The 57671-nt window shown below is 58.3% G+C and carries 54 protein-coding genes (1 of these 54 running past the window's edge); 26 read left to right on the forward strand and 28 right to left on the reverse strand.

From position 1 onward, the window contains the following. Window positions 1–20 precede the first annotated feature (20 nt). Window positions 21–227 (forward strand): hypothetical protein, encoded by a 207-nt coding sequence (locus tag APH35_RS17785; RefSeq protein ID WP_011953104.1) that lies wholly within the window; start codon window positions 21–23, stop codon window positions 225–227. 213 nt (window positions 228–440) lie between these two features. Next, a complete protein-coding gene (locus APH35_RS17790; RefSeq protein ID WP_082425822.1) occupies window positions 441–1646 on the forward strand; it encodes an ISL3 family transposase in 1206 nt (401 codons plus the stop codon). Between the two features lie 39 nt (window positions 1647–1685). Here APH35_RS17790 and APH35_RS29435 read toward each other — a convergent pair whose 3' ends face one another. Continuing rightward, window positions 1686–1814 (reverse strand): hypothetical protein, encoded by a 129-nt coding sequence (locus APH35_RS29435; protein WP_003253468.1) that lies wholly within the window; start codon window positions 1812–1814, stop codon window positions 1686–1688. A 122-nt stretch (window positions 1815–1936) separates the two neighbouring features. Then, on the reverse strand, window positions 1937–3634 hold the full coding sequence (locus APH35_RS17795) for a phosphoethanolamine transferase (protein WP_003298414.1): 1698 nt from the start codon (window positions 3632–3634) through the stop codon (window positions 1937–1939). Between the two features lie 490 nt (window positions 3635–4124). Between APH35_RS17795 and APH35_RS28430 the strand changes: the two genes are divergently transcribed. The 3 genes from APH35_RS28430 to APH35_RS17810 all read left to right on the forward strand — a co-directional run bounded on the left by APH35_RS28430 (window position 4125) and on the right by APH35_RS17810 (window position 5930). Continuing rightward, a complete protein-coding gene (locus tag APH35_RS28430; protein WP_082425824.1) occupies window positions 4125–4463 on the forward strand; it encodes a zinc ribbon domain-containing protein in 339 nt (112 codons plus the stop codon). 54 nt (window positions 4464–4517) lie between these two features. Beyond that, window positions 4518–5423, forward strand: a complete 906-nt coding sequence (locus APH35_RS17805; protein ID WP_060515210.1) for a cation diffusion facilitator family transporter — start codon at window positions 4518–4520, stop codon at window positions 5421–5423. 156 nt (window positions 5424–5579) lie between these two features. Beyond that, window positions 5580–5930 (forward strand): DUF3147 family protein, encoded by a 351-nt coding sequence (locus APH35_RS17810; protein WP_060515211.1) that lies wholly within the window; start codon window positions 5580–5582, stop codon window positions 5928–5930. A 32-nt stretch (window positions 5931–5962) separates the two neighbouring features. Here APH35_RS17810 and APH35_RS17815 read toward each other — a convergent pair whose 3' ends face one another. Continuing rightward, a complete protein-coding gene (locus tag APH35_RS17815) occupies window positions 5963–6289 on the reverse strand; it encodes a DUF2790 domain-containing protein (RefSeq protein ID WP_009395890.1) in 327 nt (108 codons plus the stop codon). Between the two features lie 689 nt (window positions 6290–6978). Here APH35_RS17815 and APH35_RS17820 point away from each other — a divergent pair. Next, on the forward strand, window positions 6979–7653 hold the full coding sequence (locus tag APH35_RS17820; protein WP_009395889.1) for a heavy metal response regulator transcription factor: 675 nt from the start codon (window positions 6979–6981) through the stop codon (window positions 7651–7653). Further along, window positions 7650–9068: a heavy metal sensor histidine kinase gene (locus APH35_RS17825; RefSeq protein ID WP_010951441.1), complete on the forward strand. Its 1419-nt coding sequence runs from the start codon at window positions 7650–7652 to the stop codon at window positions 9066–9068. Before APH35_RS17820 ends, APH35_RS17825 begins: the two co-directional genes overlap by 4 nt. Before the next feature lie 57 nt (window positions 9069–9125). Here APH35_RS17825 and APH35_RS17830 read toward each other — a convergent pair whose 3' ends face one another. After that, window positions 9126–9713, reverse strand: coding sequence for a hypothetical protein (locus APH35_RS17830; RefSeq protein ID WP_010951442.1), 588 nt, complete (start codon window positions 9711–9713; stop codon window positions 9126–9128). 266 nt (window positions 9714–9979) lie between these two features. Between APH35_RS17830 and APH35_RS17835 the strand changes: the two genes are divergently transcribed. After that, on the forward strand, window positions 9980–10201 hold the full coding sequence (locus tag APH35_RS17835; protein ID WP_010951443.1) for a hypothetical protein: 222 nt from the start codon (window positions 9980–9982) through the stop codon (window positions 10199–10201). A gap of 82 nt (window positions 10202–10283) precedes the next feature. Here APH35_RS17835 and APH35_RS17840 read toward each other — a convergent pair whose 3' ends face one another. Genes APH35_RS17840 through APH35_RS28435 form a run of 3 tightly spaced genes read right to left on the reverse strand, consistent with a single transcriptional unit; the run spans window position 10284 to window position 13100 of the window. Beyond that, a complete protein-coding gene (locus APH35_RS17840) occupies window positions 10284–11738 on the reverse strand; it encodes a phospholipid carrier-dependent glycosyltransferase (RefSeq protein WP_010951444.1) in 1455 nt (484 codons plus the stop codon). Beyond that, window positions 11732–12715: a glycosyltransferase family 2 protein gene (locus APH35_RS17845; RefSeq protein WP_010951445.1), complete on the reverse strand. Its 984-nt coding sequence runs from the start codon at window positions 12713–12715 to the stop codon at window positions 11732–11734. Before APH35_RS17845 ends, APH35_RS17840 begins: the two co-directional genes overlap by 7 nt. After that, a complete protein-coding gene (locus APH35_RS28435) occupies window positions 12681–13100 on the reverse strand; it encodes a GtrA family protein (protein WP_010951446.1) in 420 nt (139 codons plus the stop codon). Before APH35_RS28435 ends, APH35_RS17845 begins: the two co-directional genes overlap by 35 nt. Window positions 13101–13357: 257 nt before the next feature. Between APH35_RS28435 and APH35_RS17850 the strand changes: the two genes are divergently transcribed. The 4 genes from APH35_RS17850 to APH35_RS17865 all read left to right on the forward strand — a co-directional run bounded on the left by APH35_RS17850 (window position 13358) and on the right by APH35_RS17865 (window position 17520). Further along, on the forward strand, window positions 13358–14326 hold the full coding sequence (locus tag APH35_RS17850; RefSeq protein WP_011953108.1) for a LysR family transcriptional regulator: 969 nt from the start codon (window positions 13358–13360) through the stop codon (window positions 14324–14326). Between the two features lie 210 nt (window positions 14327–14536). Continuing rightward, complete coding sequence (locus APH35_RS17855; RefSeq protein WP_009395904.1) at window positions 14537–15844, forward strand: OprO/OprP family phosphate-selective porin; 1308 nt, start codon at window positions 14537–14539, stop codon at window positions 15842–15844. A 298-nt stretch (window positions 15845–16142) separates the two neighbouring features. Beyond that, complete coding sequence (locus APH35_RS17860; protein ID WP_011953109.1) at window positions 16143–17168, forward strand: hypothetical protein; 1026 nt, start codon at window positions 16143–16145, stop codon at window positions 17166–17168. Window positions 17169–17295: 127 nt separating this feature from the next. Beyond that, on the forward strand, window positions 17296–17520 hold the full coding sequence (locus APH35_RS17865) for a hypothetical protein (protein ID WP_010951451.1): 225 nt from the start codon (window positions 17296–17298) through the stop codon (window positions 17518–17520). Between the two features lie 92 nt (window positions 17521–17612). On the opposite strand, the gene APH35_RS17870 is transcribed toward APH35_RS17865, so the two are convergent. The 5 genes from APH35_RS17870 to APH35_RS17890 form a co-directional block, all read right to left on the reverse strand. Then, entirely contained in the window at window positions 17613–19610 is a 1998-nt protein-coding gene (locus APH35_RS17870; protein WP_010951452.1) for a heavy metal translocating P-type ATPase, read from the reverse strand. A gap of 202 nt (window positions 19611–19812) precedes the next feature. Then, on the reverse strand, window positions 19813–20136 hold the full coding sequence (locus APH35_RS17875) for a DUF2790 domain-containing protein (RefSeq protein WP_003253432.1): 324 nt from the start codon (window positions 20134–20136) through the stop codon (window positions 19813–19815). A gap of 162 nt (window positions 20137–20298) precedes the next feature. Next, window positions 20299–23460, reverse strand: coding sequence for a CusA/CzcA family heavy metal efflux RND transporter (locus tag APH35_RS17880; protein WP_010951454.1), 3162 nt, complete (start codon window positions 23458–23460; stop codon window positions 20299–20301). A 24-nt stretch (window positions 23461–23484) separates the two neighbouring features. Then, window positions 23485–24735: an efflux RND transporter periplasmic adaptor subunit gene (locus tag APH35_RS17885; RefSeq protein ID WP_010951455.1), complete on the reverse strand. Its 1251-nt coding sequence runs from the start codon at window positions 24733–24735 to the stop codon at window positions 23485–23487. Between the two features lie 68 nt (window positions 24736–24803). Beyond that, entirely contained in the window at window positions 24804–26075 is a 1272-nt protein-coding gene (locus APH35_RS17890) for a TolC family protein (RefSeq protein ID WP_010951456.1), read from the reverse strand. Window positions 26076–26478: 403 nt separating this feature from the next. On the opposite strand from APH35_RS17890, the gene APH35_RS17895 reads away from it, so the two are divergent. The 3 genes from APH35_RS17895 to APH35_RS17905 all read left to right on the forward strand — a co-directional run bounded on the left by APH35_RS17895 (window position 26479) and on the right by APH35_RS17905 (window position 29426). Further along, complete coding sequence (locus APH35_RS17895; protein WP_003253422.1) at window positions 26479–27822, forward strand: OprD family porin; 1344 nt, start codon at window positions 26479–26481, stop codon at window positions 27820–27822. A 488-nt stretch (window positions 27823–28310) separates the two neighbouring features. Beyond that, on the forward strand, window positions 28311–28985 hold the full coding sequence (locus tag APH35_RS17900; protein ID WP_003253420.1) for a heavy metal response regulator transcription factor: 675 nt from the start codon (window positions 28311–28313) through the stop codon (window positions 28983–28985). Window positions 28986–29102: 117 nt separating this feature from the next. After that, a complete protein-coding gene (locus APH35_RS17905) occupies window positions 29103–29426 on the forward strand; it encodes a hypothetical protein (RefSeq protein WP_010951457.1) in 324 nt (107 codons plus the stop codon). Between the two features lie 101 nt (window positions 29427–29527). Here APH35_RS17905 and APH35_RS17910 read toward each other — a convergent pair whose 3' ends face one another. The 5 genes from APH35_RS17910 to APH35_RS17925 all read right to left on the reverse strand — a co-directional run bounded on the left by APH35_RS17910 (window position 29528) and on the right by APH35_RS17925 (window position 34691). Then, window positions 29528–30055, reverse strand: coding sequence for a hypothetical protein (locus APH35_RS17910; protein WP_012269855.1), 528 nt, complete (start codon window positions 30053–30055; stop codon window positions 29528–29530). A gap of 189 nt (window positions 30056–30244) precedes the next feature. Further along, window positions 30245–31642: a hypothetical protein gene (locus tag APH35_RS28440; protein WP_230491487.1), complete on the reverse strand. Its 1398-nt coding sequence runs from the start codon at window positions 31640–31642 to the stop codon at window positions 30245–30247. An 81-nt stretch (window positions 31643–31723) separates the two neighbouring features. After that, complete coding sequence (locus tag APH35_RS17915; RefSeq protein ID WP_012269857.1) at window positions 31724–32125, reverse strand: hypothetical protein; 402 nt, start codon at window positions 32123–32125, stop codon at window positions 31724–31726. A 736-nt stretch (window positions 32126–32861) separates the two neighbouring features. Then, window positions 32862–33269, reverse strand: a complete 408-nt coding sequence (locus tag APH35_RS17920) for an RcnB family protein (protein WP_060515212.1) — start codon at window positions 33267–33269, stop codon at window positions 32862–32864. Between the two features lie 129 nt (window positions 33270–33398). Next, on the reverse strand, window positions 33399–34691 hold the full coding sequence (locus tag APH35_RS17925) for a sigma-54 interaction domain-containing protein (protein WP_012269859.1): 1293 nt from the start codon (window positions 34689–34691) through the stop codon (window positions 33399–33401). Between the two features lie 222 nt (window positions 34692–34913). Here APH35_RS17925 and APH35_RS17930 point away from each other — a divergent pair, with 222 nt between their 5' ends. Genes APH35_RS17930 through APH35_RS17940 form a run of 3 tightly spaced genes read left to right on the forward strand, consistent with a single transcriptional unit; the run spans window position 34914 to window position 37922 of the window. Next, window positions 34914–35798 (forward strand): MBL fold metallo-hydrolase, encoded by an 885-nt coding sequence (locus APH35_RS17930; protein WP_012269860.1) that lies wholly within the window; start codon window positions 34914–34916, stop codon window positions 35796–35798. 40 nt (window positions 35799–35838) lie between these two features. Further along, window positions 35839–37107, forward strand: a complete 1269-nt coding sequence (locus tag APH35_RS17935; protein WP_012269861.1) for an NAD(P)/FAD-dependent oxidoreductase — start codon at window positions 35839–35841, stop codon at window positions 37105–37107. Then, the gene (locus tag APH35_RS17940) at window positions 37104–37922 is read left to right on the forward strand and encodes a sulfite exporter TauE/SafE family protein (protein WP_012269862.1); all 819 of its coding nucleotides are present in this window, start codon (window positions 37104–37106) and stop codon (window positions 37920–37922) included. The genes APH35_RS17935 and APH35_RS17940 overlap by 4 nt, the downstream gene beginning before the upstream one ends. Here APH35_RS17940 and APH35_RS17945 read toward each other — a convergent pair. Continuing rightward, window positions 37911–38798 (reverse strand): LysR family transcriptional regulator, encoded by an 888-nt coding sequence (locus APH35_RS17945; protein ID WP_012269863.1) that lies wholly within the window; start codon window positions 38796–38798, stop codon window positions 37911–37913. The genes APH35_RS17940 and APH35_RS17945 overlap by 12 nt on opposite strands. A 178-nt stretch (window positions 38799–38976) precedes the next feature. Between APH35_RS17945 and APH35_RS17950 the strand changes: the two genes are divergently transcribed. After that, entirely contained in the window at window positions 38977–40623 is a 1647-nt protein-coding gene (locus APH35_RS17950) for a GMC family oxidoreductase (RefSeq protein WP_060515213.1), read from the forward strand. Between the two features lie 97 nt (window positions 40624–40720). After that, entirely contained in the window at window positions 40721–42340 is a 1620-nt protein-coding gene (locus APH35_RS17955) for an MFS transporter (protein WP_060493246.1), read from the forward strand. A gap of 177 nt (window positions 42341–42517) precedes the next feature. Here APH35_RS17955 and APH35_RS17960 read toward each other — a convergent pair whose 3' ends face one another. The 4 genes from APH35_RS17960 to glyQ are packed head-to-tail and all read right to left on the reverse strand — an operon-like array spanning window position 42518 to window position 46876. After that, complete coding sequence (locus APH35_RS17960; RefSeq protein WP_012269866.1) at window positions 42518–43303, reverse strand: lysophospholipid acyltransferase family protein; 786 nt, start codon at window positions 43301–43303, stop codon at window positions 42518–42520. A gap of 46 nt (window positions 43304–43349) precedes the next feature. Next, entirely contained in the window at window positions 43350–43877 is a 528-nt protein-coding gene (gene gmhB / locus APH35_RS17965) for a D-glycero-beta-D-manno-heptose 1,7-bisphosphate 7-phosphatase (RefSeq protein ID WP_012269867.1), read from the reverse strand. A gap of 3 nt (window positions 43878–43880) precedes the next feature. After that, entirely contained in the window at window positions 43881–45932 is a 2052-nt protein-coding gene (glyS, locus tag APH35_RS17970) for a glycine--tRNA ligase subunit beta (protein ID WP_012269868.1), read from the reverse strand. Further along, window positions 45929–46876 (reverse strand): glycine--tRNA ligase subunit alpha, encoded by a 948-nt coding sequence (gene glyQ, locus APH35_RS17975; protein WP_012269869.1) that lies wholly within the window; start codon window positions 46874–46876, stop codon window positions 45929–45931. The genes glyS and glyQ overlap by 4 nt, the downstream gene beginning before the upstream one ends. A gap of 83 nt (window positions 46877–46959) precedes the next feature. Between glyQ and APH35_RS17980 the strand changes: the two genes are divergently transcribed. Then, entirely contained in the window at window positions 46960–47511 is a 552-nt protein-coding gene (locus APH35_RS17980; RefSeq protein WP_012269870.1) for a DNA-3-methyladenine glycosylase I, read from the forward strand. 41 nt (window positions 47512–47552) lie between these two features. Next, window positions 47553–48440, forward strand: coding sequence for a lysophospholipid acyltransferase (locus tag APH35_RS17985; RefSeq protein WP_012269871.1), 888 nt, complete (start codon window positions 47553–47555; stop codon window positions 48438–48440). Window positions 48441–48557: 117 nt separating this feature from the next. Here the strand turns inward: APH35_RS17985 and APH35_RS17990 are convergent, their stop codons facing one another. The 5 genes from APH35_RS17990 to def are packed head-to-tail and all read right to left on the reverse strand — an operon-like array spanning window position 48558 to window position 53081. After that, the gene (locus APH35_RS17990) at window positions 48558–48866 is read right to left on the reverse strand and encodes a tetratricopeptide repeat protein (protein WP_012269872.1); all 309 of its coding nucleotides are present in this window, start codon (window positions 48864–48866) and stop codon (window positions 48558–48560) included. 11 nt (window positions 48867–48877) lie between these two features. Further along, window positions 48878–50251, reverse strand: coding sequence for a Trk system potassium transporter TrkA (trkA, locus tag APH35_RS17995; RefSeq protein WP_012269873.1), 1374 nt, complete (start codon window positions 50249–50251; stop codon window positions 48878–48880). A gap of 23 nt (window positions 50252–50274) precedes the next feature. After that, window positions 50275–51585, reverse strand: coding sequence for a 16S rRNA (cytosine(967)-C(5))-methyltransferase RsmB (gene rsmB, locus APH35_RS18000; protein ID WP_060515214.1), 1311 nt, complete (start codon window positions 51583–51585; stop codon window positions 50275–50277). Further along, the gene (fmt, locus tag APH35_RS18005) at window positions 51582–52514 is read right to left on the reverse strand and encodes a methionyl-tRNA formyltransferase (RefSeq protein ID WP_060515215.1); all 933 of its coding nucleotides are present in this window, start codon (window positions 52512–52514) and stop codon (window positions 51582–51584) included. Before fmt ends, rsmB begins: the two co-directional genes overlap by 4 nt. Before the next feature lie 60 nt (window positions 52515–52574). Beyond that, on the reverse strand, window positions 52575–53081 hold the full coding sequence (gene def / locus APH35_RS18010; RefSeq protein ID WP_012269876.1) for a peptide deformylase: 507 nt from the start codon (window positions 53079–53081) through the stop codon (window positions 52575–52577). A 206-nt stretch (window positions 53082–53287) separates the two neighbouring features. Here def and dprA point away from each other — a divergent pair, with 206 nt between their 5' ends. The 3 genes from dprA to APH35_RS18025 all read left to right on the forward strand — a co-directional run bounded on the left by dprA (window position 53288) and on the right by APH35_RS18025 (window position 56198). Further along, window positions 53288–54385: a DNA-processing protein DprA gene (gene dprA / locus APH35_RS18015; RefSeq protein ID WP_060515216.1), complete on the forward strand. Its 1098-nt coding sequence runs from the start codon at window positions 53288–53290 to the stop codon at window positions 54383–54385. Window positions 54386–54427: 42 nt separating this feature from the next. After that, window positions 54428–54985 (forward strand): L-threonylcarbamoyladenylate synthase, encoded by a 558-nt coding sequence (locus APH35_RS18020; protein ID WP_060515217.1) that lies wholly within the window; start codon window positions 54428–54430, stop codon window positions 54983–54985. Between the two features lie 895 nt (window positions 54986–55880). Next, window positions 55881–56198 (forward strand): hypothetical protein, encoded by a 318-nt coding sequence (locus APH35_RS18025; RefSeq protein ID WP_060515218.1) that lies wholly within the window; start codon window positions 55881–55883, stop codon window positions 56196–56198. 127 nt (window positions 56199–56325) lie between these two features. Here the strand turns inward: APH35_RS18025 and APH35_RS18030 are convergent, their stop codons facing one another. Beyond that, complete coding sequence (locus APH35_RS18030; protein ID WP_012269880.1) at window positions 56326–57303, reverse strand: NADPH:quinone reductase; 978 nt, start codon at window positions 57301–57303, stop codon at window positions 56326–56328. 134 nt (window positions 57304–57437) lie between these two features. Here APH35_RS18030 and hemF point away from each other — a divergent pair, with 134 nt between their 5' ends. After that, window positions 57438–57671: the start of an oxygen-dependent coproporphyrinogen oxidase gene (gene hemF, locus APH35_RS18035; RefSeq protein WP_060515219.1), read on the forward strand. 678 nt of this gene lie beyond the right edge of the window; only the first 234 of its 912 coding nucleotides appear in the window; its start codon is at window positions 57438–57440; its stop codon lies beyond the right edge, outside the window.

Below are 57671 nucleotides of genomic sequence, written 5' to 3' on the forward strand. Positions count from 1 at the left end.
CAGTGAGGACCTGCCGCTACATGACGAAAAAGATACCAGCTCTTCTCCCCGACCACCCCATGTATACCGACGCAGTGGATGCGATGAAGCAATACCACGAGGCGCAGGCTTCTGGCTCATCTGCCGAAGAGGTTGAGCGCCTGCGTCAAATCGCAGAATCACAATTTCGGGCTGTCAGCGAGTATCAGCTCAACGCTCTGGGATATCAGTCTCGTCGTCCGCACTGAAGGGATAACCGATCCGGAGGTAGCTTCAGAATCCATCAAGCCAAGCGGAAGACTCACGACGCGGTCCGATTGATCAGCGAGACGGTCGGGAGGGTTTGCACACAGCCCCAAAAAAAAAGGTTCTTCACGGAATCCCGGGAAAGACAGAAACAAGAACGCCGGTTTGATGGATGATGTTCGTGCGAGCAAACACATCAACAAACCGGCGTTCTTGTGCACGATATTAATACGTTTCTGCCCTTTTGGGAGGGCTTTTCTGTCATTGCCATCAGGCCTGACGGCGACGATCTGCTGATCGACCTGATTCCGCAGCCCACTAGGTTCCCCACCTGCAGCGGCTGCCATCAGCCCAGCACCGCCATCCACGAATACTGCCAGCGTTCGATCCGTGATCTCCCCATTCTTGGCCATGCGGTACGGTTGAATGTGGAACTGCGGCGCGTTGGGTGTCGCGCATGCGGCAAGCGGATGGAGTCAGTCAGCTGGCTTGATCGCTATTCGCGTATGACCCAGCGCTTGGCCGAGGCCGTGATCCAGGCTTGCCAGCGGCTGCCTACCCTGCACGTCGCCGAGCTGTTTGACTTGCATTGGGACAGTGTGCGCTTGCTGGAGCGACGAGCTCTACAAGCCGCTCTAGAGAAGCTACCAAAGGCCCAGCCCAGGCGCCTGGTGATGGACGAGTTCGCCCTGTTCAAAGGCCATCGCTACGCCAGTGTGGTGCTGGACGCCGATACCCGCCGGGTGCTGTGGATTGGCGAAGGACGTAGCAGAGCGGCTGTCAGGCCCTTCTTTGAAGAGCTGGGGCCAGAAGGCTGTGCGCGGATCGAAGCAGTGGCGATGGACATGAACACCGCATTTGACCTGGAGGTACGCCAACACTGCCCTCAGGCACGCGTGGTCTACGACCTGTTTCATGTAGTCGCCAAGTATGGGCGCGAGGTGATTGACCGGGTACGGGTCGACGAAGCCAACCGTCTGCGCCATGACAAACCCGCGCGCAGGGTGATCAAGCAAGCACGCTGGCTACTGCTGCGTAATCCGGAAAATCTCAAGCGAGAAGATCAACAGGTGCACCTGAGGGATCTGCTGTCGGCTAACCAATCGCTGATGACGGTTTATCTGATGAAAGCAGAGTTAAAAGCGCTGTGGTCGCCCACCACCGCCTGGGGTTGGCGATCAGCCTGGAAGCAGTGGCTGCGTCTGGCTGATGAAAGCGCGATACCGGCACTGAAGCAGTTTGCTAAACGCCTGAAGGGATACTGGCGCGGCATCTTGAGCAGGGTGCGATGGCCAATGCATACGGGCCAGCTGGAAGGCATCAACAACCGGATCAAGGTGATCAAGCGGATGGCTTACGGCTACCGGGACAGCGAATTCTTTTTCATGAAGATCAAGAATGACTTTCCCGGCAATCCGTGAAGAACCAAAAAAAAGCAGCTCCCGAGAGCTGCTTTTTTCTTACTCCCCCTTTTTGTGCTTGTGGGGTTTCAGGTCCGGATGGTCCTTCTGCTTTTCAGGGGTGACTCGCTGCCTTTTGTCCGGAGTGCCATCTTCATTGGTGCGCTTTGGGCCTGGCTTGATGCTCATGCAAAACTTCCTTTTCCGCTTGGGTTGTTGAATGCAGCTATGTAATTAGTCCAGCTTCTCTCAGCTGTCAAAGCAGGCTGGTGCAGAACCGCCTGGCCGATGATCCGGTCCACATCGAACATTCAGAGGCCAGAATAAGAGCCTCCGACAAAGGGCTTACAAGGGGCAGTGAAATCCAGCGCTGAGCGATACGAAGACGTCTGGACGTTCATCATGCCGAGCACGGTGTGGAACAGGTTGTCGTGGCTCAGCGGTGACGTGGTTTGAGCTTTCAAACAACCCACGTTGACCTTTTCGCTCTTCGCGAGCGAGTCAGACATCCAAAGTACCAACGGCACCTTTGTTTGCTCGTCAGGAGCCATCGCGTAAGGCAGCCCGTGTAGATAGAGCCCACCCTCCCCCAGCGATTCGCCGTGGTCCGAAACGTACATCAGCGCAGTGTCGAACTTGGTGTTGGCCGCCAGGATATCGATGAGATTTGCAGTCACATAATCGGTGTAGAGGATTGAGTTGTCGTAGGCATTGACCACCTCCTCCTGCTTACATTTGTCGAGCTCGTTGGTCTCGCACACCGGTGCGAATTTCTTGAATTGCGAGGGGTAGCGCTTGTAGTAGGCCGGGCCGTGACTGCCTTTGTAGTGGAGCACCAGGACAGCATCGCCTTCCTGGCGCTTGATGAAGTCTTGCATCTCCGTGAGCAGCACCCCGTCCTTACACTCCTCGCTGGTGCACAGTTGGGAATCCGCGTGAGAGGCAGCCTTGTGGTTGGGAACCCTGTCGCAGACCCCTTTGCACCCCGAGTTGTTGTCAGTCCACATGACACTGATGCCAGCGCGTTGAAGCACGTCGAGCAGCCCTTCTCGGCTCTTGGCCAAGCCATCTTTGTACTGGGCCTTACCCACGTCCAGGAACATGCATGGCAGCGAGACCGCGGTAGCGGTACCGCAGGAGCTCACGTTCGTGAAGCTAATGACATTTCGCTTTTCTAGTTCCGGATTCGTTTCACGGGAGTAGCCGTTGAGGGAGAAGTTGGCGGAGCGAGCGGTCTCTCCTACTGCCAGTACCAGCAGCCTGGGTTTACGAGCCGCACCCTGTCGATTAACTACCGCATCAGTACCAATGGCCGTCAGCGTTTTAGGTGAGGCCAGCTGACGCTTCAGGTACCCATGGCCAGCCGCAAACAAGTTGGTAGGTACCAGAATCAGCCGGATCTCCCGATTGTTGCGCAGCAAGGAGGCATACGACTGGTACTGACTCAACGCGATGCCAGATAAGGTCAACAGAGCGAGCGACAGAGCAATGAACCTGCTGACCAAAGCTTTGGCCCAAGGCTTGCGCCGGAGGGGAACCCGGGCAATCAGGTAGACGGGCAACACCCCAACCATTGCGACCCAAAGACCGAGCTTCCAATTCAGCAGCTCGGTTGCCTCAGCGACGTCGGTCTCCACAACGTTGGTGAACATTGTGTAATCGATCACGATGCCGTAGGCATTCATGAAGTAACTCGCAAAAGACGCGCTGATCAGTACCAGGCACAGTATGGGTTTGGCCAGCCGCCCCCATGACAGCAAGCTCAGAACGGTAAACACCCATGCGAATACTATGACTGGGAGGCTAGCCGCTAGCTGCCAGTTCACTTCATCGGTTTTGAATACCAGCTTCCAGAGCACGTTCCAGAGCTCAGCGTTCGCGAATAGCAGTAACCAAAAAGTCACCAGGCCGATTAGCAAATTAGTACTGATGCCTTTCTGCCGCGCATTGCGAATAGCAAAGATCCATTTGCTTAACAGGGTGTGAACAATGGATTTGGAAGGTGTCATTATCAAACTCTGGAAGCTGCTTATCCATGGCGGTAGCTATGGAGTTAGCGGGAGCTACAAGGCAAACCGTCGACAGATGCTGAGCGATTGCGCAATGTGCGGAGCGTCAGAGGCCTTAGGCCCCTAGGCGTTGGGGACGCTTAGTATGTGTGAGGCATAGGGATAAAAAGAGAAATGAATCTCGCTGAGCGCATTATTTCCGGGACCTGATAACGACACGATGACCTCGGGATTACAATGCTGACAGAAATCCAATTACTGCTGTTTTGATTGTCATTGATCACGCTATGATCAAAATTAGGGGGATACTACCCACCAAAAGCAATGCTCCGCTCAGCTAGATAAATTTAATTTCACAAACAAAACGGTTTCGTTTTGTCGTAGGCTAATTTTGAACTTTCAATTCAACTTACAAGTCTTTCTCGCGAGCAGAATATTATTTTCAACTTTTGCTCGTTAATATGTCACCCATCAATGAGGGGCGAATACCATGAGCTTTTTCAAAAATATCCTGGGCGGGCACCATGGCCGTGGAAGCCACGGTGGAGGCAAGCACCACAGCGGGGGGCATGGGGCCGAGCAATATGATCGCCATGGCCGGCAGCAGGGCTGCGACGGCGGCAATCAGGTGTATGACGGCGGGCGCCCTGCCACTCCAGCCCCCATCGAAGATCTGCAGGGCTGCAGGCAGTGCCGGACGGCCAACGATCCGTCAGCACGCTTTTGTCTAAACTGCGGAACACCGCTATCGAGTGGTTGCACCGCCTGCGGCTCGCTGCTGAGTGCAGGAGCAAGATTTTGCAGTCAGTGTGGCCAAGCGACCCTCTAAGGCTAGGTAAACAGGAAGGCCAACGAGACCACAACCCTGCGCAAGGAGAAATACGTGGGTTCAAATCATGACCATGGCAGCGCTGCAGTACGCGAGGGGCATCAGAAGAAGCTAATCATGGCGCTCGCCTTGACTGGCAGCTTCATGATTGCAGAAGTGATCGGTGCGTGGATTACCGGCAGCCTGGCGCTGTTGTCGGACGCATCTCACATGTTCACAGATACTGCCGCCTTGGCGATCTCACTGATTGCACTTCAGATAGCCAAGCGGCCGGCGGATCAGAAAAGAACGTTCGGCTATGCGCGCCTGGAGATTCTGGCTTCGACGTTCAACGCCGTGCTGCTCTTCCTGGTGGCGATGTACATCTTGTATGAGGCCTACCAGCGCTTCTTCATGCCGGCGGAGATCGCTACCGGAGCGATGATGTGGATCGCAATCGCCGGCCTGATCATCAACCTAATTTCGATGCGCCTTCTGGCATCTGCGAGCAACGAAAGCCTCAACGTCAAAGGAGCCTACCTCGAAGTTTGGAGCGACATGCTCGGCTCGCTTGGCGTAATCATCGCGGCACTTATCATCCGCTTCACCGGCTGGACCTGGGTCGACACGATTGTCGCTGTGGCAATCGGCCTTTGGGTTCTGCCGCGGACGTGGCAGTTGCTTCGCGAAAGCCTGGGGATCCTCATGGAGGGTGTCCCGAGGGGGCTCGACGTTACTGCAATCGAGGCCACCATCCTCGACGTAGATGGCGTGACGGACGTTCATGACTTGCACGTGTGGGCTGTCAGCAGTGGCAGCAACGTGATGACGTCGCACGTAGTGGTTCGGGATTCTGCAGATGGGGATGCTGTGCTGGCGGCCGTCGTGGATGCTGTCAGCGATGCATTCGAAATCCATCACTGCACCATCCAGATCGAGCGGGCAGCTTTCCACGAGAGCGTTCCCTCGCCCTCGCACTGACCGATCGGTAAACACCATGCAAACACATCACCCTCCTGGCTGAGGGTGATGTTGCAAAAAAATGCGGTGAGGGATGCCGTAAACGGCAGGAGCGCTTCGAGGGGGTTGGTGAATGGCTTCGCCTGCCCTCGTCCACAACCTCCAGAAGGCTCAGCGATGGCCTGGATCATCAAGAAGTACCTACTCACTGCCGGTATAGTGATTCTCGTATCAGAGCTGGCGAAACGCAGCGACATGCTGGGCTGCTTGGTCGCCGCCCTATCCTTGGTCACGGTCTTGACGTTGGTCTGGCTCTATTTGGAGAACCAGAGCATGGAGAAGATCTCCAACCATGCTTGGTACACGTTCTTGTACGTGCTTCCGACCCTGCCGATGTTTATTGCTTTTCCATTGCTGCTACCTAAGCTCGGCTTTTGGCCGACACTGATCAGCAGCATTCTCATCACAATGGCCAGCTTCGGAGTCTTCACCATACTGCTGCGCCGGTTCGGCATTGAGCTTCTATGATCCGGTGGCCGCAGGGATCATCTTGATGAGTCTTAACGGCTATTAACACACTCGCCCTTCACCAGGTAGCGAACCATGTGCAGTTCGCCTTTCGAGTCTTCGTAGGTCATCATGCTTCTTACATTACCGCAGTACCGCACGCTGGGTGATACATACACCAACTTACCAACGTCCAGGTCCATGCCGTAGGCGTAGTCTTCTAGTTGAGGCATGGGCTTTTTTACGCGTTGAGCATAATCCGCAGTAGCCTCTCTAGCAGAACGCTCTATGCGTTGATTGATCTCCATACCGCTTTGGGCATTGGCTGTTAGTGATGTAAAGAGCATAAACACGGCGATCGCTGATACAGTAGTGTTCATAAGAAGTCCCTTAATAAAAAAGCGCCCGTAGGGGGGCGCTAAAATTCACCTACCAAAGGAGCGTATGGTTTACAGGTGAATGCACTGGCGCGAACAACTGCTCGATGCTCTTGCCAAGCCGCTTTGAAATGAGACAATTTCCAAAGCAGCGATACCTCTTCCGGTGCCTTTAAACTAGCAAAGGAGGCTAACACCAAGATGATCGTGCAATTACAATTTGGACATGTAATAGATTGTAAGATAATTATTCGAGAGAATATCGAGCCGCCACGTGAACTAATTTGCAGAAAGGCGCTGCGGTTTGCGGCCGTGCATGGGGTCTGCCTGCGTGGCGCCCTCGATCCAAGGCCAGTACCAGTCCTTGCAAGCTAACGACCGAAATGCTGCCTGTCCTGGCCGATTCCACCTGCCAGGCGAATCTGTCATACACCGCCGCAGGCCCCAGAATCCGCTATGCTTAGGGGTGGAGCCTGCATGACTGTCAGAAATCTTGCGGCTACATTACAAATTTGTAGGATTTCGCCGCGGCCAGCTTCTTCGCGTTAAGATTCAAGCGTCCTCAGGTGACCCGGCGTATGGACAGAGGTAGCGACTACCACATGCCATACCCTCAGCCAAACTTTCGAACAGCCTGCAACCATAATCTTGGCGGATTAGGCCAACTCCTTCCTCACACCTTGAGATAAGTTATGCGCGTTCTAGTTGTGGAAGACGAAATTAAAACTGCCGAATATCTTCAGCAGGGCCTATCCGAAAGCGGGTATGTCGTAGATATCGTGCACAACGGTGTAGATGCTCTGCACTTGTTCAACACTAATGTCTATTCGTTGGTCCTCCTGGACGTGAACCTCCCGGATATCGACGGCTGGGACCTGCTGGAAACCATCCGTAAGACCAGCCGGGTCCGCATCATCATGCTGACCGCCCGCGGACGCATCAATGACAAGCTCAAGGGCTTGGACGGCGGCGCGGATGACTACCTTGTGAAGCCATTCGAATTCCCTGAGCTGCTTGCTCGCATCCGTTCGCTGCAACGCCGTGGTGATGAGTTAGTCGAGAAGAGCTCGCTGAAAATTGCCGATCTGGAACTCGACTCCGTCCGCCATCGCGTCTTCCGCGGTGGCACACGCATCGATCTCACCACCAAGGAATTTGCGCTTCTGCACCTGCTCATGAGCCGAACGGGCGAAGCGCTGACTCGCTCTCAGATCATCTCGTTGGTCTGGGATATGAATTTCGATTGCGACACCAATGTCATCGATGTAGCCATCCGGCGCTTGCGCTCGAAGATCGATGACCCGTTTGAAACCAAGCTCATTCACACGCTTCGTGGCGTTGGGTACGTTTTTGAGGAACGCGCATGAGGCCATTCAGCCTGGCTGCAAAGCTGGGGTTAAAAGTTGGGTTGATGAGCGCAGCGTTGCTGCTTCTGTTCGCCACCTTTGGCTATCTGATGGTAGGCAAGGCTCTGGAAAGAAATGCCAGAGCAGACCTGGAAGTAAAGATGGCGGGGATGGCTCACAACCTGTCCACCATCCCGGACATCTCCGGCGTCAACGCGGATGCGCATCAGCTTGTCGATTTGGTCATGGGCCACAACAACCTGTATGTGAGCATATTCGATACCTCACAGAATCAGACTCCCCTGCTCTCGATTGGCTCGAAACAGGTCAATCTGGAGGTGCACAAGTTTCAGCCGGCGGCCCAGCCCAAAGAGCACGAATGGCGTGATACGCAGGACCGTCCTCTGCTGAGTGCTTCTCGAATCATGCGTTTGGGCGATGGAACAGAGGTCAGCGTCTATATGACCATGGACCAGTCATCCAGTGAGGCGCTGCTCGATGCGTTGCTGACCTGGGCCTTGATGATGTCCCCCGTCATCCTCGCACTGATCTTGGCCATTGGCTGGTGGACTGTGCGCAGAGGCCTGCTACCACTGACCAAGTTCCTCAAGATCGCCTCGAAAATCTCAACCGAGAGCCTCGACCATCGCCTTCCAACTGATGGGATGCCGGCAGAACTCAAAATGCTCGCCGACGGCATCAACATCATGCTGGCTCGCCTGGATGATGGGGTTCAGCAGCTCTCGCAGTTTTCTGACGACCTTGCTCACGAACTTCGAGCACCGCTTTCCAACCTGATGGGCAAGGCCCAGGTTGCCTTGACCAGAGAACGATCGCTTTCCGAGTACCGGGAGGTTCTGGAGTCGTGCACAGAAGAGCTGGACCGCATGAGCCGCATGGTTTCCGACATGCTGTTCTTGGCCCAGGTCAGTCATCCAGCATCAATGGTGGAGTTCGAATCCGTCTCCTTGGTCGACGAGGTTCAGCGAGTGTGCGATCTCTTCAGCATTTCAGCAGAAGAAGGCGAGATTCAGCTGCAGATCTCCGGCAGTGATGACGTGGTGCGCGGGAATCGCCTGATGGTTCAACGTGCCGTCTCGAATCTGGTCTCGAACGCGATCCGTTACTGCCCTCGCGGCCGCACGGTCTACGTTAAGGTGCAGCATAGTGCGAGCGGTACGACGTTGAGTGTCGGCAACCCCGGCCGTGGTATTGCCAAGGAACACCACGCGCACTTGTTTGAGCGGTTCTACCGTGTGGACAAGAGCCGAGCACGGAGCGAAGGCGGTACCGGTCTTGGCTTGGCCATTGTGCAGTCGATCATGAGTCTGCACCAGGGATCGGCGAGCGTGGAGGTGACCGAAGAAAACTTCACCTGGTTCCACCTTCACTTTCCGGAAGCCCAGCAAATGCAGCCGGCAATGACCGCCGCTTAAATTGCGCAGACACGATTAGGCCCGTCAATCGACGGGCCTTTTGTTTGCCTCAATGCATCAGTGCCGAAGGACCACAGGGTCCATGGGCGACCGCAGAATCACCGACTTAATAATCTTCTGTTCGTCAGGATTGGCGTTTTTCCACAGGTGTGAGAAGTACTGAGCATTCACTTTCTCTTGAGCACTTACGCTGCCGGCGGCATCGATCAGGCGCATGGTCGAGTAGACACAGATCAGCGCCAGAATGAAGAACGCCGTGGCGACCACCATCACATAACGCTTGGCCAGCACCGGTGCCCGCTTGAGCTCCTGGATAGAGGCGTCCGCCGCCTTTGTCGCTGCTGTAAGCTCCGAGATCAGTGGCTGGATGGCGGTGTCGACTCCGCGGCATGCAGCTGAATACGCTGATGCAGCGGCGCGCAAGGCAACCTCCTCCGCGTTCGACCAAGCCTTCTCCGCCTTTCGCACCTCCTCCTGAATCTGCCGGCCGACAGCGTCCACCTGCTCCACCAGTTCGTTCGACCTCTCCAGAACAGCGCTGGAGGTGCGCGTCTGCGAGGTCAGCTCATCGAGCTGGACAGTGAGTTTTTCAGTGCAGCGGCGAAAGTCACCGATAGCAACTGCCCAGGGCTCTATGTCATTCATGGCTATCTCCTAGGGCGGCCAACAACGCCGCGCTGAATTAACGCGCTAGATATCAAAATTGTAATTTAAGAGAAAATTCGAAGTCGCCCTCGACAGTGCCGAGATAGACATGATCCTTCCAGATTTGAAGATTTAACGCATCCTATCTGCAGCCAAAATTACGGAATTGTAATTATTGACTCACCTTGTCGTTAGCTTCGCGTTCCTAAACTACAAACCAACAAAGGCCGCTAATCAGGTTGGCCTAGTATGAACCGAGGTTCACAATGAAATTTGTCAAATCTATCGCTATTGGCAGCCTGCTGCTGGGTCTCATGGGTACCGCTTACGCTGAAGGCGGCTTCGAGCGAACGAAACAGTTCAACGAGAACTTCCGAACCGAACAGGCTCGCCTATGGAGCGATGACTCTTCGGACCAGAACAAACAACAAGTCGCTCAAGAGCAAAAGAAAGAAAGCAAGGATGGTAAGGAACAAGCCGACAATTAATCGGCGGTTAAATAGGACTTCAAATGACGAAAGAAATCGACAAAAAAGCCAGGGTAAAACCTGGCTTTTTTGTGCTTGGAATTTAGCCTTCGTTCTTGCGAGGCGTTTCCGCATTGCTTTCTCCGGCCAGACCCTCGGCACCTTGTGCGGGGCGTTTCCAATGGCACAGCAGGAGCTGGCTGGCGTTCGCTTCGGTGATCGATGTGCAAGCTAGATCAGCGGGCAGACCATCCTTGCTGTCTCGCAAGCGCCTGGACAGATAGAACGAGCCATCCCGCGGCCACTTGGCAGGATCCTTGATGTTCTCGGACTTCCCGCTGCTGTAAAACTCCGACGAGTATGAGCGGCGGCCAGGATAGATCAGGGGAGCGGAATGAGCAGACTGCACATTGAGCCAGGCTTGAACCACATCCCGCTGATTCTGAGGGCGCTCCTCTAGTACCCCGGCGTAGATGATGCCCGCACCGATGATTGGCAACACCAATGCGCTCGCAGCGGCAGCCCAGGTGGTCTTCGGGCCAACTTCGCTGACCCGTGCAGACAGCAGCAATGCCCACGCTGGCAGCGCGGGTAGCAGGTAGGTCCACAGAATGTTGCCTGCAAATGTGAAGAAGACCGGTGTCGCCAAGGCCCACAGCCAGAGGTAGGCTTTGAAGCGCTGCATCGATCCACGCTTGCGGATCAACAGTGGTAGAAACAAGGCCCATGGCAGTAGCGACAATCCGAGCTGGATCCAGATGCTGCCGTACGGCTTGGCATGAGCACTACCATAGAGGTCCCCTGCCCAGTTACTGACGACGTAGCGGCTCCAGTGCTCACCAACGAAGAAGTACTCCATGAAGCCGGGCGTTTTCATCTCGGCCGCGACATACCATGGCACGGATATACCGAACATGAGTACAAGGCCGCTAATCCAGGGAAGCCTCAGTACCCGTCCCCATTCCTTGTAGATAACGAACCAGGCGAATGCCGGCGCCCCCATAAGCACCAGGGTCAGCGGCCCTTTGGCAAGCAAGCCCAGCCCGAGACCTGCGAACATCAGGTAGGCATCCGCCTTGCTGGCGCACTTCATCCAACGCCAGAAACCGTAGCTGGCCAGCAGAATCGAGAACGACAAAACAGGGTCAGTCAGCACAACACCGCTGGAGACCAGGCCAAGTGTGGTGCTGGAAAAAATAATGGCAGCCCAGATGCCGGCGTTACGAGAAATCTGCTGCGTGCCGAGTTTGATGATGATGAAACAGCTTGCCAGGTGGAGTAGCCACGCTGGGAAGCGCGCAGCGAACTCGTTAACGCCGAAGACCGTCATGCTCGCGGCCTGGGTCCAGAAGGACAACGGAGGCTTGCCCCAGAACGGTACCCCGTAGTCGAACATGGGCGTGATCCAGTCATTCAACTCGACCATCTTGCGAGCCATTTCAGCGTAACGGGCCTCAGATGTGTCCATCAGCGGGTAGATGCCCAGCCCCACCAAACGCAATAGCAAAATCGAACCCAGGACCCACCACAGCGTCCTCTCGTTCTTCAGGTTCAGCATTTCTTACCCTCGATCGAAGCCATCGAAGGGTGGAGTGACACGGGATCTGCCTTGTTGCTGTGCTTCAGGAAATAGAGAGGCCGGCGCTTCACTTCCGCGAGTGTCACGCCCAGGTACTCCCCCACCATGGCGACACCGACGCACATGAATGAAGCCATTCCGACGATCAGGTGATGGATGTCGAAACTGCCTGCCACAAGCGACGCAAGCATGTAGCAGATGCTGGAGACGAAAAGACCGAAACTGATGAGGCTGAAAATGCGCAGTGGTTTGCGAGAGAAGCTGACGATGCTCTCGATGGCCAGATTGAACAGGCCAGCTGCATTCCATTTGGTGCTCCCGGCATGGCGAACAGTGCGATTGTAGGGCAGTTCGATGGTACGAAAGCCTACCCAGCCGATCATGCCTTTGAGAATCCTGGAGCGTTCATCCAGGGCCCGCAGGGCTGCCAGCGGCGCAGGCCCAATCAATCGGAAATCGCTGACATCGGCCGGCATGTCCACCTTCTCCACCAGGCGCTGCATGACCCAGTAGTAAGCCCGGGCACTCATGCGCTTGAACCACGAATCACCGATTCTCAGGTTGCGCTGCATGTTCACCACGTCGTAGCCGCGTTGCCAGTAGTCCACCATGGCCGCGATGAGCTCTGGTGGATCCTGCAGGTCGACATCAATGAAGATCAGCGCACTGCCACGGGCATGGTCTATCCCGGCGCTCAGTGCAGCCTCTTTGCCGAAGTTGCGACTCAGGGACAGGCAACGTACAGATGACCCATCCTGATAGTGGCGAAGAATGTCGGCCGTCCGGTCATTACTGCCGTCGTCGACATAGAGGATTTCGCAGGAGACGGGTAAGCGCTTCACCACGCGGGTGATTCGCTGGTGGAACTCGGGGATGGTTTCCTCTTCCTGGAAGCAAGGGACCACGATGGTTAACAAGGGATCAGGGCGCTCGGGAAAGCGATGTAATGTCTGCATGATTGAATGTCCAAAAACGATGTGCAATGAATCCAAGTGCAGTGAGGCTTAAGGTCACTACGACTTGGGAGATGAGCGGTGACAGATTCGACTTGATGAGGAACCACATACCCACGCCATTGCCGAAGTTTGTGGTTAACGCGACCAGTGCAAACCTGACAGGCTGAAACTTACGAGAGCCATCTGCCACAAAACAGAGCGCCCTATTTCCAATGAAGCTCGCGATTGCGCCAACCATGCCGCCACAGATACTGGCCAGTAACGGAGTAACGAATTCTGTCGTAACCAGCAATAGGAACACCGCATAATGGACTCCCGTTGCTATGAAGCCGATCCCCAGATAACGAATCAGTAAGGTAGTAAGAGGTGGGGTTTGATTTTCCATGCCCAAAGCCTATGGAGGCAAAGGTGAAAAAATAGTGAACTAAATGTAAATGCGTAATTAGCCGAATCTATATATGGTAAGTAACAAGTCGGCGCACTAGGCTAGCACGCTACAATATCAGAGGGATTGCCTGAAAATTACGCTTTCGAAATAAAAGCCTTCCGATAACGCATGCATGACCCGTGGATTACAATGTTGACAAGATAAGGAAACACCGGGTGGCATTGAGATAGATTCCCCGAATTAAGGGGGACCTAATGGTTACACAAAATGAAACATATACAAGCAGCGTTGTTCCTTACAGCCCTGACATATTGGATGATTTGCCAATTGATGATCAGCTGGCCGTAGAGTTTTTCGCAACAGCACGTTGTGCCAGTTTCAAACAGGCTGCCCGAGGGCTCAATGTGCCAGTGGTAGGCCTGCGGAAACGCTTGGAGAAACTGGAAGAGCACATTGGTGCTCCCGTGTTTGTCTACAAACACAACAAGCTTGCCCTGACCCGCACAGGCGAGAGGGTCAGCCATTACCTGTGCCAGCTCTTCGGCCCAGACGGCCTTGGCAAGTCCGGTGAAAAGGAAGTCCCCAGGCTTACCATCGCGATCACAGAGCCAGTGCTGAACGACATCGTAAACCGCGATCTAGTCGCCTACGTGCGTGATCATGCCGAAATGCAGCTGGAAATCCATTCAGAATGCACAACGCAGATGCTTTCTGAGTGTGAAGTCGATGTGGGTATCGCTTTGGTGAGCCCAGATGATAAAGGCGCGCTTGATCGCCATCCTACGTATAGGTTTGAAAGGCTTGGCCGGATTGGGCACGCCCTGTTCATTTCCAGCCGCTATTCAAGAAGCGTCACCCTTCCAGTGGAGAGCTTGGATTTGCACAACTTCATGCTCGTTGTCCCTTGGGATGAAGAGATCTTGGCGGGCTCACGAAAGTGGGCATCGATAATGGCTGAGCATCAGGGCGGTACCACTCGGGTCAAGAGCTACAACCTATCACGAGGCCTTGTCGTTGGCGGTGCGTGTATTGGAGTGCTGCCCGACTACAGCCGAAAACTGGAGAGAAATATCCTACCCGTGCCGGGTTTCCTGGACGACCTGGAGGAGAAAGATGTCTATCTTGTTATCAAAACGAAGCTTGTCCGCAATCCGCAGGTTTTGGAAATTCGAAGATTGATCAAGAAGAGCTTCTTTGATAAGAAGGACTGGCTTGTTCGGTAACAGTTTTGTTAGGTTTCAAACTCCTCCGTTAACACTACAGAAACACAACTGTCATATTCGCTTGCAACCTAGTCAGAGTGCTTAGAACAAAGGCATCTTGTTACAGCGGGTGACAACCGTGGCCTGCTCCCATCTGCAAGATAAATTTAGGCCGGCGCAGGGCGAAATATAACGTCGGTAGCTAAGCACTTAACATACGAGAGGCAAGCAATGATCCGTTCTTCGAACATGCGGGAAAAGCTGTTGGCTGCCGCAATAATAGGCACATTTTCCTCGCAAGCATTCTCCGGAACAGTAACCACTGACGGAGCTGACATCGTTCTGAAGACCAAGGGCGGTCTTGAAGTATCGACTTCTGACAAGGAATTCAGTTTCAAACTGGGCGGCCGAGTTCAGGCCGACTACGGCCGTTTCGATGGTGTCTTCACCAAGAATGGCGATACCGCTGACGCAGGCTACTTCCGTCGCGCCTACCTTGAGCTCGGTGGCGTGCTGTACCGCGACTGGAAGTATCAGCTCAACTACGACCTTTCCCGCAACACGGGCAACGACTCCGACGGCTACTTCGACGAAGCCAGCCTGACCTACACGGGTTTCAAGCCGGTGCAACTGCGCTTTGGCCGTTTCTACACCGACTTCGGTCTTGAGAAAGCCACCAGTTCGAAGTGGACCACCGCCATGGAGCGGAACCTCTCGTACGACCTGGCGGACTGGATCAACGACAACGCCGGCATGGGTGTTCAAGCCACCAGCACCATCGCTGACATGGCTTATGTTTCCGGTAGCGTTTTCAGCGAAACCAATAACAACTCGGATGGCGACAGCACCAAGCGCTACAACGTACGTGGCGTGTTCGCACCGCTGCACAGTGATGGCAACGTCCTGCACGTCGGTGCTCAGTACGCTTACCGCGACCTCAAAAACAGTGCGGTCGATACCCGGATTCGTTCGCGTCTGGGCGTCCGCGGTGTAGATACCAATGGCGGCGGCGATGCCGGCACCAACGGCAACCGCATGCTGTTTGGCGGTGCTGCTGCACAAGATGGCCTGTGGAAGGACGACTCGGTCTGGGGTCTCGAAGGTGCCTGGGCCACCGGCCCGTTCTCGGTTCAAGCGGAATACCTTCGCCGCAAGCTGAAAGCTGACCAGGCCAACAACGACATGAAGGCCTCCGGTTACTACGCCCAGATGGCTTACACCCTGACCGGCGAGCCGCGTATCTACAAGCTCGATGGTGCCAAGTTCGACACTATCAAACCAGAGAACAAGGAACTGGGGGCCTGGGAAGTCTTCTACCGCTTTGACGATATCAAGGTCGAAGACGGCAACCTGGTCACCGCGGCGGACCAATCGAACGAGCGCAAGGCCAAGAGCCACACGGTGGGTGTGAACTGGTACGTCAACGAGGCGGTGAAAGTCAGTGCCAACTACATCAACGTGCGCACCGACAACAACGAGAACACCGTGGGCGACGACAGCGGCAATGCCATCGTGACCCGCCTGCAATACGTCTTCTGATCCCTCTCATCAGTCTGACGTGAGAAAGCCGGAAGCGCTCAACGTGCTTCCGGCTTTCCTGTTTCTGGAGGTGATCAAGCATGGAGCGCCCTCCTCCTACCTGCTTTCGCTTACCGATGACCGCTCTTGCCAAAGCTCGGCGAATCTGATGTGATTGCCGCGTCGGGCTTTGCATGGTGGCCGTGCAAGCAAATCAAACCTGACTCCTATTCATGATTGAACCTGATTCGACGTCCAGCTTCGCGTCTAACGGCCCTACAAGCGCAGCTACCCCAACGTCGCTCATTAGGGGATAGTCATGTCTGCAAAAAAGCTGCTTCAACCTCTCGCTGCTCAGCTGCACGCCTCGTTCTCGGCTTCTGGCCGCCCGTACTCTCATCTGCACCTCCACCAGCTGTTCCACGCGGCCATCGGCTCCGTTGCACCGCAAGTTGCCATCCAAGACAAGCTGCCAATTCAGGTCTGTCGTGACAACGAGACACGGCAGTACAACCTCTACGCGGCGGTCGAGCGGGCGAAAACGTGCTTAGGATTGACCGATCTTCAAGCAGTCGGTGTGGCTGAAGAAGTCATTGAGGTGCTACGAACTGCGGGAATCGGCGTGAACCAGGTTCGCCTGCTCCTTGACCCCTCCTTCAGCTCGAAGACTCGCAAAAAGGCCTTCAAGGCTCTCTGCAAGAACCTGGATCTGAACGAGCTAGGCGATCGCTTCGTCCCCAAGACTGCCACGTTGGCCATCGCTGCTGGTATTGCGCCGCCTCCCAAAATGTCGTGGAAGGATCGCTTCGCCCTGGCTGCAAATTCCCCCATGCGGGGGCCAAGCGAGCTCATCAGCATGGTCAACCGGGATGAGTGTTATCTGTGGGTATTCCCACCGACTGACCATCATGCGACGGCTCCAGCGACGCATGACCGTTTCTTTGGTGAAAAGACCCACCCGAGCGCAGAAATGGGCATGGGGTTCAGCATCATCGATTCCGGCTGGACCCGCCCCAAGTACCCGCTATCCAGGCAGTCACAAGAGACCTTCATCCAGTATTCGCTTTCTGCGCCGATGTGGTCCTGGCGCGCACAAAGTGACACCTGGCGCCTGGGAAACATCCTGCGTTCAAGAATCCTTGACGGGGCTCCTTGGCATAACGAGCCTCTGAGTGACGTGCTTCCGAGCGGCCTTAAATCCCTGCCCCGGATCTATGGGTGCGAAACCTGCCGAACGCTGTTCATTGAGAATCACAGCGACTACCCGGATGTACCCACTCAGTGCCAATGCGGTGAGGCGAGCAGCACGGGTGACCAAAACGAGTCATCTGCTCTCAATAGCTGATTTTCCTTACGGTGGCGGGCTGAGCCCCCCGTTAGGGATTGGCTATGGGAGCGGGATTCGCTCACCCCAAACCTGAAGGCGCCGCCACCTAACCGAGCGATATGAGCTGAATGCTCGCGGAGTAGATATGCAAAAGAGTAAAAACAAACAGGACACCCTGGCGGCGATCAATGCGCTTGTCGAGATTGCGTATGATCAGGGATTTGCGGACGGACACGGAGTCGGCAATCAAGTCGGTTTCGTAGCCGGTGTCATGAGCCTCAAAGCTGCATTGGCCTGCGGCTTACGGCATGGCTCACCTGAGTGCGGAAAGGCCCTTGAAAGCCTCAAGCGCATCGGGATCGACGAGTGAGAGAAAAGTACGGGTCGTGCGCTGATCGCGCACGACCCGTACTTCTACTTCAGGTCATTTCCCTGCTTAGCTTCATGATTGAAGCTCAGGGATCAGGTGCTTCTGCGGTAGGCCAACAGGCGCAAGGCGTTGAAGACGACCAACAGTGTGGAGCCCTCATGGATCGCAACAGCGGCACCAATGCTCAAGCCCATGATGGTGGACGGAACCAGGATGGCCACAATCCCCAAGCTGACGAACAGATTCTGGTGGATGATCGATCGCGTGTGACGGCTCAGCCCCACCGCAAATGGGAGTTGCCTGATGTCGTCAGCCATAAGCGCGATATCAGCCGTTTCCAGGGCAACATCAGATCCAGCAGCCCCCATTGCGATACCAACGCTCGAACTGGCCATGGCAGGGGCATCATTGACGCCGTCACCCACCATGGCCACCTTGGCGCTAAGGCGCAGGTTTTTGATGGCCTTGACCTTGTCTTCCGGCATCAGGTCTCCCCACGCTTCATCTAAGCCAACTTGTTTGGCTACAGCCTCTGCAACGCGGTTGTGGTCTCCAGAAATCATGACCATGCGTTCGATGCCCATCTCTCTAAGCTTCTGGAGTGCCTCTTTGGCCCCCTCCCGGGGTGTGTCCAATAGCCCGATAGCGCCCAGATCCTTGTCAGCACGCCGTACCACCATGGTGGTACGGCCTGACTGACGTAGACGCTCCGCAGCCTCCAGGGCTGCCTTGCTGAGTGCGGGAATACCATTGGTACCGAACATCTCGACCTTGCCAATCCAGACGAACTGCCCATCAAGCTCAGCACGCACGCCGCGGCCAATCATGTTGCTCATGTTCTTGGCTTGGAATCGGCGCCGTGTGCCAATCATCTCTTCACCGTCACGCACAATTGCCGCAGCCAGCGGATGGTCGCTCATCGACTCCACAGCGATGGCGACGTTTAGCAGATCCTCGATCTGCGTGCCGCCTATGGGTATTACATCGGTGATACGTGGGCGCCCTTCGGTCAGGGTACCGGTCTTGTCGAATGCCATGGCATTCAATGATCCAAGCTCTTCAAGTGGCGCACCGCCCTTGATCAGCACGCCACCTCGGGCTGCCCTGGCGATGCCAGAGAGAATGGCGCTTGGTGTAGCGATCGCGAGCGCGCAGGGGCTGGCTGCAACCAGTACGGCCATCGCCCGGTAGAACGAGTCACGGAACGGCTCGTCAAGGAAAATGCCGGCAAATAGCAGCCCGACTACCAGCAGTAAAACCAACGGGACGAATATGCGTTGGAAGCGGTCCGTGAATCGCTGGGTCGGTGACTTCCTGACTTCGGCTTCACTGACCATCTTGATGACCCGCGCCAAGGTACTCTCCGTAGAGCGCCGTGTTACCTCAACCTCGATGAGCGTTTCGCCATTGATGGTACCGGCGAAGACTTTCGAGGCTGCATCCACTGCATCTGGCTTGCTGCGTGCGAGTTCGGCATCAGGAACAGGTTGCTTGTCCACGGGGACGCTCTCACCGGTTACTGGCGCCTGGTTGATACTTGAGGAGCCTACGACTACAAAACCATCGGCCGGCAGGCGGTCATTGGGGCGCACGATGACAACGTCACCGGGAACCAGCAGCTCCACGGGCATCTCCACCGTGCCATTTGCTCTGCGTACGATCGCGGTGGCTGGTGCGAGCTTGGACAGTGCCTCAATCGCTTTCTTGGCCCGCCCCATCGCGTAGCTTTCAAGGGAATGCCCCAGACTGAACAGGAACAGCAGCAGAGCCCCCTCCGCCCAGGCGCCGATGCTCGCGGCACCGACTGCGGCGAGAAGCATCAGCGAGTCGATCTCGAAGCGTTTCTGACGGATGTTGGTAACCGCTTCCTTAGTGGTGAACCATCCACCGAACACGTAGGCCGACACGTACAGAATCAGAGGCAGACGATCAATCAGGCCAAGTTTTCCTGCGAGAGCTCCGGCACCCAGGAGAGCACCACAGATCAGCGCGAAAATCAGCTCTGTGTTCATTCCAAAAATGCCGCCATGCTCATGGCTATGACCTTCATGCCCGGCTTGGTCATCAGGGCGTTCAAGCAAACTCTTCATAACTCGTCCCTTCTGGGGTCAAGGCTTCCAATTGCCCTCTGCAGTTGGGGAGCCGTCTCTGTTGGTTGGCTAAGATCTATTGCACGGTTTGCCCGAGCCCAGGCGTTAACATTTCGAAGCTATGGGGTATCGGGCGTAATAAAAAATGCCAGGCACTGCCTGGCATTTATGAATTCTCTAATTGTTCTGTTCAAATCGTTTACTACTTGTTGTTGATGCATTGCGAATACATCGAGTAACGAACAGTCTTGAGCGTGCCCTGGGAGTCCTCGAAGGTCATCAACCGTGGATAGACCTGGCAGGTACGGGGGTCCTGCGACTGACGTACGAATTTCGCAACGTCTATCTTCATGCCATATTTGTAATCCTGAATCTCTGGCATTGGCTTGCCATTTTTCTCCGCGTACTTGGCCACTGCGGTCTGGTGTTCCTTGGTGTATTGAAGCTGCTTGCTCTCGGAGAAAGTGTTGGCCTGCGAAGCCACCGAGAAAACAACAAGTGCAGCAGCGATAATTAGCTTTTTCATAAAACCCTCTCAATTTCAAAACTTCTCGGGCGTAACCTTAGCAATGCATAGGCATCACCGGCATGACGAGAAACTTACAATTTTGAAAGGTAAGTGCATCTACTTCACTTTAAACAAAAAAGCCCACAACACGTGTTGTGGGCTTCTCTTTAGCGGAGGCTGTTAGCTAACCACTTCGGCCTCGTCGCCGTCTTCATCCTTGCGGTGTGCCCAGTGATACAGGGCAGGCAGTACCAGCAAGGTCAGTGCGGTGGAGGACAGGATCCCGCCAATCACCACCGTCGCCAATGGCCGCTGAACTTCGGCACCGGTGCCGGTGGCCAAAGCCATCGGGATGAAGCCCAGGGACGCTACCAAGGCTGTCATCAGAACAGGTCGCAGACGGGTCAATGCACCTTCATCGACTGCCTGTCTGAGCGTTCGTCCCTCCTCCCTTAGCCCGCGGATGAAGGCAATCATCACCAGGCCGTTCAGTACTGCAACGCCGGACAGTGCAATGAAGCCGACACCTGCCGAGATCGACAGTGGGATGTCCCGCAGCCACAACGCCACAACACCACCGGTGAGTGCGAATGGAATACCGGTGAAGACCAGCATGCCGTCCTTCAGGTTGTTGAACATCAGGAACAACAAGGTCATGACCAGCAGCAAGGCGACTGGAACAACGATCTGCAGGCGTTTGGCAGCCGACTGCAGCTGCTCGAACTGGCCCCCCCAAGTCGTCCAGTAGCCCGCAGGGATTTGCACCTTCTTGTCCAGCGATGCGGTCGCCTCCTCAACGAAGGACCCCAGATCGCGGCCTCGAACGTTGGCGCTGACGATAACCAGACGTTTGCCGTTCTCGCGGCTGATTTGGTTCGGGCCCAGTTGCAGGTCCAGATTGGCGACCTGGGACAGCGGGATGAAGCCGATCTGATTGGCACCCTGTGCCGCATTGGCAGGTACCGGGATCAGCAAGCTGGACATACCCGCTACGTCGGTGCGAACGGTCTCTGGTAGGCGTACTACCATGTCGAACCGACGGTCGCCCTCATACAGCGTGCCGGCCTGACGGCCACCCACGGCGATAGCGATCGAGTTCTGAACATCCGCGATGTTCAGGCCGTAGCGTGCTGCTTTTTCGCGGTCAATGTTGATGGTCAGCACCGGCAGGCCGGATGTCTGCTCAACTTTCACTTCCGATGAGCCCGGGACCGCTTTGAGCGCTGCCGCGATCTTGTTGGCGGTGTTGTTGAGCACGTCCATGTCATCGCCGAAGACTTTCACAGCGACGTCACTACGCACGCCCGAAATCAGCTCGTTGAAACGCAGTTGGATTGGCTGCGACAACTCGTAGTTGCTTCCTGGAACACCCGCTGCGGCCTTCTGCACTTCAGCAATCAGCTCATCACGAGGCTTCTTCGGGTTAGGCCACTGATCCTGAGGCTTGAGCATGATGTAGGCGTCAGAGGCGTTCGGCGGCATCGGGTCAGATGCAATTTCTGCGGTACCCGAGCGTGCGAACATCCGCTCAACTTCAGGCACCTGCGCAATCACCGCTTTCTCCAGACGCTGCTGCATCTCGACAGATTGAGTGAGGCTCGTTCCAGGCACACGCATGGCCTGCATCGCAAAGTCACCCTCACTGAGGCTTGGGATGAACTCGCTACCCATACGACTTGCCAGCAAACCACTGAGCACGACCAAGGCTACTGCGGCCGAGAAAGCGATGTTCCGATGTCCCAGCACCCATTGCAGAACCGGTTCATAGCGCAGTCGAGCTGTGCGCATGACCACGCCTTCCTCTTCCTTCACCTTGCCAGTGACGAACATGGCAATAGCTGCAGGAACAAAGGTAACGGACAGGACCATTGCACCCAGCAGCGCCATCACAACGGTGAAGGCCATCGGGTGGAACATTTTGCCTTCGACGCCGGTGAGGGCGAAGATCGGCAGGTACACCACCATGATGATCAGCTGACCGAAGATCAGCGGCCGGCGAGCTTCTCGCGCCGCGGCAAAGACCTCGTGGAAGCGTTCGGTTTTGGTGAGCATGCGGCCATGCTTATGTTGCGCATGAGCCAGTCGACGGATCGCGTTTTCTACAATAACCACGGCACCGTCGACGATGATGCCGAAGTCGAGTGCCCCCAAACTCATTAAGTTGGCACTGACCTTGTTGTTGAACATGCCTGTGAAGGTGAACAGCATGGACAGCGGAATCACCATCGCGGTGATCAGAGCCGCACGGATGTTGCCGAGGAACAGGAACAGAATGGCGATAACCAGGATCGCGCCTTCCACCAGGTTCTTCTTCACCGTCGCGATGGCTTTTTCAACCAGGTTGGTACGGTCGTAAACAGTCACAGCCACCACGCCCTTTGGCAGGGTGCGGTTGATGTCCGCCAATTTGGCGGCGACAGCTTGAGATACGGTGCGGCTGTTTTCACCAATCAGCATGAACACGGTACCGAGCACGACTTCGCGGCCGTTCTCAGTAGCAGCACCTGTACGGAGCTCTTTACCGATGCTGACGTCAGCAACGCTGCTGATGCGAATCGGTGCACCATCCACACTGGTGATCACGATGTTGGCGATGTCTTCGATATTGCCTACCTGACCCGGTGCACGGATGAGCAACTGTTCACCATTACGCTCGATGTAGCCGGCACCGACGTTGGCGTTGTTACTTTCCAACGCTGCGACCAGGTCATTGAGTGTCAGCTTGTAGGTAGCCAGGCGCTTTGGATCCGGCGCAACCAGGAACTGCTTGGCATAACCGCCGATGGTATTGATCTCGGCCACACCCGGGACGTTACGCAGCTGAGGCTTGATGATCCAGTCCTGGATCACGCGCAGGTCGGTCGGGGTGTACGGCGTACCGTCCTCTTTGACCGCGCCATCTTCGGCTTCAACAGTCCACAGGAAGATCTCGCCGAGGCCGGTAGATACCGGACCCATGACGGCCTCTACACCTTCTGGCAGCTGTTCCTTCGCAACCTGCAGCCGCTCGTTGATCAACTGGCGGGCAAAGAAGATGTCAGTGCCATCCTTGAAGATCACGGTGACCTGAGACAGGCCAGAGCGAGACAGGGAACGGGTCTGCTGAAGGCCCGGGAGACCGGCCATGGCCGTTTCAACTGGAAACGTGATCCGTTGTTCGGTTTCCAAGGGCGAGTAACCAGGCGCTGCAGTGTTGATCTGCACCTGGACGTTGGTGATATCGGGTACCGCATCGATGGGCAGCTTTTGATAGCTGTAGATACCGATACCCGCCATGATCAGAACGGCGATCATTACTACGATGCGCTGCTCGATGGCGAATCTGATGATACGTTCAAACATGAGAAATCATCCTGTCAGTTCGCATCAGTGACCGTGTTCGGCAGAAGCTTTGCCGAGCTCGGACTTGAGTGTGAAGCTGCCACTGGTTGCTACCTGGGCGCCGGCTTCAATACCGTCGATGATTTCCACGTACCCATTGTCGCGGCGACCCAGTTTTACCGGGCGGGTGTCAAAGCCATCTGGGGTGCGTACGAATACCGAAGGTTTGTCTTCAACGGTCTGCACAGCGTGCTCAGGGACCGCTACGGCAACTCGATCGGTCTGGGAGGTGACCGCAATGTTTACGAACAGGCCTGGACGCCAGGCGCCGTTGGGGTTGGTCAAGGTGACGCGGACAGTAGCTGCACGGTTTTGCTCGCCCAGCAGGCTGCCGACATAACCCACCTTCCCTTCGACCTCGACGTTCATGTCAGGCGAAGAGACTTTCACTGCACGGCCAGTCGTGACCTTGCCCAGATCTGTCGGCGGAACTGCGAAGGTCGCCCAGACCTGATTCAGGTCGGAAAGGATGAAGGCGTTGGTCGCCTCGCTGACGACTTCGCCGACGGTCAGGTGTTTCTCCACTACCACGGCGTCGAAGGGAGCGCGGAGCTCGTAACGATTACCGCCAACGGAGTTAACCGAGGCACCGATTGCGCCGACCTTCTGCTTGGCGTTGGCCAAGGAGATCTCCGCTTCTTGCAGCGCTTGGCGTGCTTGGAGGTAGTCTTGCTCTGCAGAGATCTTGTCCTGCCACAGTTGCTTCTCACGTTCGAAGGTCACACGCGCCAGTTCGACGCGACGCTGTGCGGCCTGTTGTTCGCTGCGCAGGTCAGAGATCTGCTGGCTGGCGATTACCGCGAGGACTTGCCCTTTCTTGACCGTCTCGCCCAGGTTGGCCTGGACAGCCTCAACAACGCCAGGAACACGAGGAACCACGTGGGCAGTACGATCTTCGTCGAAGCGAATTTCGCCAGGGAAGCTCACGACGGTACCGAGGTCACGAGGCGCTGCAGCTTCCAGGGCAACACCAGCGGCCTTGATCTGTTCAGCGCTGAGCGTCAGCTTGCCCTCTTCTTCACCGCCCTCTTCGCTGTGGCCTTCTTCACCATGGCCCTCATCACCTTCCTCTTTGGCGGCAGATGCGGCTTTCTTTTCGTCGCCATGGCCATCGTTAGCGCCATGCTCGGCAGTACTGGCGGCCTGCTGTCCGGAACTGTTGTTCCAGGCAAGGCTGCCAAATCCGAGGGCTGCCACAGCGGCTACCGCGAGGGCGATCTTGCGTTTGTTATCCATTGCTACTCCTGCTGATCGTAGGCACCGGCTTGTTCAAGGCTGTGTGCCGAAGAAAATGTTTGGCCCGTTCAGCGAGTGCCGGCGGTTGAGCCGACTTCGCCATAAACCCTTTCCACCTGCGCACGCGCATTGGTCGCCGCTGCCAACGATTCGAGGTATTGGCCACGAGCGACGATCAAGGTGCGCTGGGCATCCAGCACTTCGATGAAACCGAATTTGCCCATCTCGAAGCCGCGGGTTGCGGTCTCTACGGCTTGTTGGGCTGAAGGCAGAATGGTCTTGTCGTAGGACTCGACCTCCTGCATGGCGGTGGACCATTGGTTCAACGCGGTTTGGGTTTCGGTGCGCAGGCGCAGCTCAACAGCATTGCGCTGGTCCCGGGCCTGATCTGCACGACGAGAAGCGGAAAGAATGTTGCCCTGGTTACGATCGAACAGCGGCAAAGGCATAGACAGGCCCACAGTGTTGACCCGCTCGCGCACAGAGCGGTCGTACTGGCTACCTACACTGACAGTAAGGTTCGGGATACGCTGAGCTTTCTCTGAGCCGAGCGAGGCATCGCTCTTGTCTATCTGCACCACGGCCTGACGCATTTCTGCTGTTTGGTCGAGCTTAGCCAGCAGATCTTCAGTGCGAGGTGGCAAGCCCGGGGAGAGGGTTGGCGATTCGAGTCGATCAAACACGGTGACTGAGCTCCCGGTAATTTGAGCGAGCTGTTGGTAAGCGGTCGCTTTTTCCGTTTCTGCACGTCGAACTTGCAGCTGGGCTTCGGCCAGTTGCACTTGAGCGCGGGTCGCCTCCACTGGGGACGACTTACCTGCGCGAACACGGCCATCGACGATGCGAAGACCGCGCTCAGTCAGTTCGAGAGATTGCTTGGCCAGGTCGAGACCTGTCTGGGCCCGCAACGCGGCGTAAAAGGCTTGGACGACATCTGCACGCAGGCCGTTAACGCGACGGTCTAACTCAAGCTGTGCGGCGGTCTGCCCGTATGTGGCGACGTCAACACGAGCCCCCCGCTTACCGCCCAGCTCAAGGGTCTGGCTGAGAGAGACAGTCGTCTGGCTGGTGTTACGACGGGTGTCTTCCACGTCATACGAGATTGTGGGGTTGGGGATAAGCCCGGCCTGCTTGCGAGCACCATCAGCGATCCCAATTTCTTGCCTGGCCGCGGCCAGGTCTGGGTTGGCATCCATGGCCGTCGAAAGCGCCTGGGGCAAGCTGATGCTTTGGGCAAGGGCTGCAGGCGCCATCAACCCAGAGATGACTGCACAGAGTGCAGCGATCTTCCAGGGCGAGACGGGGGTCTTGGGTAAGACATTGCGGTTATACCGGGGCACTTTGATGGTCCTCGTGCACAAACTTCGATAAAGCTTGGCGAGAACGCCGAAACAGCTGCCAAGCCCCACTTGATTAGGTGATGGCACTCTAATGAGCGGTAGCTATCAGAGGGGTGGCTAGAAAATTACAATTCCGTAAGAATGTCCTGTAATGCCCGAAAATACTGGGAAACCAAACCCGACACGATGATTTCGTTACAAGCAACGGAGATGGCAAACACGCGGTGCGAAGGCCCGAACAACAGGTAGATGACGAAATTGTAATTTTCCTATCACCCCCCCGTTATCTTCGGCCTGCAAATATGAGCTCGCGCTACGCTAGGCGCGCCGCCTGGTCAGAACAATTAACGACACCCGCGCCGGTAAACATAATAAAAACTGCCGTGAATCAAAGGAGCATCGGATGAAAATCAAAGTACCACTGTATTTGGCGGCAGTTTCTGCGCTGTCTGGAAGCTATGCTATTTCGGCACAGGCAGAAGACAAGCCAGAAGGCTTCATTGAAGGCAGCAGCCTTACAGTGCTGAACCGTAACTTCTACTTCAACCGTGATAACCGCGACAGCACTGCCCCCACTTATAACAGTGGCAAGGGCAACACCAACGGCTACTCCGAAGCCTGGGCGCACGCGATCATCAGCAAATTCAACTCTGGGTTTACCCAGGGAACCGTTGGCTTTGGCGTTGATGCCTTCGCCATGATCGGCCTCAAGCTCGACACCGGTGATGGGCGCAACGGCGGCCGTAGCTCCTTCGACGTGCTACCCGTTGATAACAAGGGCGAAGCTCGCGACGAATACACCAAGGTCGGCGGCGCAGCCAAAGTCCGCTTGTTCGATACCATCGTGAAAGTAGGTGATGTTTTCCCATCGACTCCGGTCGTTGCATCCGGCGACTCTCGCCTGCTGCCAGAAAGCTTCCGCGGCGTGACCGTTGAGAACACCAGCATCCAAGGCCTCACCCTGCAGGGTGGTCGTCTGCATGCGATGAGCCAGCCGGTCTCAAGCAACCTGAACGACAACTTCGTGACGTTCTACGGCGGCCCGGTCAACTCGCCATGGATCGGTTACGGTGGCGGTGACTACTCGATCAACGACAACTGGACTGTGAGCGTCTACGCCAGCCAGCTGAAAGACGTCTGGAATCAGTACTACGCCGGCACCAGCGTGGTTTACCCGCTGAGCGACGATCTGGCGCTGATCGGTGGCTTCAACTACTACAAAGCCGTAGATGAAGGTAAGAAGCGCCTGGGTGAATTCGACAACAACATCTGGAGTGCCAAGGTCGGCGTGCGTTACGGTGCCCATACCCTAGCCCTGTCGCACCAGCGCAACAACGGCGACGACGATTTTGACTACCTGCGTCAGTCGGACTCGATTTTCGTCGACAACTCCATCCAGTACAGCGACTTCAACTCGCCGAAAGAGCGTTCCTGGATGCTGCGCTATGACCTGAACTTCACCAGCTACGGCATTCCAGGCCTGACGTTCATGACCCGCTACGCCAGAGGCTCGGGCGCGGATTACTCGAACGCTAACCAGTTCTACATGCGCACTGATGACAACGGCAACCCGCTCGACAATCAGAAGCGTTGGGAGCGTGACGTCGAAGTCAAATACGTTGTCCAAACCGGTCCAGCAAAAGATCTGTCCTTCCGGTTGCGCCAGGCAACCACACGTGCCACTGCATTCGAATCGGATCTGGATGAAACCCGTGTGATCATTGAGTACCCGCTTTCGATTCTGTAATTCGCTAACTGGACCAGTTATTCATTAACTGGTCCTATTAGTAAAACGAGCATTACGAATTCACCTTGAGTGGCTTAAGTGCTCCTTTGGTAAAAGGTGGATATTTGGCGCCCATTGGGCGCCTTTTTTTGCCTAAAATTCAAGTAGGCGTTCGATTGTACGCATCGCATGCCGGTGAAGTTCATGACTACACCAATGACCAGTCTCTTCAATGTGAGCGACCTCGCCGTCATCTGAGCGGAACGAAGCCAGCACAAAGAAGAAAATAACCCAATACTTCATAAGGTCAAATCACCTGCTGGAGAGAGGGCCCGCAACTGTCAAACCCAAACCGCGACAAGATATACCGCCAGACTATCAACTGTATTACCTAGAAATTACAAATCCGTCATTTGAGCCCCGGCACGCTCATTTTGATTTACCATCCCTTTCAATAATGCCGGCGCGCGTGCGCGGTTAATTGCTCAGTGATATCGAGACAAAATCCCATGCGAATTCTGGTAATTGAGGATGAAGTAAAAACTGCGGAGTATGTGCGTCAAGGTCTGACGGAATGTGGCTATGTCGTAGATTGCGTCCACACCGGGTCAGATGGATTATTCTTGGCTAAGCAGCACGAATATGAGCTGATTATCCTGGATATAAATCTGCCAGAGATGGACGGTTGGCAGGTCCTTGAGTTGTTGCGTCGTAAAAACTGCCCTTCCCGTATCATGATGCTGACGGCGAGAAGCCGGCTGGCGGATAAGGTCCGGGGGCTGGAGAACGGAGCAGATGACTACCTGATCAAGCCATTTGAGTTCCCTGAGCTGCTGGCCCGGGTTCGCGCCTTGATGCGCAGGTCAGATCACCCTGCATCCGTAGAGGTCATTCGCGTCGCTGACCTGGAGCTTGATCAGAGCCGGCACAGGGCATTCAGGGACGGTCAGCGCATTGACCTGACCACGAAAGAATTCGCGTTACTGCATTACCTGATGCGTAATACCGGTGTGGTGCTGAGCCGCACCCAAATTATTTCGCAGGTTTGGGATATGAATTTTGACTGCGACACAAACGTTGTAGAGGTGTCGATTCGAAGACTCAGAGCCAAGATAGATGACCCTTTCGAGACCAAACTGATACATACGCTTCGGGGCGTAGGGTATGTGCTTGAAAAACGATAGTTGCCAAGCTCTCTAGTACCGAAAATCCGCTACATGCTCCCGTCGCTTGCGAACTTGAGGTTTCTGTTTACGATCCGCGGCGCTGATTCCTCACTCAACAAATGAGGTAGGCTGTACATGAGGTATAGCATTGATTATCAGCAGGTTTCGCAAGGACAATCCGATGCCAGCATTGATGCCTGTCCAGCTGACATTGTCTTCAACAGCGACCATGGCCTAGCTCTTATCCCGTGCGTTGGCGATGTTATCAACCTCCCCTCTACGGCGGTCAAAGAAGGGGTTTGCGGCATCGTTAGATCAAGGATTTTCAATTATCTCAGAGGTCCTGAAGAGCTGTACTGTCACGTCAATATTCTCGTTGAGGAGGCGGACATCAATTTCGAAAGTCTCATCTCGGAATACATGCGCAATCAGTCACGTGCTCGCTCGCCTTCTTCATAAAGTCGAAGGCGGGCCAGTCCATTAATGGTTGTGTATGGGTGAGGGTTCAGCAGAGCGAGCGCCTACTGAGCACCAGAGATGAATAGTCACAGCCTAGTGGTTTAACGCGGTACTGCTGGTGTACGCAGGGCCGGACTCATTGTTTTTTGAATGGCGCATTGCAGCACATAGAAATATAAAACCCCGGAAGCAAATACGATTGCGGACAGATAAGCAAACTCAGAGTCTAAAACCCCGGAAACCATATACAATTTAATCGTGATAGAACCCATAATAATTCCGGTACAGTACATGACGCCTGTGAACTGATTGCCCAAAAAACTCAGTATGCCGCTGAAGGCATTGTTCGCACTCAACAGCATTGCTTTCAGTATCGTCCAGCCGAGAACTGGCAGAAAAGCCTTGATCATGAAGGCGAATAACATCGACGATGCAAACAGTTTTATCGGGGTTTCTGCCCACGGCTTGATGGTGCCGTCTACTTCAACGCCGGTATACAAGATGATATTCAGAATAATCGCCATAAGGGTGCATATGCCGAGGCGTATCATTTCCCGCTTAAGCGGGGCCATCATTATCACTGCGTGAATCTTGTTTCCAAAGTATCGTTTTAGTCCTTGGATCGACATTTTTCTTCCTATGCTCTCGGGTATGACGCTGTTGTAGCGTTGTATGACGGTCATGCTTTTACCCGAAGAGAGGTGACGCTTCAACGGTCCTGAATTGCGCAGGGGATCTCATGTCCTTCCCCTGGCTGGGTAGCTTGCTGAGAAATTCTCATCTACCTGCGTGGCAACGATGCGGCCACCCCGCCGCCGTCAGAGCTCTGGAGGACTGGCTGCTGTCAGCAACTCATCGAGTGACGGAACCTTAGCGTTTGCACTGAGGACGAGTGTTCTGGATCGGAGTATGGATACATCAAAGAAAGATTCGCACTCGACTCTTCCGTTTACTTCTCTCCAGTGGGTGACTTCTGGTATCAACTCATTAGGCACCGGGTATAGTGCCATAGGGTTATGGAATACCTCCACTTCAGCAGACCACGGCTCGTAGCCATATTGCGGCCAGAGCTGACCGTAGTCGCTGGACGCTACATCCAACAGAAATGGGATACCTCGTGATGCTCCCGGAGAACGGTCGAAAAACTCACCAAACCGCAAGTATCGGTACCCGTCTAGATGAGCTCCACCTGAGATCGGCACTCGGCTGAGCTTTGGCACTGTGCAGGCATTGGTGAAAATGACCGCTGAAAGATGGGCATTTTCCATTAGCGTAAATAGGCCGTTGGGGCGCCCTGATAGCAGAGATGTCTCTTCCTCCACAGTTATCAGGTGCGTACCACGATGCGCAGATGAGTGAACTGCAAAGCCATAGAGATAGCTGATGAGCGACTCCCTGCTCCACAGCATTGAACTGGGCGCATGGAAATCGGCTAAGGCCAGAATGAGCGGCTTACCCTCCACGTGCGGTAGGGATTCGTAACGCTTGTCCAATTTGTTTTGGATGGTCCTCGCAAACCTTTCTGCAGCCGCTCCTAAGAAACGCTCATGTCGGTCAGCGGGTGGGGGGACCGGCGAGGCGCCAAAATGCTCATACCGCTCTTCCGGGTTGGCTGTCACTGCTTCAACCCAGGCCTCATCTCCCAGCCTATTCTCGATGTGAAAATCGGGTGATTCTTTAGGCTGGGTGACCAAGAGTCCCTGTTCACGAAAAATCGCTAATAGGTGGGCTTCCCAGAGGCGGGTGTGAAAATTCTCAGTCTGGCAATCGGGAACCCAATTTCTGTCTGGGGATGGCAGTGCGAGATACAGTTGATTCAGCGCCCACGCCCCAATACGGCGGCTTGGATCAAATAGTGATTTGAACACCACGCTTGGTGTGCGCTTACCCATTCTGCTTAGAGGAGCACGTCGTCGTTCACCTGAAGGGAGTGGTAGCGGATGGGCTTGGGTATAGAGAAAATGGCTGATTGAGGCGCGGGCTTCAGACTCGCCAGTGGTGCGCTCACTATGGCTGAGGAGCACCCACACGCTATCGACACGACGCCGCAAGGTGACAATTCCGAAGCTGCCGGCATGGATATTTCGGGTTAGAGCGGCACAAGAAATTCCGTCCTCACTAAGCCATGCCCCTACTGGCGGGCTGTCCCCAAACCCCAACCCTCGTGGAAGCGACAAAGCGATTAGATCGAACATCGGCGCAGCAATTTCTTTCATTCGCTGATCTCGGCAGCCGTCAAAATGCATTCCATCAATGCCTCGGAGCGTGCCCGCCGGCGATGGCATCGGTGGAGGTACCTATTGAAGAAGGGGGCCTTGTTCCACCAGGACATCTCGGTTGGTGAAGATGGTCTCAATGGTTGCAGCCTCGGCAGCCACATGAGTCTTTCGCGTGATCTCTTCAAGGGCCAGTTCGAGCCGGTAGTCTTGGAAATACTCGTACAGCTTTTCAGAGCTCTCGGATATCTCCTCCCCACCATTCTTCGCGAACAAGATGTGGATGATCGCTGCGAGTGGGAGAGAGATGTCGAGATCCTTCTCTTCTGCATCTGAATCCGAGTTCAAACCGTCGAAATACCTCTCCAGATGACTCTGGAGCTCCTCAAGCCAGAACTGAGATAGGTTGCTTGGAAGGGAGCTTTCAGGCCCGGTCAGAAGGACTTCATCTCTGAATAGAGCCAGCAGATTGGGGTTTGCCATGGAGGACCTCACGATTAGATTTGAGAGCAACTGGTCAGCATAGTCCACCTCAAGATGACCACCTCCTTGACGCCCATCCTGGTGCTCCTGAGCATCAGACGAGTGAATCGCCCCGAAACCTGTAGATACAAAATGACCGCTTCTCGCCGTTAGCTGCCTTTCTTGAAGGACAGCTTTGGGTCGATAGCGGCCTTCGTGGAGGTTGGTGTCTACGGGGTCGGTTTAGTCAATCTGAATCTCCGGTTTCACCTCCGTGAGGCCGGCCATCGTCATGCATCAGATCTTGATTGACACGCGTGCCGCTTTGGATAGCCTTGCAATTGAGGGCTGCAACTGCGCATTTGTCGGGCCTGGGTACCAGCATGAGCCCCCCGCAATTTTGGCAGCAGAGGAAGCTGGTTCCTCTGAAGTAGTGACGGCGGGCATTGCCAGTCGGATTCTGAACCCAAGGTCGCCAGACTAGGAGCTAAAGGATCGCTGCGACTACTCCTCATCCCTTACCGAAAAGTCACGCGTCGGTCGTAAACGGCCCTTTCCAGGCCAATCAACTTTTGTGATTGGTGAGTAGGGATTTCTCGGCTTTTCTGTGAAAAGCACCCCTTCATTTCACAAAAAAAATGGCGAAGATTCCAATTTCACGGGGTCTGGCCTATCACCTATTTTGTGAACCTACAAGGTGTAATTCGCCAGACACTAAAAAGCCCGCTGATGCGGGCTTTTTAGTGCCTGCGATTTATCAGTAACCGCTGAGAATATTCACGATCACACCGCTGGCAATCGCCACCAGCACATAGTCGCCATTCACATACAACCAACGATGATCACGTGGCGGCGCATACAGGTGGCGCGCTTTCCAGTCGGTCACCCAGTAACGGTCACCCCGGTAATGTGGATCGACTGCGTGACCACGCTGCCATTGCTGATGAGGCACCGGCATGCCTTGTTGTGGGCGGAAGTTCGGATCACGGTAAGCAGGACCCCGGCCATTGTCATGGCGACCCTGTTGCTGCGGCTGACCATGTGGCGGATTGCCCTGGTGCGATGGGCCGCCATCATGCCGGTCGGGTGGGCCTGGCTGCGCGAAGCTGGCCAGTGGTGCGCTGAGCACGAGCGCGGCACAGATCACGGTTAGGGTTTTTTTCATTTGATGCGGTCCTCTGCCTGTTATCGCCTGGCCAGCACTGACTGCCAGATTCGGTTAACTGATCAGACCACGATTTTGCCGGTTTAATGTCAGGACGCAGGTAAAGGTCCGGTAAAGTCAGTCGTCCCCTCAGTTCAAGCCGAGCGCCTTCAGTCGGCGATACAGCGTGCGTTCACTCATACCAAGATGACTGGCCAGTTCGCTACGCGAACCCTTGAACTGCTCCAACGCCTGCGCCAACGCCCCCAAATCATTGCGACGGCTACCCGTTGTGATCGCCCCCGCCGGCCCGATATCTGCCGGAAAGTGCTCAGGCCTGATCAGCCCGTCATCGGCAAACAGCCGCGCCCTTTCCAGTATGTTGCGCAGCTCTCGGATATTGCCCGGAAACGGATGCAGCCCAAGTTGCTGCAAGGCATCGTCACTCAGCCTGGGCGTTGGCTTGCCAGCCATGCGCTGCAGCAGGCTCTGCGCAAGCAGTGGTAGATCTTCCACCCGCTCGCGCAGCGCAGGCAGGCGAATCGGGAAGCCGCTGATACGGTAATACAGGTCTTCACGGAAGGTGCCATCCGCGACCATTTGCTTGAGCGGCTTGTGGGTGGCCGATACCAGTCGGAAATCTGAATGCACCGTGCGCAAGCTGCCAACCGGGCGGAAGCTGCCAGACTCGATCAGGCGCAGCAGCTTCACCTGCATCGCCAGGGGTACTTCACCGATTTCGTCGAGAAACAAGGTGCCGCCATGGGCCGCCTCTGCCAGGCCGATCTTGCGTTGGTGGGCACCGGTGAACGCACCTTTCTCGTAACCGAACAGCTCACTTTCGAACAAGGATTCGGTCAAACCAGTGCAGTCGACCACCACCAGCGGCCCGTTGGCCCGTGGGCTGCCCATGTGTAGCGCGCGCGCGAACAGTTCCTTGCCGGTGCCCGACTCACCCTGCAGCAATACCGGAATCTGCGCGGGTGCCGCACGTTGCAGGCTGGCCAAGGCGGCCTTGAAGGTTGGCGCGCGGCCGACCAAACCTTGCTCCTGGGGCTGTGCCGAGGCGAGGGTGATGGTGGTCAGGCGTTCGACAAAGGCCACCACCCTGCCCTGTTCATCCAGGATTGGCCGCAACTCGACGTCGACGTGCTCGGGGCCGCGTGGTGTGTGATGAATGTGCAACACCCGCTCCGGTACCTTGCTGTCCCACGCCTTGCGCATCGGGCAATGCTCGCCAGCCTGGTCGCACGGTACGGCATAGTGATGCGAGACCTTGTGGCACTTCTCGCCCAACGGCGCCTGATCATGCCGGCCGAACTGGCGACGATAGGCCGCATTGGCGGCGAGGATGTTGTAGTCGGTGTCCAGCACGATGGTCGGCAGGGCATCGTGCTCAAGGTAGGAAACCAGAGCTAGGATGAGGGGATGGGCTTCAGGCATGACGGCACCGTTTGGATGACCGATGCAGGGTAACAAGGACTGCCAAACACTGCCATTGGCTGACAGTCGACTGCCACCTTCACTGCCAGTCATGCCAACAGCTGTCAGCAACCGGCCCGTTTCATTGGCCCATGCGCAGCAAAAAGCCTGGCATGCATCTTGATAAACCTCCTGTCACTGCCTACGCCTGTACAAGGCGGGGCGGATAAATTGGAGAACGTGATGATCATCGGTAACAACCTTCACGTGGACGCCTTTTTCGACGAGGCGACCTCGACCATCAGCTACTTGGTCATGGACCGTGAAACCCGGCAATGCGCCTTGATCGACAGCGTGCTGGATTATGACCCCAAGTCCGGGCGCACCTGCAGCGCATCGGCGGATCGCCTGATCGAGCGCGTGAGCGAGCTGAACGCCAGCGTGCGTTGGGTGCTGGAAACCCATGTACACGCCGATCATCTTTCAGCGGCTGCCTACCTCAAGGAAAAGCTCGGCGGCCATACCGCTATCGGCGCGCACATCACCCAAGTGCAGAAGGTGTTCGGTGCCTTGTTCAATGCCGAGCCTGGCTTCGCCCGTGACGGCAGCCAGTTCGATGTGCTGCTTGAAGACGAGGAAGGTTTCCGCATTGGCAACCTGCATGCCCGTGCGCTGCATACGCCGGGGCATACGCCTGCATGCATGAGCTTCATGATCGAGGACGCCGGCGAGATCGCAGTGTTCGTCGGCGACACCTTGTTCATGCCCGACTACGGCACAGCCCGTTGTGATTTCCCAGGCGCCGACGCCCGTACTTTGTACCGCTCGATTCGTCGCCTGCTGGCGTTCCCCGACCAGACCCGGCTGTTCATGTGCCACGACTACCTGCCAGGTGGCCGCGACATGCAGTACGTCACCACCGTGGCAGAGCAGCGCGCCCACAACATCCACATCCACCAGGGTATCGATGAGGACAGCTTCGTTGCCATGCGCGAAGCCCGCGACAAGACCCTCGACATGCCGGTGCTTATCCTGCCCTCGGTGCAGGTGAACATGCGCAGCGGCCAGCTCCCCGCGCCGGAAGCAAACGGCGTGAGCTATTTGAAGATCCCGCTGAACAAGCTGTAACCGCCCTGCCCCCATAACCAGATTTTCAGGATTTACCGCCATGCCTGCCTTGTTGTCCCCTGCCAATACCGACCACCACAAGGTGGTCATCGTCGGTGCCGGTGCCGCCGGTATCGCCACCGCCTCCAGCCTGATCAGCCGCGATCCGTCGTTGGATGTGGCTTTGATCGACCCTGCCGAGGTGCATTACTACCAGCCCGGCTGGACCATGGTCGGTGCCGGTGTGTTCAAGGCACCGAGCACCGCCCGCACCATGGCCTCGACCATTCCGCGTGGTGTGCGCTGGGTCAAGGCGCGGGTAGAGGGTTTCGATCCGTTGAGCCAGTTGGTCATGCTCGAAGGTGGCCGCTCCATCAGTTACGAACAGCTGATAGTTTGCCCCGGCCTGAAGCTGGACTGGGCGGCCATCGATGGGCTCAGCGAGACCCTGGGCCGTAACGGCGTCACCTCCAACTATCGTTACGACCTGGCGCCCTATACCTGGGAGCTGGTGCAGAAGCTCAAGCAAGGCCATGCCGTGTTCAGCCAGCCGCCCATGCCGATCAAGTGCGCCGGAGCACCGCAGAAGGCGCTGTACCTGTCTTGCGACCACTGGCTACGCCATGGCTATCTGGGCGCAGTGAAAGCCAGCTTCTTCAATGCGGGGGCTGTGTTGTTCGGCGTAGCGGACTATGTGCCCGCGCTGATGAAGTACATCGAAAAGTACGCCGTCGACCTTAATTTTTCGCACCGTCTGGTCGCCGTGGACGGCCCGAACAAGCGTGCTACCTTCGTGCGTACCCTGGCCGATGGCAGCAGCGAAACCCGCATCGAAAGCTTCGACATGCTCCATGTGGTTCCACCACAGGTGGCGCCAGACTTCATTCGCGAAAGCCCTTTGGCCGATAGCACCGGCTGGGTCGATGTCGACCCGCATACCCTGCGCCATCGCAAGTACACCAATGTGCACGCCCTTGGAGACGTGGCCAACACCAGCAACGCCAAAACCGCTGCGGCTGCCCGCAAGCAAGCACCCGTGGTGGCCAACAATGTGCTGGTAGCATTGGGTCGATTGCCGAGCCTGGCCCAGTACGACGGCTACGGCTCGTGTCCACTTACCGTCGAGCGCGGCAAGATCGTTCTGGCCGAATTCACCTATGGCGGCAAGCTGGCACCGAGCTTTCCAAGCTGGTTGCTGGATGGGCGCAAGCCGACTCGCCTGGCCTGGTTGCTCAAGGCCCAGGCGCTACCACCGTTGTACTGGCAAGGCATGCTCAAGGGCCGCGAGTGGTTGGCACGCCCGCAACTGGTCGCCGAGGGTGGGCAGTGATCGAGCATCAATTACTGGGGGCGGGCTTGGGCGCGATCATCGGCGCGGTGTTGGCGTTGACTGGCGCAGGTGGCGGCATTCTCGCAGTACCCTTGCTGGTGTTCGGTCTGGGCTTGTCGATGGTCGAAGCGGCACCGGTCGGCTTGCTGGCCGTGGGCCTGGCGGCGGCAGTGGGCGCTGTGCTGGGCTTGCGCCAAGGCTTGGTGCGTTACCGGGCGGCATTGTTCATTGCGCTGGTCGGTGTAGCGGCGGCACCCTTCGGGCTGATGCTGGCGCACCGTCTGCCCAATACACCATTGCAGTTGGTGTTCGCCGGGGTGCTGGTTTATGCCTGCCTGCGTATCTGGCGCAAGGCGGCCAAAGAATTGCGCGGCGAAGCCAATGATGCCCATCGTTACATCGAGCCATGTGTGCTGAATCCGTTGCAGGGCCGTTTGCGCTGGACCCTACCCTGTGCACGCGCATTGGCATTCACGGGTGCCTTGTCCGGGTTGTTGTCCGGCCTGCTGGGGGTGGGCGGTGGGTTTGTCATCATCCCGGCCCTGAACCGCTACACCAACCTGCGCATGGCCAGTATCGTGTCCACCTCGCTGGCGGTGATCGCCCTGGTCTCCACTGGCAGCGTGGTCAGCGCCAGCCTGGCGGGCGTCATGCACTGGCAGGTCGGTGCCCCGTTTGCCGTCGGCGCGGTACTTGGCCTGCTGTTGGCGCGGCCTTTGGCTGCCAGGCTGGCAGGGCCGCGCTTACAGCAGATGTTTGCAGTGGCAGGTTGGACGGCGGCCTTGCTGCTGGCTGGCAAGTCGCTATTGGGCTAGCAGCTCATCCTGCTGCGCCGCGCACAGCGCCAGCAAATAGTCCCACACCACCCGCAGGCGCACCGATTTATGCAGCTCGCGACGGGTGCAGATCCAGTAACTGCGCTGGATGGTTTCGCCAGGCAGCACGCGTACCAGTGTCGGGTCGTGGCGAGCCATGTAGTTGGGCAGCACGGCGATGCCCAGCCCGGCGCGGGCGGCGGCTTGCTGGGCGATCACGCTGGTGCTGCGAAACACCACGTTGGGTGCCCGGCAGAAGCTGTTGAGAAACAGCAACTCCTGGCTGAACAGCAAGTCGTCGACGTAGCCGATCCAGCTGTGCCGGGCCAGGTCTTCGCGGTTGCGCAGTGGTGGCGCGCGGTGCAAATAGTCCTGGCTGGCGTACAGCGCCAGGCGATAATCGGTGAGTTTGCGAGTGATCAGCAGATCGGCGTTGGGCCGCTCCAGGTGGATGCTGATCTCCGCCTCGCGGTTGAGGATGCTGACGAAACGCGGTACGGCCACCAGTTCCACTTCAAGGCCAGGGTAACGCTCGAACAACGCATTCATGCGTGGGGTGAAGAACATGATGCCGATGCCTTCGGTCACCCCCAGGCGAATCTTGCCCAGCGGCGTGATGGCCTGAGTGATTTCTTCCTGCGCCAGCAGGGCGACGTTCTCCATGGCTTCGGCATGCTTGAGCAAGGCTTGGCCCGAGGGGGTTAACTCGTAACCCTGGGCATGCTGCACGAACAGCGCGGTGCCCAGGCTCTGCTCGATGCTCTCGATGTGCCGGGCCACGGTGCTGTGGGTGGTGTTCAGGCGCTTGGCGGCGGTAAGCAGGCGGCCGCTGCGCTGTAACTCGAGGAAAAACCGCAGATCGTTCCAGTCGAACATGCTGATCCTTTTTGGCAGTTCGTCTCGGCCGTATCCTGGGCATGCCCGCGAAACGGCCGGTACAGGCTTACCGCTGTGCTAAAACGCACAGCGGCTGCGTGAAATCTCGTGTTCCCTCCACGAAATTACTCACTAAGATGGATCGGGACAAGAATAATAATCAGGCCCGAGGTTGCACATGCCATCAGCCGATTCTGTCTTCGACTACGTGGTCGTTGGTGCCGGTCCTGCCGGTTGCCTGCTGGCCAATCGTTTGTCCGCCGATCCTTCCTGCCGCGTGCTGCTGCTGGAGGCAGGTGGTCGCGACAACTATCCCTGGATCCACATTCCCGTCGGTTACCTCTACTGCATCGGCAACCCACGCACCGACTGGTGCTTCAGGACCGAGGCACAGCCTGGCCTGGGCGGTCGCGCACTGGGTTACCCACGGGGCAAGGTGCTAGGTGGTTGTTCTTCGATCAACGGCATGATCTACATGCGTGGCCAGGCCGCCGACTATGACCAGTGGGCTGAGCAAGGCAACGATGGCTGGGCCTGGAAAGACGTGCTGCCGCTGTTCAAGGCCAGCGAGAACCACTTTGCCGGCGCCAGCGAGCACCATGGCGCTGACGGCGAATGGCGAGTCGAGCGCCAGCGCTACAGCTGGCCAATTCTCGATGCTTTCCGCGATGCCGCCGAGCAAAGCGGTATCGGCAAGGTCGATGACTTCAACACCGGCGACAACGAGGGCTGTGGATACTTTCAGGTCAACCAGCGTAGCGGCGTGCGCTGGAATGCCTCCAAAGCTTTCCTGCGGCCTATCAAGGACCGCGCCAACCTCACGGTGATGACCGGCGTTCAGGTTGAACAGGTACTGCTCAACAACACCCGCGCGCGGGCCGTGAAAGCGTTTTGGCAAGGCGCCTGGCATGAGTTTGCGGCGCGCCGTGAAATCATCCTCTGTGCGGGTGCGGTCGGCTCGCCCGGAATCTTGCAGCGCTCCGGCATTGGCCCGCGTCAGTTGCTGGAAACCTTGGGGATTGGCGTTCGGCACGACATGCCTGGCGTTGGTGGCAACCTGCAGGACCACCTGCAACTTCGGCTGATCTACCAGATCCGCAATACCCGCACCTTGAACCAGATGGCCAACAGCCTTTGGGGCAAGATGGGCATGGGCCTGCGCTACCTCTACGACCGCAGCGGTCCACTGGCCATGGCGCCAAGCCAGCTGGGCGCCTTCGTGCGTTCCAGCACCGACCAGGCCACCGCCAACCTGCAGTACCACGTGCAGCCGCTATCACTGGAGCGTTTCGGCGAACCGTTGCATCAGTTCCCGGCCTTTACTGCTTCGGTATGCAACCTGCGCCCGGCCAGCCGTGGGCGTATCGATATCTGCAGCACTGACATGAACAGTACGCCGCTGATCAACCCCAACTACCTCAGCGACCCGCAAGACCTGCGTGTCGCCGCCGATGCCATCCGCCTCACCCGGCGCATCGTCCAGGCCCCTGCCCTGGCGGCGTTCGAGCCTAAGGAATACCTGCCGGGCCCGGCCCTGCAATCCGAGGAGGAGCTGTTCGACGCTGCTGGCAAGATCGGCACCACCATCTTCCACCCGGTCGGTACCTGCCGCATGGGCAATGGTGCCATGGATGTTGTGGATAACCAGCTGCGCGTACACGGCATCCCCGGCCTGCGCGTGGCAGATGCCTCGATCATGCCGCAGATCACCTCCGGCAATACCTGTTCCCCCACCCTGATGATCGCCGAGAAGGCGGCGCAACTGATCCTCAAAGGAGCTGCTACCCAGACCTACTTGAACGAAGACGCGTTACCGACGCCCTGACCCGGGTGTGTGCAGTACCGGCGGCTTGCGGTCGAAAGCTGCCGACAGTGGAACAACAAGAATAATCACTGTGGCCTAAGGGCCGAGGACAGCAACGATGTCGGATTACATCCAAGAGCAGGGTGCGGCGGCCAGCAGCTCCAGCCGCCGTGAAGAGCGCAAGATCATTTTCGCGTCATCCCTCGGGACGGTTTTCGAGTGGTATGACTTTTTTCTCTATGGTGCGCTGGCAGCGGTCATCAGCAAGCAATTCTTCGCTGGGGTGAACGACACCACGGCCTTCATCTTCGCCCTGATGGCCTTTGCTGCGGGCTTTCTGGTACGGCCCTTTGGCGCGCTGGTGTTCGGCCGCCTGGGTGACATGATCGGGCGCAAGTACACCTTCCTGGTCACCATCGTGCTGATGGGCCTGTCCACTTTCGCGGTGGGGTTGTTGCCTACCTACGCCAGCATTGGCATTGCCGCACCGATCATTCTGGTAATCCTGCGCATGTTGCAGGGGCTGGCGCTGGGCGGCGAATATGGCGGTGCGGCCACTTACGTGGCCGAGCATGCGCCCCCCGGCAAGCGTGGCTTCCACACCGGTTTCATCCAATCCACTGCAACCTTGGGTCTGTTGCTGTCGCTGCTGGTGGTACTGGGCAGCCGCTACATCAGTGGTGACCAGTTCGAAACCTGGGGCTGGCGCCTGCCGTTCCTGCTGTCGATCGTGCTACTGGCCATTTCCACCTGGATCCGCATGAGCATGCACGAATCGCCTGCGTTCGTGAAAATGAAGGCCCAGGGCAAGATCAGCAAGTCGCCGATCCGTGAGTCGTTCACTTCCTGGCCAAACCTGAAAGTGGTGCTCACCGCACTGTTCAGCATCAACGCCGGCCAAGCCGTGACCTTTTACACGGCACAGTTCTACGTGCTGTTCTTCATGACTCAGATGCTGAAGATGGACCCCGCCCAAGCCAACACCCTGTTGATTATCAGTGTGGTGATCGGTGCGCCATTCTTCGTGTTCTTTGGCTGGCTGTCGGACCGCATCGGCCGAAAGCCGATCCTGATGCTCGGCCTGCTGTTGGCCACGGTGCTGTACTTCCCGCTGTTCAAGGCCCTGAGCCATTACGCCAACCCACAGATTGACGCCGCCAGCCGTCAGGCGCCGATCGTGGTTACCGCCGACCCGCAAAGCTGCACCTTCCAGTTCGACCCCGTGGGCAAGGCACGTTTCGACAGCCCGTGCGACAAGGTCAAGACCTTCCTGGTGAAGCAGGGCCTGCCGTACAGCTCGGTAAGCGTGGCCGGCAGCGATGTGGTGGTGAACATTGGTGAAAAGACCATCAACGGCTTCGACGAAACCGCCATGCGCTCTGCAATCGAGCAGGCGGGCTACCCGGCCAAGGCCGACCCTGAGCAGGTCAACCAGGTGATGGTGGTGGTGCTGATCGTGGCGATGATCCTGATCGCGACCATGACCTATGGCCCGTTGGCGGCGGTGATGGTCGAGCTGTTCCCGACCCGTATCCGCTACACCTCGATGTCGCTGCCCTATCACATAGGCAATGGCTGGTTCGGTGGCTTCCTGCCGACCGTATCGTTCGCGCTGGTGGTCTATACCGGGGATATCTTCTACGGGCTGTGGTACCCGGTGCTGGTGACCGGTATCAGTCTGGTGGTGGGGATCTTCTGCCTGAAAGAAACCAAGGACGTCGATATCGACAAAGTCTGATGCTGTCTGCATGCCATAAAAAAACCGGCTGTAAAAGCCGGTTTTTTTATGCCTCGAAAAAACTTATGCACGATTTTCAAGAAAATGTAATGCACAGAAATAAACAGATAATTCAAACACTTAGAGATCACTTTAAGCATTTGATGGAAAAATTGCTCACAAGTTATCCACAGATGATCAGGCCATCTGCTCCTGGGGCTTTTCCGCAGCTGGTGGCAGCGAGCCCATGGCCCGCTGGGTTGCCTCGTTCCACGCCGCAGCGCGGTCGTTGAGCTCGGCGATAGCACGTGGCCCGGTACCATTGGCGTACATCGGCTCGCCAATGACCACCTCGATGGTACCGGCACGCTTGCCCCAACCGGTCTTCGGCCAGAACTTGCCGGCGTTGTGGGCAATTGGCAGCACCGGCAACCCGGCATTCACAGCCAGTGCGGTGCCGCCGCGGGAGAACTTGCCGATCGTACCGAACGGCACGCGTGTACCTTCCGGGAAAATCAGCACCCAGGTTTTCTGCTTGAGCAGCTCGTCACCCTTGCTCGCCACCTGGCGCAGCGCTTCCTTGGGGTTGTCGCGGTTGATGGCGATCGGCCGCAGCATGGCCATGGCCCAGCCGAAAAACGGCACGTACAGCAGCTCGCGCTTGAGCACCTGGCTAAGCGGTGAGAAGTACTGGGACAGGAAGAAGGTTTCCCAGGTGCTTTGGTGATTGGACAGAATCACGCAAGGCTCATCCGGTACGTTCTCGGCGCCAGTGATCTTGTAGTCGATACCCAGGATGGTACGCACCAGAAACAGCGCGCAGCGGCACCAGTACACGTTGATGAACTTGTAGCGCTTGGGGAACGACAGGAATGGCGCGATGAAGAAGCTCAGCGAGCACCACAGCAGCGAACTGGTGCCCAGCAGCAGGTAAAAAAGAAAGATTCTGATCGCCTGCAGGATCGACATAGTGGCTTGTACCATTGCGGGGCATGCCCGCCTGAGAAAAATGCGCCCGAAGGCGCACTGTTTAAATTAGTTCTCTGGCGATAGCTGCCAGATCGTCGAAAATCAGTGTAGTTTCCGGGACGCCTTTTTCCAGGGTCCGCTCGCCCTTGCCGGTTTTCACCAACACGGGCTGTGCACCGACGGCCAGGGCAGCCTCCAGGTCACCTTTGCTGTCGCCGACGAACCAGACGCCTTCAAGGCCGGCCTGGTAATGCGCGGCGATCGCCCGCAGCATGCCAGGCTTGGGCTTGCGGCAATCGCAGCCTTCGTCTGGCCCGTGCGGGCAATACACGATGTGGCCCACTTCGCCACCCTGCTCGGCCACCAGCGCACGCAGGCGCGCGTGCATGGCTTCGAGGGTTGCCAGCGGGTAATAGCCACGGGCAATGCCGGACTGGTTGGTGGCCACAGCCACCGTCCAGCCGGCCTTGCTCAACTGCGCGATCGCTTCGACCGAGCCTGGGATCGGCACCCACTCTTCCAGCGTCTTGATGTAGGCGTCGGAGTCGTAGTTGATCACCCCGTCACGGTCGAGAATCAGCAGTTTCAAGGCTTACCCCAGCAGCGAAATGTCGGCCACGCCCAGGAACAGGCCGCGCAGGCGGCTGAGCAGGGCATAACGGTTGGCACGTACCTTGGCGTCTTCGGCGTTCACCATCACCGCCTCGAAGAAGGCATCGACCGGGTCACGCAGGGCGGCCAGGCGGGCCAGCGATTCGCTGTACTGGCGTGCAGCAGCCATCGGTTGCACGGCCTGATCGGCCTGCTGGATGGCCGAGTACAGGGAGAACTCGTTGGCGTTGTCGAAGTACTTCGGCTCGACCTGTTCGGCGATGGCGCCTTCAGCCTTGCTCAGCAGGTTCGATACACGCTTGTTCACCGCGGCCAGGGCTTCGGCTTCCGGCAGCTTGCGGAAGGCCTGCACGGCCTGCACGCGCTGGTCGAAGTCCAGGGCCGAGCCTGGCTGCAGGGCACGTACCGACAGGTAAGTGGCGACGTCGATGCCTTCGTCTTCGTAACGCGCACGCAGGCGGTCGAAGATGAACTCCAGCACCTGCTCCGCCAGGCCAGCGGCCTTGACCTTGGCACCGAACTGCTTGACCGCGAACTCGACCGCACCGGTCAGGTTCAGGTCCAGCTGCTTCTCGATCAGGATACGCAGCACGCCCAGCGCGGCACGGCGCAGGGCATACGGGTCCTTGCTGCCGGTAGGCAGCATACCGATGCCGAAGATGCCGACCAGGGTGTCGAGCTTGTCGGCGATGGCCACGGCAGCACCGGTGAGGGTCTGCGGCAGCTCGGCGCCAGCACCGCGCGGCATGTACTGCTCGTTCAGGGCCAGGGCAACGTCTTGCGGCTCACCGTCGTTGAGCGCGTAGTAGTAACCGGCAACACCCTGCATTTCAGGGAATTCGCCGACCATTTCGGTGGCCAGGTCGCACTTGGACAACAGGCCCGCACGGCCGGCACGCTGGGCGTCGCCACCGATCAGCGGGGCGATGAAGGCAGCCAGCTTGGAAACACGCTCGGCCTTGTCGTACACGGTGCCCAGTTGAGCCTGGAACACCACGTTTTTCAGGCGCTCGTTGAAGGTTTCCAGCGGCTGCTTCTTGTCTTGCTTGAAGAAGAACTCGGCGTCGGTCAGGCGTGGGCGCACGACCTTCTCGTTGCCTTGCACGATCTGCTTCGGGTCGCGGCTTTCGACGTTGGCCACGGTGATGAAGCGCGGCAGCAGCTTGCCTTCGCTGTCCAGCAGGCAGAAGTACTTCTGGTTGTCCTGCATGGTGGTAATCAGGGCTTCCTGCGGCACCTCGAGGAAACGCTCCTCGAACGAGCACACCAGCGGCACTGGCCACTCGACCAGGGCGGTCACTTCGTCCAGCAGCGCCGGCGGCACGATGGCCGTGCCTTCCTGCTGCATGGCAAGCTCGGCGGTACGCTTGCTGATCAGCTCGCGGCGCTCAGCGAAGTCCGCCAGCACGTAGGCTTTGCGCAGGTCTTCGACGTAGTTGGCCGGGGTGGTGATCACCACGTTTTCCGGGTGGTGGAAGCGGTGACCACGGGATTCACGGCCGGCCTTCTGCGACAGGATAGTGCAGTCGACCACCTGGTCGCCCAGCAGCATCACCAACCATTGGGTTGGGCGCACGAACTCTTCACGGCTGGCCGCCCAGCGCATGCGCTTGGGGATCGGCAGGTCGTTGAGCGAATCCTCGATGATGGTCGGCAGCAGGCTGGCGGTGGCCTTGCCCGGAATGTGCTGGGAGAAGCGTAGCTTGGCGCCGCTCTGGTCGATTTCGGCCAGCTCTACGCCGCACTTCTTGGCAAAGCCCAAGGCTGCCTGGGTCGGCTCGCCGTCTTTGAAAGCAGCCTGCATGGGCGGGCCGTCGATGTTGATGCTGCGGTCAGGCTGCTGCACGTCCAGCTGGCGGATCAGCACGGCCAGGCGACGTGGCGCGGCGTACACCTGCTTGCCGGTGTAGTTCAGGCCAGCGGCCTGCAGGCCTTTCTCGATGCCGGCCAGGAAGGCGTCGCCGAGGCTGGCGAGGGCCTTGGGTGGCAGCTCTTCGGTGCCCAGTTCTACCAGGAAATCTTGAGCACTCATTGTGCAGCCTCCAGCTTAGCCAACACTTCGTCACGCAGTTCAGGGGTGGCCATCGGGAAGCCCAGGCGTGCGCGGGCTTGCAGATAGCTTTGCGCCACGTCCCGGGCCAGGGTACGTACACGCAGGATGTAACGCTGGCGCTCGGTTACCGAGATGGCGCGGCGGGCGTCCAGCAGGTTGAAGGTGTGTGAGGCCTTCAGGACCATTTCGTAGGTCGGCAACGGCAGGTCCAGCTTGATCAGGCGGTTGGCTTCGCTTTCGTAGAAGTCGAACAGTTCGAACAGCTTGTCGACGTTGGCGTGTTCGAAGTTGTAGGTCGACTGCTCCACTTCGTTCTGGTGGAACACATCGCCATAGGTGACTTTGCCGAACGGGCCGTCGGCCCACACCAGGTCGTACACCGAGTCCACGCCCTGGATGTACATGGCCAGGCGCTCCAGGCCGTAGGTGATTTCACCGGTAACCGGGTAGCACTCGATGCCGCCTACCTGCTGGAAGTAGGTGAACTGGGTGACTTCCATGCCGTTCAGCCAGATTTCCCAGCCCAGACCCCAGGCGCCGAGGGTCGGCGATTCCCAGTTGTCTTCGACGAAGCGGATGTCGTGCACCAGCGGGTCCAGGCCGATGGCTTTCAGCGAGCCGAGGTACAGCTCCTGGAAGTTGGCCGGGTTGGGCTTGAGCACTACCTGGAACTGGTAGTAGTGCTGCAGGCGGTTTGGGTTTTCGCCATACCGCCCGTCGGCAGGGCGACGGCTAGGCTGCACGTAGGCGGCGTTCCAGGTCTCTGGGCCGACGGCGCGCAGGAACGTGGCGGTATGGAAAGTGCCGGCGCCTACTTCCATATCGTAGGGCTGAAGCACCACACAACCTTGAGCTGCCCAGTAGTTCTGCAGGGCGAGGATCAGGTCTTGGAAGGTACGCACGGCTGGCGTAGGCTGGCTCACGAAATTCACCTGTATCTGGGGATGCGGATGTAAAGAGCGGGAGTATAACCTGATTCGCCTCGCCCTCTACTCATTGGAGCCTTATGCCACGCTGCTTTTGGTGTACCGACGATCCGTTGTACCAGGCCTACCATGACCAGGAATGGGGAACGCCCCAGCGTGACCCGGCGTTGCTCTTCGAGATGCTTTTGCTCGAAGGGTTCCAGGCCGGGCTTTCGTGGATCACCGTTTTGCGCAAACGCGAACGATATCGCCAGGTGATGTACGGCTTCGACCCGGTGAAACTGGCCGCCATGAGCGACGAACGCATCGAAGAACTGATGCAAGATGCCGGCATCATTCGCAATCGCCTCAAGCTCAAGGCTGCGCGGCGCAACGCGCAAGCCTGGCTGGCTGTGGATAACCCTGCGCAATGGCTGTGGTCGTTCGTCGGCGGCGAGCCGAAGATCAACCACTTCAAGGGGCGCGGCGAAGTGCCGGCTGTCACCGACGAAGCCACGGCCATGAGCAAGGCCCTGCAGAAAGCCGGCTTCACCTTTGTCGGCCCGACCATCTGCTACGCCTTCATGCAGGCCACCGGCATGGTCATGGACCACACCACCGATTGCGATCGCTACGCCGCCTTGTTGCGCTGAGGGGTTACAATGCGCGCCTTGCTGAAATAAGGAATTCGCCTGTGGAAAAGTTCAAGGGCGCCCTGATGGTCGGGGTGCTGCGCCTGTTTGCCAAGCTGCCCTGGGGCGCTGTACAGCGCGTCGGCGCGGGTATTGGCTGGCTGATGTGGAAAGTCCCCAACGGTTCGCGCAACGTGGTGCGGATCAACCTGGCCAAGTGTTTCCCCGAGATGGACCCGGTTGCCCGTGAGCAGCTGGTTGGCCAGGCGCTGCGGGATATCGGCAAATCCTTTGTCGAAAGTGCCTGTGCCTGGATCTGGCCGCCGCAGCGTTCGCTGGAGCTGGTCAAGGAAGTGCACGGCCTGGAAGTGCTGGAGCAGGCCCTGGCCTCGGGCAAGGGCGTGGTGGGTATTACCAGCCACCTGGGCAACTGGGAAGTGCTGAACCACTTCTACTGTAACCAGTGCAAACCAATCATCTTCTACCGCCCGCCAAAGCTGAAGGCGGTGGATGACCTGCTGCGTGAGCAGCGCGTGCAGATGGGCAACCGCGTGGCGCCTTCGACCAAGGAAGGCATCCTCAGCGTCATCAAGGAAGTGCGCCGCGGTGGCCAGGTGGGCATTCCTGCCGACCCGGAGCCTGCGGAATCGGCAGGGGTGTTCGTGCCGTTTCTCGGCACCCAGGCGCTGACCAGCAAGTTCGTGCCTAACATGCTGGCGGGTGGCAAGGCGGTGGGGGTGTTTCTGCATGCGCTGCGGCTGCCGGATGGTTCGGGCTTCAAGGTGTTTCTGGAGGCGGCGCCCGAGGAGATGTACAGCACCGACGTCAACGTGTCGGCGGCGGCGATGAGCAAGGTAGTCGAACGCTATGTGCGCGAGTACCCGAGCCAGTACATGTGGAGCATGAAGCGCTTCAAGAAGCGACCGGCTGGCGAGCCGCGCTGGTATTGAGATTTTTGGGGGCGCTTTGCGCCCCTTTCGCGACACAAGGCCGCTCCTACAAAGGATCGCGGTCACCTGTAGGAGCGGCCTTGTGTCGCGATGGGCTGCAAAGCAGCCCAGACAATCTCAGACCTTGTTGAGCTTCTTGAGGAACACGGTCATCTCTTTCTCGGCCTGCTTGTCCCCATGGGCCTGCGCCGCCACGATTCCGTCTTCCCAGGCCTTGCGTGCTGCCGTCAGGTCACCCTGCAACTGATACGCCTTGCCCAGCAGCTTCCATGCTGCGGAATATTTCGGGTCCTGCTCAACACAGCGCGCCAGGTGCACCGCCGCTTCAACGCCGTTGCCTTCATCCAGCCAAGCCTTGCCCAGCCCAAACCTGAGCAGCGGGTTATCCACACCCTTGGCCAGCATCTTCTCCAGCGATTCGCGCATGCCCTCTTCTCCTAGAAGAAACTCAAGCCGACGTGGAACAGCTTTTCCACATCGCGAATATGCTTTTTATCCACAACGAACAGGATCACATGGTCCCCCGATTCGATCATGGTGTCGTCGTGGGCGATCATCACTTCTTCGTCACGGATGATCGCACCGATCGTGGTACCCGGTGGCAGGGCGATGTCTTCGATGGCCTTGCCGACCACCTTGCTCGACTTCGAATCCCCGTGCGCCACGGCCTCGATGGCCTCGGCCGCGCCGCGGCGCAGCGAATGCACGCTGACGATGTCGCCCCGGCGCACGTGCGCCAGCAGGGTGCCGATGGTTGCCAGCTGCGGGCTGATGGCGATGTCGATATCGCCGCCCTGCACCAGGTCGACATAGGCCGGGTTGTTGATGATGGTCATCACCTTGCCCGCACCCAGGCGCTTGGCCAGCAGCGACGACATGATGTTGGCTTCGTCGTCGTTGGTCAGGGCCAGGAAAATATCGGCATCGGCGATGTTCTCTTCGAGCATCAGGTCCTTGTCCGAGGCACTGCCCTGGAGCACCACAGTGCTTTCCAGGGTATCGGACAGGTGCCGGCAACGGGCCGGGCTCATCTCGATGATCTTCACCTGGTAGCGGCTTTCGATGGCTTCGGCCAGACGCTCGCCGATCTGCCCGCCGCCGGCGATGACAATGCGCTTGTTGGTTTCGTCGATGCGCCGCAGTTCGCCCATCACGGCGCGAATGTCCTTTTTGGCGGCGATGAAGAACACTTCGTCGTCAGCCTCGATCACTGTGTCGCCACGCGGAGTGATCGGCCGGTCGCGGCGGAAGATGGCCGCCACGCGGGTGTCGACGTTGGGCATGTGCGCACGTATCTGGCGCAGTTGCTGGCCGACCAGCGGGCCGCCGTAGTAGGCCTTTACCGCCACCAACTGGGCCTTGCCTTCGGCGAAGTCGATTACTTGCAGCGAGCCTGGGTGTTCGATCAGGCGCTTGATGTAGTTGGTCACCACCTGCTCGGGGCTGATCAGCACGTCCACCGGGATGTGGTCGTTGTCGAACAGCTCTTCGCGGGTCAGGTAGGACGATTCACGCACCCGGGCGATCTTGGTCGGGGTGTGGAACAACGAATAGGCCACCTGGCAGGCGACCATGTTGGTTTCGTCGCTGTTGGTGACCGCCACCAGCATGTCGGCGTCGTCGGCACCGGCCTGGCGCAGCACCGTCGGCAGCGAGCCGCGGCCCTGCACGGTACGGATGTCCAGGCGGTCGCCGAGGTCGCGCAGGCGGTCGCCGTCTGTATCGACCACGGTAATGTCGTTCGCTTCGCTGGCCAGGTGCTCTGCCAGCGTACCGCCTACCTGCCCTGCGCCAAGGATGATGATCTTCATCCGCTACTCCCTACCCTGTGTGCTTATCCGCGTGAGGCGGCGATCTTGATCAGCTTGGCATAGTAGAAGCCGTCGTGGCCGCCTTCCTGGGCCAGCAACTGGCGGCCGTGGGGCTGGCGCAGGCCGGCCTCGGTGGCCAGGTCCAGCTCACGGGCACCTGGGGTGCGGGCGAGGAAAGCGTCGATTACTTCGGTGTTCTCGGTCGGCAGGCTGGAGCAGGTGGCGTACAGCAGCATGCCGCCTACTTCAAGGGTTGGCCACAGGGCGTCGAGCAGCTCGCCTTGCAGCGCTGCCAGGGCCGGGATGTCGTCGGCCTGGCGGGTCAGCTTGATGTCTGGGTGACGGCGGATCACGCCGGTGGCCGAGCATGGCGCGTCGAGCAGGATGCGCTGGAACGGTTTGCCATCCCACCAGCTGGCGGTGTCGCGGGCATCGCAGGCGATCAGCTCGGCGTCGAGCTTGAGGCGGTCGAGGTTTTCGCGCACGCGGATCAGGCGTTTGGCTTCGAGGTCGATGGCCACGACGTGGGCCAGGCCGGCTTCGGCCTCCAGCAAGTGGCAGGTTTTGCCGCCCGGTGCGCAGCAAGCGTCGAGCACGCGCTGGCCGGGGGCCAGTTCAAGCAGGTCGGCGGACAGCTGCGCGGCTTCGTCCTGCACACTCACCCAGCCCTCGGCGAAGCCTGGCAAGCCGCGCACGTCACAGGCCTCGGCCAGCACGATGCCGTCACGGCTGTACTGGCAGGCGCTGGCGCCAATGCCCGCTTCGGCCAGCAGTGCCAGGTAGGCATCGCGGCTGTGGTGACGGCGGTTGACCCGCAGAATCATCGGCGGGTGGGCGTTGTTGGCGGCGCAGATGGCTTCCCATTGCTCGGGCCAGAACGCTTTCAGCGCCTTCTGCAGCCAGCGCGGGTGGGCGGTACGCACCACTGGGTCGCGCTCCATGCTGGCGAGCAGTTCCTCGCCTTCGCGCTGGGCGCGGCGCAGCACGGCATTGAGCAGGCCCTTGGCCCATGGCTTCTTCAGCTTGTCGGCACAGCCCACGGTTTCGCCGATGGCGGCGTGGGCCGGAATGCGGGTGTAGAACAACTGGTACAGGCCGACCAGCAGCAACGCCTGCACATCGGCGTCAGCGGCCTTGAACGGTTTCTGCAGCAGTTGGGCGGCCAGCAGGTCGAGGCGTGGTTGCCAGCGCGCGGTGCCGAACGCCAGGTCCTGGGTCAGGCCACGGTCGCGTTCGTCGACCTTGTCCAGTTGGGCCGGCAGCGAGCTATTCAGCGAGGCCTTGCCGCTAAGCACAGCGGCAAGGGCACGGGCGGCAGCGAGGCGTGGGTTCATTGGCCCAGCACCTTGCCGGCGGCGAACTTCTCGCGGCGGCTGTTGAACAGGTCGCTGAAGCTCAGCGCCTTGCCGCCAGGCAATTGCAGGCGGGTCAGGCTCAGCGCCTGGTCACCGCAAGCAACGACGAGACCGTCCTTGCTGGCGGAAAGGATTTCGCCCGGGGCGGCCTTGCCTGTGGACAAGTTGGCGGCCAGCACCTTCACGCTTTCGCCATCGAGGGTGCTGTGGCACACCGGCCACGGGTTGAAGGCGCGGATCAGGCGCTCCAGCTCGACGGCCGGGCGGCTCCAGTCGATGCGCGCCTCGTCCTTGTTCAGTTTGTGTGCGTAGGTCGCCAGGGCATCATCCTGTACTTCACCTTGCAGCGAGCCGTCGGCCAGGCCGGCGATGGCCTGTACGACGGCAGGCGGGCCCATCTCGGCCAGGCGGTCGTGCAAGGTGCCGCCGGTGTCGTCGGCACTGATCGGGGTGACGACCTTGAGCAGCATCGGGCCGGTGTCCAGGCCAGCTTCCATACGCATCACGGTTACGCCGCTCTCGGCGTCGCCGGCTTCCACGGCGCGCTGGATCGGTGCCGCACCGCGCCAGCGTGGCAGCAGAGAGGCGTGGCTGTTGATGCAGCCCAGGCGCGGGATATCCAGCACCGCCTGCGGCAGGATCAGGCCGTAGGCGACCACCACCATCAGGTCTGGCTTCAATGCGGCCAGTTCGGCCTGGGCATCGGCGTTGCGCAGGGTCTGCGGCTGGAACACCGGGATGTCATGGGCCACGGCCAGTGCCTTGACCGCACTTGGCATGAGCTTCTGGCCACGGCCGGCTGGGCGGTCGGGCTGGGTGTAGACGGCCACGATCTCGTAGGGGCTGTCGAGCAGGGCCTTGAGGTGTTCGGCGGCAAACTCTGGAGTGCCTGCAAAGACGATGCGCATGGAGTTCTCGCTTCAAAAAAGAAAAAGGCTTGCCGGAGCAAGCCTTCTGGAAGGTGGGGATCAGGCTTGCTGGCGGTGCTGCTTTTCCAGTTTCTTCTTGATCCGGTCGCGTTTGAGCTGCGACAGGTAGTCAACGAACAGCTTGCCGTTGAGGTGATCGAATTCGTGCTGCACGCACACCGCCAACAGGCCTTCGCATTCCAGCTCGAACGGCTTGCCGTCGCGGTCCTGGGCCTTGACCCGAACACGCAGCGGGCGGTCGACGTTCTCGTAGAAGCCGGGCACCGACAGGCAACCTTCCTGGTACTGGCCCATGTCGTGGGTGAGTTCTTCGACCGTGGGGTTGATGAAGACGCGCGGCTCGCTGCGGTCTTCGCTGAGGTCCATGACCACGACCTGCAGGTGCACGTTGACCTGGGTGGCGGCCAGGCCGATACCAGGGGCTTCGTACATGGTTTCAAACATGTCGTCGATCAGCTGACGCAGGGCGTCGTCGAACTCCGTCACCGGTTTGGCGATAGTGCGCAGGCGCGGGTCCGGGAATTCGAGAATGTTCAAGATGGCCATAAGGTCAGGCAGTCACTGTGCGTTCGGTTGAAAACTGAGCACACATAATAAAGGGAAACGGGCATTTCGGCACCTGGCAAGCTCGTCTAGGGTGTCTATGGGCTTGATAGCCCCCAATCAATGGACAGCTTTTCAAAGTGTTACTCACAGAGTTATCCACAGGTTGTGCCACGTAAATGGCCCTGTTTCGATCAAGGACGATCCTCATGCCCCGTTACCATTCGTCGCTCTGCCCGCCTGCCGAACTTGAGGCGCGATTACGTCTGCATCGCCTGCCCGAGACAGGACTGCGACGTTTTCGCACCTTGCTCGATGCCTTCGGCAGTGCCTCTTGCGCGCTCAGTGCGCCCGGTGCGGCCTGGCGAGCGTTGGGCATCCCGCAAGCCACCATCGATGCCCGGCGCAGTGCCGAGGTACGAGATGGGGCGCTGGCCGCAATGGCCTGGTTAGAGCGCCCGGGCCAGCATTTGCTGATGTGGGACGACCCTGGCTACCCTGCCTTGCTGGCAGAAACCGACGATGCCCCACCACTGCTTTTCGTTGCGGGTGAACCGGCCTTGCTCGACCGCCCTCAGCTGGCCATCGTGGGCAGCAGACGTGCTACACCCCCGGCGCTCGACACTGCCCGGGCATTTTCCCGCTATCTCGCACAAGCCGGTTTCACCATTACCAGCGGGCTGGCGGTAGGTGTCGACGGTGCCGCTCATCGGGCCGCGTTGCAGGCCGGTGGGTGCACGATTGCCGTGCTCGGTACGGGGCTGCAAAAACTTTATCCACAGCGCCATCATGAGCTTGCGCAGGCGATGATCGACAATGGCAGTGCGCTGGTTTCCGAGTATCCGCTGGATGCCGGGCCACTGCCCGGCAATTTCCCGCGGCGCAATCGCATCATCAGCGGCTTGTCGCTGGGCGTGCTGGTGGTAGAGGCCAGCCTGGCCAGCGGCTCGCTCATCACGGCGCGCCTGGCGGCCGAGCAAGGCCGCGAGGTGTATGCCATTCCGGGTTCCATTCACCACCCGGGGGCCAAGGGCTGTCACCAGCTGATCCGTGATGGGGCGCTGCTGGTGGAAAGTGTGGAGCAGATCCTGGAAAGCCTGAAGGGTTGGCAGAACCTGCCGCCTGCAGTTGTGGACAGGTTCGAGCATCCCCTGCTTGCCCTGCTGCATGCAGCACCGCAAACCAGCGAAAGCCTTGCGCACTGCTGCGAGCTGCCGTTGGCCGAAGTATTGGCGCAGCTGACCGAGCTGGAGCTGGACGGCCGGGTCAGCAATGAAGCCGGGCGTTGGTTTGCCCGCGCGGGCTAAGTACACTGCTCACATGCAAGGTATAGAGGCGGAGAAACAGCAATGGTGAGCAGTTTTCGTGTGCAACAAGCCGCACGTGAGATCCGGGCGGGCGCAGTAATCGCCTACCCGACGGAAGCGGTCTGGGGCCTTGGCTGCGACCCATGGAACGAGGACGCGGTGTATCGCCTGCTGGCGCTGAAATCGCGGCCTGTGGATAAAGGGCTGATCCTGATCGCCGACAACATCCGCCAGTTCGACTTCCTGTTCGAGGACTTCCCGGAAGACTGGATCGAGCGCATGGGTAGCACCTGGCCGGGGCCCAATACCTGGCTGGTGCCGCACCAGGACCTGTTGCCCGAATGGGTGACCGGGCAGCATGACACCGTGGCGCTGCGGGTCACTGACCATCCGCAGGTGCGTGAACTGTGCGCGCTGGTGGGGCCGCTGATTTCCACCTCGTGCAACCCTGGCGGGCGCCCGGCGGCCAAGACCCGGTTGCGGGTTGAGCAGTACTTCCATGGCCAGCTGGACCTGGTGTTGGGTGGGGCGCTGGGTGGGCGGAAGAACCCTAGTGTGATTCGTAACCTGGCTACTGGCGAAGTCGTTCGGCCTGGCTGATACCTATCCACAGGCCTGGCGGATGACCCGCTCCCACAGGGGGCCAATGTCCCAGGTGTTAGCCTTGATGCTTTCTTTGCCTGTGAGATCGAGCGCCGCCCGCGCGCCGCATCGCGAGCTGCGCTCGCTCCTACGTTTGTTTTGGGCCAGTCATGCCTGTTACAGGCGCGCGCGACCGCCTTGTTTGTACGACACGATATCGCGCCATGCGCCAATGGGGGCCGCGCGCAAATGGCACAGGAATAATTGGCCCGAAACAAACGTAGGAGCGAGCGTAGCTCGCGATGCGCCGCGCGGGCGGCGCTCGATTTACGCAGCGCCATAGAAACCAAGGCAAGCGCTTGGTTGCCATTACGCGGTCTGCGTAGTGCGCCAAATCGATTGGGGGGCGTAGGCATACCTACCCGAAAAAACAAAGGCCGCATAAGCGGCCTCAATGGTAAGGATGTACTCGCCCGGATAACTTGAGCTCAGCCGGCGCACCAGTACAACCTGAACAGGGAACGCTACGCTTCCAAACCAGCACGGTCAAGGCAGCCCCCTTTTTCTCGCGTGCTGTGCATGCGCCTCCTGTTGCCTTCTAAATGATCAGAGTTTTCTGATTATTACCAAAATGGCTGTCCAGCCGGCCGCTTCGGAAATATCCTACGACCCGCGTCCTCTGCCGTCACCTTCTCAGCGGGAACCTCTGCCCTTAGGCTTAAACTGTCGCCGAATAACTTGGCGATCGGGTGTGGTAACCCGGGTTCAGAGAGATCTTGGCAGTCCATGGCGGCTGTTCGCAGGAGGCTTCGTGCCTGCTGGGTTTTAGATCTCTCACCCGGTTTACCACCCTGCGTACAGCTGCCACCCATTCGTGTGGTAACGACTGGGTGGGGCCATGAAGCGAGATCTAATGATGAAGAAAATTGTTCCAGATCCACCCCTACCCTGCACCTCCACCCGCTCCTTCGGCCGCTGCGACGCCGGCCATGACCCGCTCTTCACCGTCAACCCGAACATTTCCGCCGAGGACGCTCTGGTCCACGTAGCCCTATACCTGCGCAGCGCCTACGAAACCGGGTACAAAGCCCTGGACTACATGCGTGAAGAAGGCCGTGGCATGTTCTGGTCGAACCTGCATGCGATTGAAATGGCGGAGGGTGTGATTGAGGCGATACTCGATGGCATCGAGTCGACCCCACCACCGGCAAACCGACCCTTAAAGGCATAGCGCAGCTATCGAAGCCGACACAGTACCTGTGGGAGCGGGCATGCCCGCGAACACCGGCAAAGCCGGTGCCATGCACTGCGGTGGCATCTTCGCGGGCATGCCCGCTCCCACAGGGAATGTGTCGGGTTCAGGGGATCAGTACAGTCGACCCCACAGTCCTGCGCGCCGACAGCTCAGCCTGTGCCTTGGCCGCCTCGCTCAGCGGATACCGCTGCTGGATATCCACAACCAGCTTGCCACTGCCAATCATTGCAAACAGGTCATCGGCCATGGCCTGGGTGTTCTCGGCATTGTTGGCATAGGTGGCCAAGGTCGGCCGGGTCACATACAGCGAGCCCTTCTGCGCCAGAATCCCCAGGTTCACCCCGCTCACCGCGCCCGAGGCATTGCCGAAGCTCACCATCAGCCCACGTGGTTGCAGGCAGTCCAGCGAGGTCAGCCAGGTATCGGCGCCCACGCCGTCATACACCACCGGGCATTTCTTGCCGTCGGTCAGCTCCAGTACTCGCTTGGCCACATCTTCATGGCTGTAGTCGATGGTTTCCCATGCCCCCAGCGCCTTGGCCCGTTCGGCCTTCTCGGCAGAACTCACGGTACCGATCAGCTTGGCGCCCAGGGCCTTGGCCCACTGGCACGCCAACGAACCCACGCCACCCGCTGCCGCGTGGAACAGGATCACGTCGCCCGGTTTGACTTCATAGGTCTGCTTCAGCAGGTATTGCACGGTCAAACCCTTGAGCATCACCGCTGCCGCCTGCTCGAAGCTGATGTTGTCGGGCAGCTTGACCAGGTTGGCCTCCGGCAGCGTATGCACCTCGCTGTACGCACCCAGCGGCCCGCCGGCATGGGCCACGCGGTCACCCACTTTCAGCCGGGTCACGCCCTCGCCTACGGCCTCGACCACACCGGCCGCTTCTGTGCCCAGGCCAGAAGGCAGGGACGGCGGCGCATACAGCCCGCTGCGAAAATACGTGTCGATGAAGTTCAGGCCGATGGCATGGTTGCGCACACGCACCTGCTGCGGCGCGGGCGGGGCGGGTTCGAATTCCACAAACTGCAGCACTTCCGGGCCGCCATGCTGGCTGAACTGGATACGCTTGGCCATCTCGCACTCCTGTCGTCGGGATCGGGAAAGGCCTTCTATCGGACGCCTTTGCTTGATCGCCGTCAACTGCGGCGCGCGGGCTGGCGGTGGTATGCTACGCGGCGAATTCTTCCCTGCCCGTTTCTGGTGACCCGATGACTAGCCGCACCGAGGCCGTGAAAGCCTACCTGCTCGACCTGCAAGACCGCATCTGCTCTGCCCTCGAAACAGAAGACGGCGGCGCCCGCTTCGTCGAGGATGCCTGGGTGCGCGAAGCCGGTGGCGGGGGCCGCACGCGGGTGATCGGCGACGGCAAGGTGATCGAGAAAGGCGGGGTCAACTTCTCCCATGTGTTTGGTGCCGGCCTGCCGCCCTCGGCCAGTGCCCAC

The organism is Pseudomonas sp. NBRC 111132 (assembly GCF_001320565.1).
Classification (GTDB): domain Bacteria; phylum Pseudomonadota; class Gammaproteobacteria; order Pseudomonadales; family Pseudomonadaceae; genus Aquipseudomonas; species Aquipseudomonas putida_P.

Coding starts and splice junctions, on each gene's coding strand:
- APH35_RS17785 (WP_011953104.1), top strand. CDS start 21: ATGACGAAAAAGATACCAGCTCTTCTCCCCGACCACCCCATGTATACC.
- APH35_RS29435 (WP_003253468.1), bottom strand. CDS start 1,814: ATGAGCATCAAGCCAGGCCCAAAGCGCACCAATGAAGATGGCACTCCG.
- APH35_RS17795 (WP_003298414.1), bottom strand. CDS start 3,634: ATGACACCTTCCAAATCCATTGTTCACACCCTGTTAAGCAAATGGATC.
- APH35_RS28430 (WP_082425824.1), top strand. CDS start 4,125: ATGAGCTTTTTCAAAAATATCCTGGGCGGGCACCATGGCCGTGGAAGC.
- APH35_RS17810 (WP_060515211.1), top strand. CDS start 5,580: ATGGCCTGGATCATCAAGAAGTACCTACTCACTGCCGGTATAGTGATT.
- APH35_RS17815 (WP_009395890.1), bottom strand. CDS start 6,289: ATGAACACTACTGTATCAGCGATCGCCGTGTTTATGCTCTTTACATCA.
- APH35_RS17820 (WP_009395889.1), top strand. CDS start 6,979: ATGCGCGTTCTAGTTGTGGAAGACGAAATTAAAACTGCCGAATATCTT.
- APH35_RS17825 (WP_010951441.1), top strand. CDS start 7,650: ATGAGGCCATTCAGCCTGGCTGCAAAGCTGGGGTTAAAAGTTGGGTTG.
- APH35_RS17830 (WP_010951442.1), bottom strand. CDS start 9,713: ATGAATGACATAGAGCCCTGGGCAGTTGCTATCGGTGACTTTCGCCGC.
- APH35_RS17835 (WP_010951443.1), top strand. CDS start 9,980: ATGAAATTTGTCAAATCTATCGCTATTGGCAGCCTGCTGCTGGGTCTC.
- APH35_RS17840 (WP_010951444.1), bottom strand. CDS start 11,738: ATGCTGAACCTGAAGAACGAGAGGACGCTGTGGTGGGTCCTGGGTTCG.
- APH35_RS17845 (WP_010951445.1), bottom strand. CDS start 12,715: ATGCAGACATTACATCGCTTTCCCGAGCGCCCTGATCCCTTGTTAACC.
- APH35_RS28435 (WP_010951446.1), bottom strand. CDS start 13,100: ATGGAAAATCAAACCCCACCTCTTACTACCTTACTGATTCGTTATCTG.
- APH35_RS17850 (WP_011953108.1), top strand. CDS start 13,358: ATGGTTACACAAAATGAAACATATACAAGCAGCGTTGTTCCTTACAGC.
- APH35_RS17855 (WP_009395904.1), top strand. CDS start 14,537: ATGATCCGTTCTTCGAACATGCGGGAAAAGCTGTTGGCTGCCGCAATA.
- APH35_RS17860 (WP_011953109.1), top strand. CDS start 16,143: ATGTCTGCAAAAAAGCTGCTTCAACCTCTCGCTGCTCAGCTGCACGCC.
- APH35_RS17865 (WP_010951451.1), top strand. CDS start 17,296: ATGCAAAAGAGTAAAAACAAACAGGACACCCTGGCGGCGATCAATGCG.
- APH35_RS17870 (WP_010951452.1), bottom strand. CDS start 19,610: ATGAAGAGTTTGCTTGAACGCCCTGATGACCAAGCCGGGCATGAAGGT.
- APH35_RS17875 (WP_003253432.1), bottom strand. CDS start 20,136: ATGAAAAAGCTAATTATCGCTGCTGCACTTGTTGTTTTCTCGGTGGCT.
- APH35_RS17880 (WP_010951454.1), bottom strand. CDS start 23,460: ATGTTTGAACGTATCATCAGATTCGCCATCGAGCAGCGCATCGTAGTA.
- APH35_RS17885 (WP_010951455.1), bottom strand. CDS start 24,735: ATGGATAACAAACGCAAGATCGCCCTCGCGGTAGCCGCTGTGGCAGCC.
- APH35_RS17895 (WP_003253422.1), top strand. CDS start 26,479: ATGAAAATCAAAGTACCACTGTATTTGGCGGCAGTTTCTGCGCTGTCT.
- APH35_RS17900 (WP_003253420.1), top strand. CDS start 28,311: ATGCGAATTCTGGTAATTGAGGATGAAGTAAAAACTGCGGAGTATGTG.
- APH35_RS17905 (WP_010951457.1), top strand. CDS start 29,103: ATGAGGTATAGCATTGATTATCAGCAGGTTTCGCAAGGACAATCCGAT.
- APH35_RS17910 (WP_012269855.1), bottom strand. CDS start 30,055: ATGTCGATCCAAGGACTAAAACGATACTTTGGAAACAAGATTCACGCA.
- APH35_RS28440 (WP_230491487.1), bottom strand. CDS start 31,642: ATGAAAGAAATTGCTGCGCCGATGTTCGATCTAATCGCTTTGTCGCTT.
- APH35_RS17915 (WP_012269857.1), bottom strand. CDS start 32,125: ATGGCAAACCCCAATCTGCTGGCTCTATTCAGAGATGAAGTCCTTCTG.
- APH35_RS17920 (WP_060515212.1), bottom strand. CDS start 33,269: ATGAAAAAAACCCTAACCGTGATCTGTGCCGCGCTCGTGCTCAGCGCA.
- APH35_RS17925 (WP_012269859.1), bottom strand. CDS start 34,691: ATGCCTGAAGCCCATCCCCTCATCCTAGCTCTGGTTTCCTACCTTGAG.
- APH35_RS17930 (WP_012269860.1), top strand. CDS start 34,914: ATGATCATCGGTAACAACCTTCACGTGGACGCCTTTTTCGACGAGGCG.
- APH35_RS17935 (WP_012269861.1), top strand. CDS start 35,839: ATGCCTGCCTTGTTGTCCCCTGCCAATACCGACCACCACAAGGTGGTC.
- APH35_RS17945 (WP_012269863.1), bottom strand. CDS start 38,798: ATGTTCGACTGGAACGATCTGCGGTTTTTCCTCGAGTTACAGCGCAGC.
- APH35_RS17950 (WP_060515213.1), top strand. CDS start 38,977: ATGCCATCAGCCGATTCTGTCTTCGACTACGTGGTCGTTGGTGCCGGT.
- APH35_RS17955 (WP_060493246.1), top strand. CDS start 40,721: ATGTCGGATTACATCCAAGAGCAGGGTGCGGCGGCCAGCAGCTCCAGC.
- APH35_RS17960 (WP_012269866.1), bottom strand. CDS start 43,303: ATGGTACAAGCCACTATGTCGATCCTGCAGGCGATCAGAATCTTTCTT.
- glyS (WP_012269868.1), bottom strand. CDS start 45,932: ATGAGTGCTCAAGATTTCCTGGTAGAACTGGGCACCGAAGAGCTGCCA.
- APH35_RS17980 (WP_012269870.1), top strand. CDS start 46,960: ATGCCACGCTGCTTTTGGTGTACCGACGATCCGTTGTACCAGGCCTAC.
- APH35_RS17990 (WP_012269872.1), bottom strand. CDS start 48,866: ATGCGCGAATCGCTGGAGAAGATGCTGGCCAAGGGTGTGGATAACCCG.
- trkA (WP_012269873.1), bottom strand. CDS start 50,251: ATGAAGATCATCATCCTTGGCGCAGGGCAGGTAGGCGGTACGCTGGCA.
- rsmB (WP_060515214.1), bottom strand. CDS start 51,585: ATGAACCCACGCCTCGCTGCCGCCCGTGCCCTTGCCGCTGTGCTTAGC.
- fmt (WP_060515215.1), bottom strand. CDS start 52,514: ATGCGCATCGTCTTTGCAGGCACTCCAGAGTTTGCCGCCGAACACCTC.
- def (WP_012269876.1), bottom strand. CDS start 53,081: ATGGCCATCTTGAACATTCTCGAATTCCCGGACCCGCGCCTGCGCACT.
- dprA (WP_060515216.1), top strand. CDS start 53,288: ATGCCCCGTTACCATTCGTCGCTCTGCCCGCCTGCCGAACTTGAGGCG.
- APH35_RS18020 (WP_060515217.1), top strand. CDS start 54,428: ATGGTGAGCAGTTTTCGTGTGCAACAAGCCGCACGTGAGATCCGGGCG.
- APH35_RS18025 (WP_060515218.1), top strand. CDS start 55,881: ATGATGAAGAAAATTGTTCCAGATCCACCCCTACCCTGCACCTCCACC.
- APH35_RS18030 (WP_012269880.1), bottom strand. CDS start 57,303: ATGGCCAAGCGTATCCAGTTCAGCCAGCATGGCGGCCCGGAAGTGCTG.